This is a genomic window from Rhodococcus sp. MH15 (assembly GCF_019266045.1).
Lineage (GTDB): Bacteria > Actinomycetota > Actinomycetes > Mycobacteriales > Mycobacteriaceae > Rhodococcus_F > Rhodococcus_F qingshengii.
Window position 1 is genome coordinate 904,166 of sequence record NZ_LPNP01000080.1, and the last position, 56,637, is coordinate 960,802.

Below are 56,637 nucleotides of genomic sequence, written 5' to 3' on the forward strand. Positions count from 1 at the left end.
TTCGGACCACGCGTCGGCTACCGTCTGGGCTTCGCTGATCACCTTCACCCTCCTGTACGGAGCGCTGGGTGTGGTCTGGTTCAAGCTGATCGTGCGGTACGCGAAGGAAGGCCCGTTGGAGCACGACATGCATCCACCAGGCGATGCAGATCATGACGAGCCGGAAGATCCGGACAAGCCCAAACAACTGTCGTTCGCGTACTAGGAGGCGATCATGGGACTTCAAGAAGTATGGTTCGTGCTCGTCGCAGTACTGTTCATCGGTTACTTCGTCCTCGAAGGGTTCGACTTCGGTGTCGGAATGCTCATGCCGATCGTCGGCAGAGTTAGTGACCTCCCGGCCGATACGCGTCGACGGGTAGCGCTCAACACGATCGGCCCGGTGTGGGACGGCAACGAAGTGTGGCTGATCACGGCCGGTGGTGCGATGTTCGCGGCATTTCCGGAGTGGTACGCGACGTTGTTCTCCGGGTTCTATCTACCGCTGCTGATCATCCTGGTGGCCTTGATCGTTCGGATCTGCGCCATCGAATGGCGGAGCAAGATCGACGACGACAAGTGGCGTCAGCGTTGCGACTGGGGCATCATCTTCGGCTCCTGGGTCCCGGCAGTTCTCTGGGGCGTGGCTTTCGCGAACATCGTTCGGGGCGTGGCGATCAACGCCGACAAGCAGGTCGAGTCGGGATTCTTCGATCTGCTCAATCCGTACGCGCTGCTCGGCGGTCTGACCACCGCGCTGGTGTTCGCTCTCCACGGCGCAGTGTTCCTGGCACTCAAGAGTGCCGACGAGGTTCGTGAAGACGCCGTGAAACTTGCCGCACGACTGGCAATTCCGGCTATTCCGGTCGCCGGCGGATTCGTCCTCTGGACGCAACTCGCCTACGGCAAGGGATGGACGTGGATTCTGGTAGCTGCCGCTGCTGCGGCACTGATCGGCGTCGTCTTCCTGACGCGGGCCGAGCGCGAAGGCTGGGCCTTCGTTCTCACCTGTGTGGCCGTCATCGCCACCGTCGTGCTGCTGTTCGCCTCGCTGTTCCCGAACGTCATGCCGTCGACGCTGGATCCGGCGTACAGCCTGACCATCGAGAACGCGTCGTCGAGTCCGTACACGCTCAAGGTGATGACGTGGGCCGCGGCATTCATGACGCCGGTGGTGATCATCTACCAGGGCTGGACGTACTGGGTGTTCCGACAGCGCATCTCCTCCAAGCAGATTCCGGCGTCGATCGGTCTGCGATTCAAGGAGAAGACGTGGTAGTCACGAACCCTGAATCACGACACATTCGAAACACGAAAGAACTGACGGTCGAATTCACGTGACAATCGAAGTAGGCGACGCTCCCACCACTCGGGAGCGTCGCCGGGGGCCGATCGACCCGCGGCTGTGGCGACATTCCGCTTCTGCGCGCGGCTATCTGATCCTCACTGTTGCTCTGTCGATGGTGAACGTCGTGATGGTCATCGTCGCGGCGCTCATGATCGGCCGGGTGCTGGCCGGAGTGATCACCACTCGAACTGTGGATGTTTCCTCGTGGACAACCGAATTGGTTGTTCTCGCCGCAGCTGTGGCGGTCCGAGTTCTGGGGACCTGGTTGCAGACCAGGTATGCGCACCGGGCGTCGACTCGCGTCGTTGCCGAGATCAAGAACGGCGTGCTGACGTCGGCGACGGCGATGAGTCCTCGCGATCTGGATCCGCGGCGTGACGAGATCGCGACCGTGGTCACCCGAGGTGTCGACGGCCTTGGTCCGTACCTGACGGGATACCTTCCGGCCCTGGTCTTGTCGGTGACGCTGACACCCATCACCCTGATAGTCATTGCGGTGCAGGACATGACGTCTGCGGTCATCATCTTCGTGACGCTGCCGCTGATCCCCATCTTCATGATTCTGATCGGCTTGCTGACAAAGGGTAAGTCGGAGAAGACGCTGGCAGCGATGACCACGTTGTCTTCGCAACTGCTCGATCTTCTTGCCGGTTTGCCGACGCTGCGGGCGCTCGGTCGTCAGCAAGGTCCTGCCGAGCGCGTCCGTGAACTCGGTGACGCTCATCGGCGAACGACGATGTCAGCTCTCCGCGTCGCGTTCCTGTCCTCGATGGTGCTGGAACTGCTCGCAACGCTCTGCGTCGCGTTGGTGGCCGTGAGTATCGGCTTGCGACTGGTGTACGGCGACATGTCACTCGAGCCGGGGATAGTCGCGTTGATCCTCGCCCCCGAGGTGTACCTGCCACTTCGGATGGTGGGAACCCAGTTCCACGCCGCCGAGGACGGAATGGCGGCAGCCGACAAGGCATTCGAGGTTATCGAGGCGGATTCTGCCGCGCCGGAGGGTGGTAGCACGACGGTGGTCGCTCGAGGCGCCGACATCGTCTTCGACGGACTCGGTGTGGCCTCTCGTGGCGGAGTCGCACCGTCTCGACTTTCCGCCGTGGCGTCCCCAGGGGCGATCACCGTGCTCACCGGTCCCAACGGCTGCGGCAAGTCGACGGCAGTGCACGCGCTGCTCGGGTTGATCGAACCGAGCAGTGGGCGCGTGACGGTCGCCGGCGTCGATGTCCGAGACCTGGACGAGCACGCGTGGTGTAGTCAGTTGGCCTGGCTTCCCCAGCATCCGGTCCTCCTACCCGGCACCGTTCGTGAAAATCTCGATCTCACCGGGGTCGTCGATGCGCAAGCACTGACCCGCGCCGCTGCTGCGACGGGATTCGACGCGGTACTGGCCGAGCTGCCTGCGGGCGTCGAGACCGTGATCGGCGTCGGCGGTACAGGTCTGTCTTTGGGGCAGCGGCAACGGCTGGCACTGACACGCGTACTTGCCTCGGACCGCGCAGTTCTTGTCCTGGACGAACCCACCGCTCACCTCGACTCGGATTCGGAAGGGACAGTGTTGGCTTCTCTGAGAGCACGGGCGGAGCGTGGCGACACCGTTGTCGTGATCGGCCACCGTCCGAGTGTGCTTGCCGCAGCTGACCGGATCGTCGAGGTGCGCGCTCATGAGAAGTGACGCTCACGATCCGCTTCTGCGTGCTCTGCGGCTACTGGAACTTCGGCCACGACGCGTTCTGACGGCGGTCGCGGCGGGCGTCGCAACACTCGGCAGCGCACTCGCCTTGGCCGCGCTGTCTGCGTGGTTGATCACGCGGGCCTGGGAGATGCCTCCCGTTCTCGACCTCAGTGTTGCGGTGGTTGCCGTACGCGCATTGGGAATCTCACGTGGTGTCTTCCGCTATCTCGAACGATTGACGACGCACGACGTCGCGTTGCGCGGAACCACCGCGGCGCGATCGAGGATCTACCAGCAGTTGGCCGCAGGAGATCCCGCGGCAGCAGCCGGACTACGACGCGGTGACCTGCTCTCACGTACGGGCGCCGACGTGGATGCACTGGGCGACGTCGTCGTCAAAGCACTGATCCCGATTGCGGTCTCGATTGTCCTCGCGTTTGCTGCGGTGGGAATCCTGTTGTTCATCTCGGTTCCGGCCGCGCTCATTCTGGCCGTTGCGCTGGCGGTGTCCGGGATCGCGGCACCCTGGCTGTCGGCTCGTGCTGCTCGACTAGCCGAGGCCGACAGTTCTGCTGCCGCAGCGCGATTCAGTGAGTTCGCGGTGACCGCCCTCGACCATTCCGCCGAGCTCCGGGTATCGGGTCGCTTGGATCAGGCGGTGAGCGAGGCGGTCTCTGCCGAGAACGATGTGGTCGACGCAACCGATCGCGCGGCGGTCCCGAGTGCCTTTGCCGCCGCTGCCACGCCCCTGGCAATCGGAGTGAGCGTCCTCGGTGCCCTGCTGATCGGAATTACGCTGTACGGAACCACCGACATGTCACCGATGTCCATGGGAATCCTTGTACTGCTTCCGCTGTCGGCTTTCGAGGGAACCGCGATACTGCCCAGCGCGGCAGTTGCGTTGACCAAGGCGCGGCTGGCGTCGGCACGCATCATGGCGGTACTCGATCGAGCCGACGCCGAACACGTTGAAGGAAATCGTGCGTGGCCGGAGGACGGGGTCCTGAGTGTGCACGCGTTGCGGGCGGGTTGGCCCGGGGGAAAGGTGACCGAACCGCTGTCGGTGGATCTTCCTCGCGGTGCTCGTGTTGCCGTCGTCGGCGAGAGCGGATCCGGAAAGACCACCGCGCTGATGACGATGGCGGGACTGCTGCCGCCTATCGCGGGAACAGTGCGCGTTGGCGGAGTGGATGTTTCGGAAGTCGATCCGGCCGAACTGCGCAGGCACGTCGGGTACTTCGCCGAAGACGCACACCTCTTCGAGACGTCGGTCCTCGAGAACCTGCGCGTCGCGCGGGGTGACCTCACCGCCGAGGACGCGGAGAAGGCACTTGCCGCAGTCGGTCTCGGCGACTGGCTGTCGGAACTGCCGGACGGGCTCGACACCTACCTGGTCGGCGGCATGCGAGCGGTTTCGGGCGGTGAGCGTCGTCGGTTGCTGTTGGCGCGCGCGATCGTCTCGCCTGCGGAGGTGCTGCTGCTCGACGAGCCGACCGAGCACATGGACGCGGAGGCCGGCGATCAGTTGCTCCGCGAGTTGCTCAGTCGCGACGCAACGCTGGTCGATTCTTCGCGAACCGTTGTTGTCGTCACCCACCAACTTCCGGACGGCGCAGCAGCTGACCAGGTGATATGCGTCGGAAAAGTTTCTGTGGAAAATACGTTGCCGTCATCGTGAAGTGGGCGTACTTTCTCCTGTACACAAGGAAGGAGGTGGTCTGAAATTGAAGTACAGACGGACGCGTGAGGTGGCTGCCAGCTAGCCGCAATCGCTGATGGAATTCACTTACCGCGTGAGCGGCCGGCGAATCCCAGGCAGCCACCCGACCCCCGAGCCCCCGATCAGTCCGACCGGGATCCGCGCGAAAGCGTGGGTGTGGCTCGGGGGTCGCTTCGTGCCGTGCGCCTTTATCAACCCCCGGCGGTTAATAAAGGCGCACAGCGTGGACAAGGATTAGGCCCCCACCATCCACCGCGCTCGAGGATCGCTCTGACCTCGGCTGCAGTTCGGCACGAGGCCCCCTCCACCTCCTCCCAACCGAAGACCAGTGTGGCGTTGCCTGACAGTTCGGATGCGTTTCCTCGCCGACGATCCCGCAGCGCAGTCGCCCGAGAAGAGTGGAAGGCAAATCCGTCGAGTCGAACGATCAGTGCGACACCGCAATTGCGGTAGTCGACGTCCTCGTAGAAAGTTCTCCCATCGACGAGGACCGGCGATTGCCGTCGTGCTTCCGGCAAACCGTGTGCTCGCTCGACCTCGATTGCGTAGCGATGCTCGAGTACCGACTGGACACCGCGATCCAACAGGTCCAATGTCGAGGACAGCGCTTTGACATATCGCCTCGGCCGTCGGCATTCCATTCGGGTGCGCAATTCCATCCGTGACACTTTGCACGCCGTGGCCGAGCGAACCAGAGAACGAGCGGCGTCGCGAGCCGACGGCTCTGCAACCGCCAGGTCAATTGCGGTGTCGGCCAGCGAAGTACGAGCAGGCTGAGTGGCAACGCCGATGTGGGCCTGAGCGCGTGAACGATGAACGATCACTCCGGGATGGGCAGTGGACCACCCCAACGGAACGGGGCGCGCCGGGGAGCGTTCGGGTCTGACCGTCGGACTCTGACAGCGCGAGGATCTGCCGTATCGGACCGTGATGTGGACCGGCAGTTCGGACTCGATGTGCGTGAGTCCCCACTCTTCAGCTGCCGTCCGGTGACTCAGGTAGGTCTCTCCGCCGCCGAACAGAAGGGCGGCCTCGAGAATCATTGCTCGGTTGAGCGGGCCGTTGGTGCTGGATTGAACGCCGTGGAGGACGGAAGTCCATTGACCCGATTCGACCAGATGTTGGATGCGCCGCGGTGAATAGCCGAAAGGGCGTAGTTGTTTATTGGTCGCGAGTCCGTGTTGGAAGTCGAAGAGTCTTCGGAGATCAGGATCGATGTAGTCGCAGCTCATGCGAATACCGTGAGATCGCGGACCGACAAGAATCGGTCGAAGATGCCGCTCCAGAGCCCGCCTGTGGAATTTGTCGGTGCCTGTGGATAAATCTGCTGTGCGCCTTTATTAACCGCCGGGGGTTAATAAAGGCGCACAGCAGAACTAGCCGATGTAGCGGGTGAGGCGGGCCGAGAGACGCGGTTCCAGGCCACCGTCAGACATGATCCGCTCTTCGACGTACGCGAGGTCGCCGCCTTCGACGATGCCGTACAGACGCTTCGCGCCGCCGTACAGTGCACCGGACTGGCTGCGGATCACCACGTCGGTGGCAAGTTCCCACGACGCTTGGGTGAGTGCGCGCCCGTAGTACATTTCGACGACACCGGAGCTGTGGCTGAGCAGGAGTTCGACCACTTCCTGGTTGACGCTGCCCGGGATGCCGTCGCCGCCCATGCGCCAGTAACCGCTCTCGCGCAGATCGGGGCTCACGTACTTGCCCTCGGCGTCGAGGCGCCAGGACCGGGACTCCCAATTGAGGTACGGGCCGCCGTCGTGCGAGATGACGATCTGCTGACCGAAGGCGTAGTCGCCGTTCTCGTCGTGTCCTTCACCTTCGCCGCGCCAGACACCGACGAGGGGGAGAAGCGCGAGGAGTTCGGGATTGATGTCCGGGCCGAGGCGCAGGTTTGCGGTGTCCTCTGGCAACGGAAGGTCCGGCAGGGTCGGAATGTTGAGCGACGCCGTCGACTTGGAGCGCTCGACGGCGATGGCGACAGCTTCGTCCCCGCTGCCGCGCCTCACGGCACCTGCAGCGGCGGAATCGTCAGCGGTCGCGTCGGACCCTGAATCCGGAGCCTGACTCACGACTCGTCGGTGACCAAGCGGTACACGACGTACACGGAGAACCAAGCGATCATGACGGATGCGAGTGCGAGGAGTACCTCGAAGAAAATGACCACGGGTACATCTTAGACCGCGGCGACCGACCGGAAAAATCGGGAGCCGGAATGCAGAAGGCCCCGCACCGGAGGGGTGCGGGGCCGCCTGACAAAGCAGGAATTACTTGCTGACGGTCACGTCCACGTTGTGCACGCCCGAGCCCTCGGGAGCGACGGTGGAGGTGCCGTTGCCCGAGCTGGACAGTGCACGCACGGTCCACTCGCCCGGAGCGGCGAAGAAGCGGAAATCGCCGGTTCCCGATGCCACGACCTCGGCCGTGAACTCTCCGGAGCCGTCGAGCAGACGCACGAATGCGCCGCCGATGGGCTGGCCGTCAGCTGCGAGAACGCGGCCGGTGATGACCGTTTCCTTCTCGACGTCGACGCCGGCAGGCAGGGTCTGGCCCTGGGTAGGTGCTCCACACATGATCAGGCTCCCAATTCGATCGGTGCGCCGACGAGTGAGCCGTATTCGACCCAGCTGCCGTCGTAGTTCTTGACGTTGTTCTTGCCGAGGATCTCCTGCAGGACGAACCAGGTGTGACTCGAACGCTCGCCGATGCGGCAGTAGGCGATCGTTTCCTTGGTGTCGTCGAAGCCCTTTTCCGCGTACAGCTTGGCGAGGTCGTCGTCCGACTTGAAGGTGCCGTCCTCGTTGGCGGTGGTGCTCCACGGGATGTTGATGGCTCCGGGGACGTGGCCACGCTGCTGCGCCTGCTCCTGCGGAAGGTGGGCGGGAGCGAGGATCTTGCCCGAGAACTCGTCAGGGCTACGAACGTCGACGAGGTTCTTGCTGCCGATGGCGTCGATGACCTCGTCGCGGAATGCGCGGATCGAGAAGTCGGGGGTCTCGGCCTTGTACTGCGTGGCTTCGCGGTTGACTGCGTCCTTGGAGAGCGGGCGTCCGTCGAGTTCCCACTTCTTGCGGCCGCCGTCGATCAGCTTGATGTCCTGGTGGCCGTACAGCTTGAAGTACCAGTACGCGTAAGCGGCGAACCAGTTGTTGTTGCCACCGTAGAGAACGACGGTGTCGTCGTTCGCAATGCCTTTGGCGGAGAGCAGATCCGAGAACTGCTCCTGGTTCAGGAAGTCGCGTCGGACGCCGTCCTGGAGGTCCTTGCGCCAGTCGAGCTTGACTGCACCCTCGATGTGGCCGCCGTCGTATGCGCTGGTGTCCTCGTCCACCTCGACAAAAACGGTCTTGGGGGTGTTGAGGTTCTGCTCAGCCCAGTCAGCGGAGACTAGGACGTCGGAGCGAGCCATGGTGTTCCTTTCGATGTGGTCTTGCATCGGTCGTTATCTAGCAGGGGTTCAGCAGGGTTGTGGGGCAAGCGTTTTCACGCGGTGGTAGCGCGGCCGGTATTTCGCAGCCTTGCGACGAGTGGATAGATCTGGCAGCCGAGGCAGATGCCGAACGCGGCGTTGAGCAGGGCCGCGAACAAGGCGAAGCCGGTGGCAACGGTGCCGACGATCGTCGACCCGGCCAGGAAACCGACCGTGCCGGCGAGTGCGAAGACGAAGCCGACGAACTGCGCGAAGCGCAGCGGCGCCACGGGTTCGCGTTCGCTGACCGGCGAGAGTCGCGGGGCGACGAGCTTGCCGAAGATCTGGCCGTACGGGCTGCGCTTGGGGCCGAGTACCGCTCCGACCGCGAAGACTATGGCCTGCAGTGCGAGAACGACGGTGGCGGCGGGCAGTGAGAAGGTCGAGAGGACGAGCGTGAGTACGAGAACGCCGGTGGTGACCCACGCGGCGAATCGAGGTCCGCGGACGTCGACCTGCTCGAGCTGGGGTGTGGTTGTGGACATCGGGAGTGCTCCTGCGCTGGATTGCATGATGCTGTGCCTGGACCGAGAAAACGGGACGTCAAAGTCCCACTCGGTGGATTGATCACGTGAGCGAAAGCTCGAAGGTCAGAGAGATCTGACGGATGTGGTGATCAGCAACAGGTACAGCAACAGCCCCCGAGGCGGCACAGGTCTACTGCGCGGCGTCGGGTGAGCATCAGCTCGTGGCGGGTTTGCACGTCGGCGAGTTTACCCCGAATTCTCGGATTTTGGCTCGTGGGGTCCGGATAGTGGTACGAGTGCAGCTTTCAGATCGGCTGCGGATGGCACTCCGGACACCCGGAACTGTTCCTCCAGGCCACCGTCGAGGATGAAGGTGGTGGGCAGCGAGAGGACACTCATCTCGCGTGCCAGAGCCGGTTCCTTGTCGATGTCGAGCTCGATCTCCACCGGCGGACGGGGAGCGTCGGCCATCGAGATCACGACCTGACCGACGACGCGGCGTACTGCCGCGCACGGTCCGCACCAGTCGGCAGAGAAATGCAGTACGACGGGTCCGCCGTTCGGCGAAGAGACTCCAGCGGCGTGGAGCAGTTCGAGGCGACTGTCCGCCGCGCCGGTCGCGGCCGGCGTGGTGACTCGGACCTTTCCGTTGCGCGACTTGAGAAAGAGCCCGACCGCGACGACGGCGACCAGCGCGACCAGCAGAATTGTGATCCCGGTCATCGGTTCTGCAGCTCTGCGAGATCGATCGTCGTGTTTTCGGCGCTGCCTTCGATCACGATTCTTCCGCCTTCCGCGTAGACCAGGCTCGGCTGAATTCCGTAGGGAAGTGCCTGCGGATCGATCGTGTAGCTGAACAGTCCGAGGACGACGGGTTCGAGTGCTGCGGGGATCGAGAAATCGGCTTTGCCCTCCGGACCGAAATACAGATTGCTGGCGACGATCTTGACCTGCCCACCTTCCAGAACCAGGTTGGCCTGCACGCTCACTGCAGTCTCGACCGGGCCGACGGCAACCGTTCCCGTCAGCACGACGGCGCCCGCGGTGCTCGCTCCGGTTCCGCCGCTGCCCCCGGTGCCATCCGACTTGTTGGCCGGCGGCGAAGATACCTGCAGGTCAGGGATATTGAGCAGCTTTCCGAGGTCGGTGGCGTTGATTCCCATCCGGCCGTCGAGTTTGTCGACGGGGAGTTGGGTGACATTGCCGTTCACGATGTCGGATAAGGGAACGGTGACCCCGCGCAGATCGGCCTCGACGGTCACTTCGCCCACCACGTCGCTCTGGACGCCGGTAGCTCTGACGTAGACGTCCTTGTATTTCCCGCCGAGTGCCTGGGTGAGGAAGGGGAACCCGTTGAAGGTGACCTCCGGATCCGACTCGAGTGATGCGCCGGTTCGGAGCTCGCGGGAAACCCGGTACTCGGCGTACGCGGCCGCGCCGAAATCGGCCACCAGTCCGAGGCCGAGGAGAAAGACGATGCCGATGATCAGTTTGCGCACCGCACCATTGTGACGGACTCCGGTCGGGGTTCGATGCGACGGCCCCGGTACCAGGCACGCTAATGTAGGGACCGACCAAAAGCGTCGAACTACTCGAGCGTTGCCCTCACGGGTTGCGCGGGCTACTAGATAGGAGGCCGTGTGGAACTGCTCCTCCTCACCTCCGACCCCAACCCGGAAGCTGTACTACCGGCGTTGGCGTTGCTGGCGCACTCGGTTCGGCCTGCCCCCACAGAGGTTTCCTCGCTACTCGAGGCAAGTTCCGCGGACGTGGCATTGGTGGATGCGCGCACCGATCTGGCTGCCGCACGCGGGTTGTGTCGATTGCTCGGAAGCACAGGATCCGCAGTACCTGTGGTCGCCGTCCTCACCGAAGGCGGACTCGTTGCCGTCAACGCCGACTGGGGGTTGGACGACATCCTGCTTCCCGGTACCGGTCCGGCTGAGGTGGACGCCCGATTGCGGTTGTTGGTCGCCCGCAGCGGCGGTGTGGCCAGTCCGGAAGCGTCGGGAAAGATCACGCTGGGCGAACTGGTTATCGACGAGGGGACGTACACGGCACGACTGCGTGGACGGCCCCTTGATTTGACTTACAAGGAATTCGAGCTGCTCAAGTACCTCGCGCAGCACGCCGGACGGGTATTCACCCGGGCGCAGCTGCTGCAGGAAGTGTGGGGCTACGACTTCTTCGGCGGCACCAGGACGGTCGACGTCCACGTGCGTCGTCTGCGGGCGAAACTCGGCACCGAATACGAGTCCTTGATCGGTACAGTCCGAAATGTCGGATATAAGGCAGTGCGTCCGACCAGGGCCAAGGGTGGCGCAGCTGCTCCCGTTCAGTTCGAGGACGACGAGGACGTCGACTACGACGCGGCCGACGGATCGGTGGTCTGACGTGGGTTGGACAGATTCACTGCCGGCTGGATTCGCCGAGCAGGTTTCCGCGCTTCTCGATCGCGCAACCGAGTTCGACGGCAAGGCGCCCGTGTCGGAACAGGGGCGCCATGCCGTTGCCGGGCGCGGCGCCGCGCGACACTTCCTCGAACTCGACGGCGATGCAGTCGTCGGTTATGCGCAGCTGCAAGCCGGTTCGGACGAGCATCCCGACATGGCCGAGTTGGTGGTCGACCCGCAGGCGCGGCGTCGCGGCATCGGAACCAGGCTTGCCGCAGCGGTATTCGACGAGGGCCGGCCGGGCACGCGTGTCTGGGCGCACGGAAACGTCGACGCCGCAGTCGAATTCGCCAAGACCCTCGATCTGGTCAGCGTTCGTGAACTCCTGCAGCTGCGTCGACCACTCGATGCTCCGCAGCTTCCGGAAATCGTTGTGCCCGAAGGTGTGACGATTCGGACGTATCGTGGACCCGAAGACGATTCCGAGATCCTTCGCGTCAACAATGCGGCCTTCTCCTGGCATCCCGAGCAGGGTGGCTGGACCCAGGCGGAGATCGACGAGAGAACGGCCGAAGGTTGGTTCGACCCTGCTGGTCTGTTCATGGCGTTCGCGGACACCGATCCCGATACTCTTCTCGGCTTTCACTGGACCAAGGTGCACGCACCCGAAGGTGACGATCCGGAGCTGGGGGAGGTGTACGTCGTGGGGATCGATCCCGCGGCGCAGGGACGAGGTCTCGGCCGAGTGCTGACTCTCGCGGGCATGCATTACCTGCGTGATCGCGGCCTCGGAACCGTCCTTCTGTACGTCGAAGGCGACAACACGGCCGCCCTCCACACGTACGAACGACTCGGCTTCGATCGCTTCCACGTGGACATGGCTTACGCCCGCGCGCTCTGACGTCACAGTCGGACACGCAGAAATGTCCAGTCTGTTCATTCTCCGTTAACCATGTGTGGTCCAGCCGGACACCGCGCCCGCCTACTTTTCTCTGTGGGCAGCGCCGTGTTGCCTGATGCAGATTTCAATCATTCTGCGTCTCATGTCGCCGCCCGATCGTGGGCGTGGCGGTAGCGATTTCCGGAGGATCTTGGTGAATCTCAAGCGCAGTGGTGCCCTGCTCGGTGTAGTGGCCGTGGGCGCCATGACCTTGGCCGCATGTGGCAGCGACAACAACTCGTCGTCGACGGGTGTGGACGGGTCCGCATCGAACGCAACGTGCGAAGGCAAGAGCAACCTCTCTGCCGCTGGTTCCTCGGCACAGAAGAACGCCATGGACCAGTTCGTCGCCACTTACATCTCCGTGTGCCAGGAAAAGGGCAAGACGGTCAACGTCGCGTACAACCCCAGCGGTTCGGGCGACGGTCGTACACAGTTCATCGCCGGCCAGATCGACTTCGCCGGCTCCGACTCGGCCATCAAGGACGAGCAGGCCGACAAGGCCAAGGAGCGTTGCGTCGGCGGCGAAGCCTGGAACCTTCCCCTCGTCTTCGGCCCGATCGCAGTTGCATACAACCTCGACGGCGTCGACAAGCTCGTTCTCAACGCAGAGGTTCTCGCGAAGATCTTCAACGGCGGCATCACCAAGTGGAACGATCCGGCAATCGCCGCGCTCAACTCCGGTGCATCGCTTCCCGACGAGAAGATCACCACCGTGATCCGCTCCGATTCCTCGGGTACCACCGACAACTTCCAGAAGTACCTCGACGCGGCATCGAACGGTGCTTGGACGTCGGGCGCAGGGTCCGACTTCACCGGTGGCGTCGGTGAGGGCGCCAAGGGTTCGGCGGGCGTTGCACAGGCAGTTGCCACGGCACCGGGTTCGATCACCTACGTCGAGAAGTCGTTCGCCGATCAGAACAAGCTCTCGGTTGCCGAAATCAACACCGGCTCCGAGGCAGTCGCACTGACCAACGACACGGCCGCGAAGTCGATCGCAGGCGCGAAGTTCAAGTCCGACGCAACCGGCGACCTGACGCTCGACCTCGCGTCGATCTTCAAGACCAACGAAGCCGGCGCCTACCCGCTGGTTCTCGCCACGTACTCGATCGTCTGCTCCAAGGGCTACGACGCGGACACCTCCGCAGCAGTGAAGTCGTTCCTGACGAGCGCGGCCAACGAGGGTCAGGCCAACCTGGCCGAGCAGGGTTACGTCCCGCTGCCGTCCAACGTCCAGGATCGCCTCAACGCGTCCATCACGGCAATCAGCTGACCTAGAGACTCGTGCGGACAAGCTCATGGATCTACATTCAGACGTGAAGGAAGTGAGCGCGCATGAGTGACGCGCCCATCACCTCGACATCTCGTTCTCCCGGCCCCGCAACCAGCGGGGCCGGGGTGGGCGGTCCGAACGGCACCACGGAGGACACGATTACTTCCACCAAGGCTCCAGAAACCGAGCATCCTCCGAAGGGTGACGGTCCGGGTAGCGGCAACAGCAAGACGGTGACCCGTCCGGGTGACCGCATCTTCAGCTCGCTCGCATCCGGTTCGGCAATCTTCATCACGGTTGTCATCGCGGCGATCGGCGCGTTCCTGATCTGGCGTGCTGTTCCTGCTTTGAGCCGGAACCAGGTCAACTTCCTGACCAGCCGTGAATGGGTCACGCAGAACATCAACGCGATGGCGTTCGGTGTCCTCGACCTTTTCCAGGTCACGGTGTTGGTCTCGCTGTTCGCACTGGTGCTCGCGATGCCGATCGCACTGGGCATCGCGATCTTCCTGACTTCGTACTCACCCAAGTGGCTCACGCGGCCACTGTCGTACACGATCGACCTTCTGGCAGCTGTGCCGTCCATCGTCTACGGCCTGTGGGGACTTCTCGTCTTCGCTCCGGCGATCACCCCGGTCGCGGTGTGGCTCAACGACACTCTCGGCTGGTTCCCGCTCTTCGCCGACGGCAGCGGATCGATCACCGGTGGCGGCACCATCTTCACCGCAGGCATCGTCCTCGCCGTGATGATCCTTCCGGTCATCACCGCAGTGACCCGCGAGGTGTTCATCCAGACCCCGCGATCACAGATCGAAGCCGCACTCGCCCTCGGCGCCACGCGCTGGGAAGTTGTGCGCACCACGGTCATCCCGTTCGGTAAGTCCGGCTACATCAGCGGCTCGATGCTCGGTCTCGGACGCGCACTCGGTGAGACGATGGCGCTCTACCTGATCCTGCGCACCACCTCTCAGGCCTTCGGCTGGTCGCTGTTCGACGGCGGCTCGACCATCGCCTCCAAGATCGCCCTCGGCTACGCGGAGTTCAACAACGACATCCAGGCAGGCGCGTACATCGCGGCCGGACTGGTGCTGTTCGTACTGACCTTCGTCGTCAACGCGGCTGCCCGCGCAGTGATCGCCGGAAAGAAGGACTGACCCATGACCTCCACTCTGGACCGGCCGGTCAAGGCCCCCACTTTCCAAGGCGTCGGCGCTCGTCGTCGTGCCAAGGACGTCATCGCGACCGTCCTGGTGAGCCTGGCAGTCGTCATCGCGCTCATCCCGTTGGTCTGGGTGCTCTTCACGGTCATCGCCAAGGGCCTGCCCGCTCTGACGTCGCCTACCTGGTTCACCAACTCGCTGAGCGGATTGACGGCGTCGGCCGACGGCGGCGGTATCTATCACGCATTGATCGGCACCCTGCTGCAAGGCATCGTGTGCGCGGTCTTCTCCATCCCGCTCGGTATCTTCGTCGCGATCTACCTGGTGGAGTACGCCGACCGGAAGTCGAAGCTGGGCAAGCTGACCACGTTCATGGTCGACATCCTCAGCGGTGTTCCGTCGATCGTGGCCGCGCTGTTCATCTACGCCCTGTGGATCGCGACCTTCGGCTTCCCCAAGTCCGCGTTTGCGGTGTCACTGGCTCTGGTCCTTCTGATGGTCCCGGTCGTCATCCGCTCCACCGAGGAAATGCTGCGCATCGTCCCGATGGATCTGCGGGAGGCGTCGTACGCGCTCGGTGTGCCGAAGTGGAAGACCATCTCGAAAATCGTTCTGCCGACGGCACTTCCCGGCATCATCACCGGCGTCATGCTGGCCCTGGCCCGCGTGCTCGGTGAGACCGCACCGCTGCTGATCCTCGTCGGCTACGCACCGTTCATCAACTTCGACCTGTTCAACGGCGAAATGGGCACACTGCCTTCCGTCATGGTCGCCGAGATGAACAACCCCACCGACGCCGGCACCAACCGCATCTGGGGCGCAGCACTGACCCTGATCCTGCTGATCGCGATCCTCAACATCGTCGCGAAGCTGATCGGTCACTTCTCACAGGTCAGAAGTAAGTGATGCGGCCTCGGAACATGTTCGTACTCAACAGCGTCATCAACTCAGTAGGGAGCCGGTAATGGCCAAGCGTCTGGATCTCAAGGACGTCAACATCTACTACGGCAAGTTCCACGCCGTCGCCGATGTGGGCCTGTCCGTCCCGCCCCGGAGCGTCACCGCCTTCATCGGCCCGTCCGGTTGCGGCAAGTCCACCGTTCTCCGTTCACTCAACCGCATGCACGAAGTGATTCCCGGTGCGCGCGTCGAGGGTTCGGTGCTGCTCGACGGCGAGGACATCTACGGCTCGAACGTCGATCCGGTCGGTGTTCGCAAGACCATCGGCATGGTGTTCCAGCGACCCAACCCCTTCCCGACCATGTCCATCAAGGACAACGTCGTCGCGGGCTTGAAGTTGCAGGGCGAGCGCAGCAAGAAGAAGCTCGACGAGGTGGCCGAGCGTTCGCTGCGCGGTGCCAACCTGTGGAACGAGGTCAAGGATCGCCTCGACAAGCCCGGTGGCGGCCTCTCAGGCGGTCAGCAGCAGCGTCTGTGCATCGCGCGTGCCATCGCGGTCTCGCCCGACGTCCTGCTCATGGACGAGCCGTGCTCCGCGCTCGACCCGATCTCGACTCTCGCGATCGAAGACCTGATCACCGAGCTGAAGAAGGACTTCACGATCGTCATCGTCACGCACAACATGCAGCAGGCTGCGCGTGTGAGTGACCAGACGGCATTCTTCAACCTCGAGGCAACCGGCAAGCCCGGTCAGCTCGTCGAGATCGACGACACCGAGAAGATCTTCTCGAACCCGACGCAGAAGGCCACCGAGGACTACATCTCCGGCCGCTTCGGATAGGTCCCGGGATCAACCCTGCACGATCATGTTTCACCCCCGTTTCCAACAGGAGACGGGGGTGAAACTTTTTGGTTGTGGTGATAGTTCCCACTCCGGTGCGCAGAGCTGAGCGTCGTTGGGCGCCCGAATAATTCGATGAGCAGCGCAAGTGCGCCGAGTGGGCGCTGAAGTAGCCGACGATGTGAATCTCGTGGATACTGACGACGCTTCGGACAATGCTAATCTCGGCCCGACAGCACGCTGTCGATCGATGTCGTTTCACAACCGGAAGGGCTTGTCAGTGCACCTCACCCCTTCAGATACCGAAAAGCTGCTCCTGAGCGTCGCGGGCATGGTCGCCCGTGACCGCCGCGAGCGCGGGGTACTGCTGAACTACCCCGAAGCGATGGCACTGATCTCGTGCTGGATTCTCGAGCGCGCGCGTGACGGAATGACGGTTGCGGAACTGATGAACGCCGGTCGGCAAGTGCTCACCCGCGACGACGTGATGGAAGGGGTACCCGAGATGATTGCAAACGTCCAGGTGGAGGCCACTTTCCCGGACGGTCGCAAACTGGTCACCGTGACGGAGCCCATTCGATGATTCCCGGCGAAGTACGTGTGTCCACCGAACCGCTCGAGTTCGGCACGGACGCGGAGAAGATCACGATGGTCGTCGTCAACGACGGCGATCGCCCCATTCAGATCGGTTCACATCTCCACCTTCCCGCGGCCAACCCGGCGTTGACCTTCGATCGCGAAGCGGCAGACGGCTTCCGGCTCGACATCCCCTCGGGAACGTCGGTTCGGTTCGAACCCGGGGTCAGCAGAACGGTGACACTGATCGCGCTCGGCGGACTCAAAAGGGTTCCGGGCCTGCAGATCGTGCCGGACGAAGACCTACCGACACATGCGCGCGAGCCCAAGACCGTCATGCCGTTCGGCACGCCCGGCGTCGAGGTCGAAGAACCTTTGCGAGCGTCCTCGGTGAACGTGCGTGTGAGTGATGTTCCAGTCGAGGCGGATTCACCGGACGACGCCGCGACGACAGTTGAGAGGACAGCCGAATGAGCAGGATCGATCGACGCGGCTACGCCTCCCTGTACGGCCCGACCGCAGGCGACCAGATCCGTTTGGCCGACACCGATCTGTGGATCGAGATCGAGCACGACTACACCGCGACCGGCGACGAGATGGTCTTCGGCGGCGGTAAGAGCATCCGCGAGTCGATGGGCCAGGGCCTGACCACTCGCGACCAGGGTGCTCTCGACGTCGTCATCACCAACACGGTGATTCTCGATCACTGGGGAATCGTCCGGGCAGACGTCGGAATTCGCGACGGACGCATCGTTGCGATCGGCAAGTCCGGTAACCCCGACATCATGGATGGCGTGCACCCCAAGTTGCTCATCGGGCCGAGCACCGACGTGATCGCCGGCGAGGGGAAGATCCTCACCGCGGGTGCGATCGACACTCACGTGCACTTCCTCAGTGAAATCGAGATGATGGAGGCGCTCGCGACCGGTACGACGACGGTGGCGGGCGGCGGAACGGGCCCCACCGAGGGAAGCAAGGCAACCACCGTCACACCCGGCGCCTGGTCCTTGACGATGATGCACCGCGCCCTCGACCACATCCCGCTCAACGTTCTTCTCCTCGGCAAGGGCAGCACCGTCAGTCATGAGGCCATGCGTCAGGAAGCTCTCGCCGGCGCAGGCGGATTCAAGGTTCACGAGGACTGGGGTTCCACTCCGGCCGCGATCGACGCCGCTCTGCGCGCAGCCGACGAGTTCGGCCTTCAGGTAGCGCTGCACGCCGACAGCCTCAACGAAACCGGTTACGTACAGCACACTTTGGATGCGATCGCCGGACGCGGGATCCACGTGTTCCATGCGGAAGGCGCCGGCGGCGGGCACGCACCGGACATCATCGTGACGGCAGGTGAGCCGAACGTTCTTCCGGCATCGACCAATCCGACGTTGCCGCATACCGTCAACACGGTTGCCGAGCACCTCGACATGCTCATCGTGTGTCATGCGCTCAATCCCCGGGTTCCGGAGGATCTTGCCTTTGCCGAGTCTCGGATCCGGCCGACAACGATTGCAGCAGAAGACTTTCTGCACGACATCGGAGCCATCTCGATCACCTCGTCCGATGCCCAGGCGATGGGCCGTATCGGTGAGGTGACCCTGCGGACATGGCAGGTGGCTCACGTCATGAAGGCCCAGTACGGCAAGCTGGGCACCAGCATGCCGGCCGACAACGAGCGTGCGCGGCGTTACGTCGCCAAGTACACGATCTGCCCCGCGGTGGCGCACGGTATCGATCACGAGATCGGCTCGGTCGAGGCCGGGAAGATGGCGGACCTGGTGCTGTGGGATCCCGCGTTCTTCGGAGTCCGTCCTTCTGCCGTGATCAAGGGCGGGGCGATAGTTGCTGCGCCGCTTGGTGATCCGAATGCTGCTATCCCGACCCCGCAGCCGGTGTTCGTTCGCCCGGCCATCGCGGCGACTCCGGGATCGGCCCCGCACCTGTCCACGACGTTCGTCTCTCCGATGGCCATCGAGGACGGTCTGGCCGATCGTCTCGGTCTCACCCGCACCCTTACCGGTGTTCGTCCGACGAGACACCTCACCAAGGCGGACATGCCGAACAACACGGCGCTGCCGTCCATCGACGTCGATCCGGAGACGTTTGCCATCAAGGTCAACGGCGACCTGATCGCGCCCAACCCCGTTGACGTGGTGCCGATGGCTCAGCGCTACATGCTGTTCTGAAACCATGTCGATCGAGACGGCATCTGCCGAGATAGCATCGATGCTCTTGGCAGACGGGCGTCTGCCTACCGGCGGTCACGCGCACTCGTCGGGGTTGGAACCGGCACTGGCGGGCGGACTCCTGCAGAGTCAGGTCCCTGACTTCATTCGCGGTCGACTCGAAACAGTCGGACTTGTCGAGGCCGCTTCAACGGTGGTCACGCGCCGCTGGGCCGTAAGTGAGGGTAGTGCAGGCGAACTCGAGGACATCTCGAGGGAACTGCTCGCTCGGACTCCCAGCGCACCGCTGCGTGAGGCGTCGATTCAGCTCGGCCGTGGGCTGGCGAGACTGGCGTCGCGATTGTGGCCGCAGCACCCCGCGGTGCAGATGCTCATGGCGCTGTCTGGGCATCCGATGCGTCCGCTCGCGTTGGGCGTCTTCACGGCGGTCTCCGGGATGGACGACCTACAGGCAGCCAGATCTTGTTTGTACGACGACGCCCAAACGGTGGCGTCGGCGGCATTGAAGCTACTGCCGGTGGATCCGGCAGAACCGGTCGAATGGTTGCTCCGAGCAGCCCCGACCATCGAAACCGTCGCCGCGGCTGCCGTAGCCGTCGAGGGCGTCGCAGATATACCCGCAACAACAGGGCCGTTGGTCGAACAATGGTCACTCGAACACCACGCTCGATCCAGGAGGATTTTCCGTGCTTGACAACCTGAACAACACCACCACTGCTGCAAGAGGTTTGAGGCTCGGCGTTGCCGGCCCCGTCGGCACCGGCAAAAGCACCCTCATCGCCACCATCTGCCGCGAACTCGCGGCGGAGTACGAGATCGCGGTGGTCACCAACGACATCTACACCGACGAGGACGCGCGACTGTTGCGCGCGGCCAACGTTCTGCCGATCGAGCGCATCGTCGCAGTCGAGACCGGTGCGTGCCCGCACACGGCTATTCGTGACGACGTCACGCCGAACCTCATTGCGGTCGAAGACCTCGAGCGTCAGTTCCATCCCCTCGACATGGTGATCGTGGAAAGCGGCGGTGACAACCTGACCGCCACGTTCAGCCCGGCACTGGTCGACGCCCAGATCTTCTGCATCGACGTCGCGGGCGGCGGAGACGTCGCACGCAAGGGCGGTCCCGGAATCGAGCGGGCAGATCTGTTGGTGGTCAACAAGATCGACCTGGCCCCGTACGTCGACGTCGACGCGGTCCAGATGGTTGCCGATGCCACGGCCGCGCGTGACGGACTTCCCGTTCTCGCGCTCAGCCAGAAGGATCACTCAACGATCGACCAGCTCAGTGCGTGGCTCCGCCAGGTCATCGCATCTCATCGCGCGGGTAGTCACACCCCGCAGGATCCGGGGCCGATGGCGCCGCACTTCCATGCCGATGAAGAAGACCACGGTCACGGTCACGGGCACAGCCACTCTCACGCTCACTGATGCGCACTGGAGCTACGCGGGTCGTCGTCGAGAGAGTGGGTGACACCGCTGTTGCGCGAGAGCTGATCTCGGGCGACTTCTTGGCCCCGCGGTTCGTCGACGCTCGCGGGCTCACCGTGCGAATTGCCCTGGTAGGGCACAGTGCAACGCTGCTGGCCGGCGACGACCTGCGTATCGAATTCGTAGTCGCTCCGGGTACGTGCCTCGAGGTGATCGAGCCGTCGGGGACCGTCGCGTACAACGCGCGTGGCGGCCGGGCGTCGTGGTCGGCTTCGGCGAGCGTCGGCGCCGGTGCGGCGCTGATCTGGCGCGCGGCACCGTTTGTCGTCGCGGGCGGCGCGGATGTGACCAGGCGCGTGGATATTTCGCTGGAATCCGATGCGGTTGCGCTGCTCGACGAGATGATCGTGTTCGGCCGGACCGGCGAAACCGGCGGTGCCCTTCGCTCGGATCAGCGCATTACCGTCGACGGTGACGCGCTGCTCGTGGAAACTCTCGACCTGCGTAGCGTGCCGGGCCGTTCGCTGCCGGGAATTCTCGGTGGCCATCGCGTGCTCGGTACGACCATGCTGTTGGGGATGAAGACTACCGACGACGTCGAAGGGCACGTGACGCCGCTGGCGGGAGCAGGGATGCTGGCACGGGCCGTTGCCGATCACGCACATGAGGCGAGCGCAGCGTTGGATCCGATCTGGTCGCAGTGGCGTGGGCGAGTTTCGCGGGAGTACACCGACTGATTCGCCCTACCGTCACACTTCGGGAGGCTGCGTCGTCCAGTATGTGACCAGGCCGAAGAGAGCCGGGCGCACAGGTTTGACGGAGGCATCATGCGAATTGTTGTTCTGGGCGGAACCGGCCAGATGGGAAAGCTGGTCGTCGAGCAGGCAAAGGCAGGGGGCCACGACGTGGTCGCTGCCGCTCGATCGACGGGAGTCGACATCTCTACGGGTGCCGGGTTGGACGAAGCATTTTCCGGCGCCGACGTGGTCGTCGACGTGAGTGATCATGTCACCAACAGTGCGAGGAAGGCGATCGAGTTCTTCGAGACGGCAGCAAGGAACATCGTCGCGGCCGAAGCCAGGGCCGGCGTGAAGCACCACGTGTTGCTCTCGATCGTGAACTGCGACGATCCGCGATTGAAGTCCTTCGGTTACTACCAGGGGAAGGCTGCGCAGGAACGCGCGGTGGAAGCGTCGAGTATTCCCTTCACGATCCTGCGATCCACTCAGTGGTTCGAGTTCGGCGAGAAGACGATCGCGCTGTTCGGACTGGGGCCGATCGCTATGGTTCCTCGGATGCGGTCACAACCGGTGGCAGCGAAGACCGTCGCCGAGGCTCTGGTGACGTGCGCTCAGAACGGTCCGACCGGGAGGGCTCCAGATCTCGCCGGGCCTGAGGTCCTCGAGATCCCGGCCATGACGCGCGAGATCTTGAAATACCGTGGCCGACGTAAGTGGCTGATCCCGATCTCGATGCCGGGAGCGGGTAAGGCGATGAAGGGTGGGGCGTTGCTGCCCGCGCCGGGATCCACAACTGCAGGACCCACGTTGGAAACCTGGTTGCACGAGAACTGAATAGGAAAGGCGGCCGCGCAAGTGCGCGGCCGCCTTTTACTCACGTGGACGGTTGGGTTCAGAGATCCGGGTACGAGGTGAGGTTGTCGACCTTCTCGGTGGTTTCGGGCTCTTCGGGCAGCTTGCCGGTCACCAGGAAGATGACACGTCGGCCGACCTCGACGGCGTGGTCGGCGAATCGCTCGTAGAAGCGGCCGAGCAGCGTGACGTCGACTGCGGCGGCAACGCCGTGCTTCCACTCACGGTCCATGAGGACGGTGAAGAGGTGGCGGTGGAGGTCGTCCATCGCTTCGTCTTCTTCGCGCAGACGGGCAGCGCGCTCGGGGTCGCGGGTCTCGAGGACGACCTTGGCGGCCGCACCGATGGAGACAGCGATGCGTCCCATCTCGGCGAAGTAGCCGTTGACCTCTTCAGGAAGCACGTGGTTGGGATGTCGGCGGCGCGCGATCTTGGCGACGTGCAGGGCGAGTGCGCCCATGCGGTCGATGTCGGCGACGATCTGGATTCCGCTGACCACCGAGCGCAGATCTCCGGCAACGGGAGCCTGCAAGGCGAGCAACGCAAACGCGCGCTCCTCGCAGATGGTGCTGAGTTCGGTGATCTTGTCGTGTTCGCCGATTACTTGTTCTGCCAGGGACAGGTCTGCCTGGAGCAGGGACTGGGTGGCGCGCTCCATAGCGGCACCCGCCAGTCCTGCCATCTCGCCGAGCGTGTCTGCAAGCTCGGTCATCTGTTCGTTGTAAGCCACGCGCATGAGGTCAGAGCCTACGTGCCGTGAAAGACCAAGTCACAAGCACCAGGTGAACGCAAGGTGAATGAACGCGTGTCAGTCGCAGGTGGTGTCGCCGGCGTTGACGCTGGCGATGTCGGCGGGCAGAGCCGTCGAGGTGCTGGTGTCGACCGACGTCGGATTTGCCGCCAGGATGGTTCCCGGGTCCGCGGGGGCAACGACGGTGCCGGCGAAATTGCTTCCGACGACGACCTCGATCATGTCTCCCATGCTCGGAGCGAGAACCAGAACCGCGCCGGGAATCGACGACGCGACCGTCACCGCTTCAGCCTCGTAACCTGCGGCGTAGCGCACGACGGTGGTCGACGCTTGAGCATTCGCCAGGCCGGTGGCTGCGCTGAAGTTACCGACCGTGGAGATCTGGAAACCGTAAGCCGCGAGGCTGTCGGCGATTGTCGCGGCCTGCCCGGCGATTCCCGAGGCGTTGGAGACGTCGACCGAGATGTTGTAGGCGCTCATTGCCTCGACGGAAGTGGCGGCCGGCGGCGTGCTGGACGTAGGAGCGGTTGTCGTGGAACTGGTGGACGACGGTGTGGTGTCCTCGCGCTCTTCACCCGGAAGCGGATCGTCGTCGATGATCGCCTGGAAGAGGGACTTGATCTCGTCCGTGCGAGGAATCTCGTTGCCCCAGTCGTTGGTGCCGTCCGTGGGGACCGTCAAGAACGTGACCGCGCCTGCGTCGACGTTCTGGAGCGAGCGACCGAGGGTGACCAGTGACTTGGTGTCGATGTTTTCGACGAACGTGTCGCTGGTGAAGGCGTTGATGAATCCGTTGAGCTTGCTCGGATTCAGGAGGACCTGGTTGGACAGGGCCGAGCGGAGCAGCGCCGACAGGAACTTCTGCTGACGGGTGATGCGCCCGTAGTCGCCGTTGCCCTCGGCTTCGACGTGGCGAGCACGCACGTAGTTGAGGGCGGTACGGCCGTCGAGCATCTGCGTGCCGCCGGAGGCGAGGACGGTTCCGAGGATGCCGTCTTCGATCGGTCCGGGGGAGCAGACGTTCACACCGCCGACGGTGTCGACCATGCGCTCGAAACCGGCGAAGTCCATTCCGACGAAGTGCCCGATTTTCAGGCCGGACATCTTCTGGATGACCTTGACCAGGCATTTGGGGCCACCGAGTGCGTACGTCGCATTGAGTTTGTCCCCGCTCGCTGCCGGGAAGGTTTCGCTGGTGTACTTGCCGGCGTCGTTGTCCCATCCCTGACAGATCGGACGTTCGACGTCGAGGTCACGCGGGAAGGAGACGGCGACGACGCGGCTTCGGTCGGCGGGAATGTTCACCAGCATGACCGTGTCGGCTCGGGCGCCTTCGGCGTCTTCGACGGTTCCGGCGCCGATCTCACCGCTCGCACCGGCGCGGGTATCGGTGCCGATGATCAGGTACGTCTCGTCGCCGAGTTGACCACCGGCGTCGATGATGTCGTCGGACTCGGTGTCGAGTGCCGCAATCTGATCGAATCCGCCTTCGACCGAGCGCAGATAGCCCCACACGACGCCGGTCAATGCGAGAGACATGACGGCCAGGAACGCTACTGCCGATCGGCCGATCACTTTTGCGCGATGGCGGCGGCGAATCTTGCTTTGCGCCAGACGAGTGGCGCCGGTGTCACCGACTACCCGCGGCACTGCGGAGGTGACGGGATGTTCTTCGGTGATCCAGTCCGCAGCGGCGGGCGGAACGGTCGGACGGGCGGGAATCGGCCGGGCGGGGGGCGGCGACGACGCTGCTGAAGATTGAGTCTTGGGTGTTACGGATTTGTTCGGCGCCGGCTTGGGCGGCGTAGCCGGGGCTGGTGGCGGCTTCTTGTCGCCTACCCGACGGACCAACTCGGCGACCGAAACAGAGTCGTCGGTCGGAGGCGAGTCCCGTCGCCCGGTACGTCCACTGCTGCGACGCTCCGGGGGACTGGGTGGTTGCGGTGTTGGTCGCTGGGGTGTGGCAGGGCGCTGGGGCGTTGCCGGTTGGTCCGGTCGGGCGTTGCGGAAGCGCTTGTCTGCGAGCGGACGTTCCCAGGGGGCGCGGCTCTCGGGCGGAGGTGGGCCCGAATCGTGATCATCACCCACCGATGCAACCTGTCCCGTCGTCGACTGTCAGTAACTCGTCATTCAGATGCCGGCGTCAACCGGTTGTCGACGAAGCTGGAGCCATATTACTGGTGAATCCTGAGTGCTTCACTCAGAAAGTGATGTGAGTAATCCGACGGCGTGTTTTCGCTAGCCACCCGAGTGCATCATGTCAGCTCCCACCGGCACAAGGTCGTCTTCGGGATCGTCGAGCCAACCTTCCGGGAGTGCTACCTGACCGGGTGAGCCTTGGCGTCCGCGCGGGCCTTCGGCGTCCTTGGGGAACGGGACGTCGTGGTCGAGCTGTCCGAGCAGATCGTCCAGTTCGGACAACGTGCTGACCAGAGCCATCGAGACCCGCAGATCCGATCCGACCGGGAACCCACGCATGTACCAGGAGACGTGCTTGCGAAGTTCGCGCAGACCCTTCATTTCACCGTGATGTGCGGCGAGCAGTTGGGCGTGACGGGCGATGATCTTGGTGACTTCGCCGAGCGTCGGCGGCGTGGCGATCTGTTGTCCGTTGAGAGCTGCGCTGAGTTCCGCGAACAGCCATGGCCGTCCGAGGCAGCCGCGTCCGACGACGACGCCGTCGCAGCCGGTCTCGTTCATCATGCGGGCAGCATCCGAGGCGTCGAAGATGTCGCCGTTGCCGAGGATCGGCACGTCGGTGACGTGTTCCTTGAGGCGCGTGATCTCGTTCCAGTCAGCAGTGCCGGAGTAGCGCTGCGACGCGGTACGTGCGTGAAGTGCGACGGCAGCGGCGCCTTCAGCTGCGGCGATCCGGCCTGCGTCGAGGTGCGTGTGATGTTCGGGGTCGATGCCGACGCGCATCTTGACGGTGACCGGAATGTCGGTGCCTTCGGTGGCGCGCACGGCTGCCGCGACGATCTGACCGAACAGTCGACGCTTGTACGGTAGCGCCGATCCGCCGCCCTTGCGGGTCACCTTGGGTACCGGGCAGCCGAAGTTCATGTCGATGTGATCGGCCATGTTCTCGTCGACGATCATCTTGGCCGCGGCGTAAGTCGTATCCGGGTCGACGGTGTACAGCTGCAGCGACCTGGGCGTTTCGGTCGGACCGAACGTGGTCATGTGCATCGTGGCGGGTTGGCGTTCGACGAGCGCGCGGGCGGTGACCATCTCGCAGACGTAGAGCCCGGACGTGCTGCCTGCACGTTCGAGTTCGAGTTCACGGCACAGCGTGCGGAAGGCGACGTTGGTGACGCCCGCCATGGGTGCGAGGACCACGGGGCTGTGCAGCTCGAGTGAACCGATACGAAGGGATGACATGTCTACCTCTGAACAAATACTTGTGACAATTGGAAGTGCCCGGTACCGAATCCGGTACCGGGCACAGAATAGCTGGTGAAACTAAGAAGCCTGCTGTTCGCGCTTGGCGGCTTCGCGTGCGAGCATGCGATCGCGCTGTTCCTCGAACTTCGTCGCGTTGGCGGCGAGTGTCTCGAGGAAGGCCGCCAACTCTTCGCGCGTGTTCTCGCCTTCGGCGCTGAAATCGTTGCGCTCGAAGATGTTCCACTTGCGCAGGACAGGCCAGACGACCTCGTCGAGGTGCTGGCGAAGGTCGTAGATGCCGTGCTTGGCCATCAGAGCGCCGTTGCGGCGGAAGTTCGGCATGCCGGCACCGGGCATCTGGAAGTTCTGGACGATGTTCGCCACAGCCTTGAGCGCCTGATCGGGAGCAAGATCGAGCGCGGCGGCGCAGATGTTGCGGTAGAAAATCATGTGCAGGTTCTCGTCGGCGGCGATGCGCTGAAGCATCTTGTCTGCAATCGGCTCGTCGCAGGCCTTGCCGGTGTTGCGGTGGCTGACGCGCGTCGCGAGTTCCTGGAAGGTCACGTAGGCGACCGAGTGCAGCAGGCCGGCGTCGCCCTCGTCGATGGGTGCGCTGTAACCGTTTGTCATGTGTTCCATGCGGAAGCGCTCGAGCTCGACGGGGTCGACTGCGCGCGTGACGACGAGGTAGTCACGCATCACGATGCCGTGGCGGTTCTCCTCGGCGGTCCACCGGCCGACCCACGTTCCCCAGGCACCGTCCTGCGAAAAGTTCTCGGCGATCTCACGGTGGTACGACGGCAGGTTGTCCTCGGTGAGCAGGTTGGTGATCATCGCGGCGCGAGCTACCTCGCCGAGTTGTGACTGTTCGAGACTCCAGTCTTCGCCACCCATGGCTGCGAAGTTACGGCCCTCGTCCCACGGAACGTAGTCGTGTGGATGCCATTCCTTGGCCATGGAGATGTGGCGGTTGACGTTCTCCTCGGCAACCGGCTGCAGCTCTTGTAGCAGCTCCAGCTGCGTCAGAATCCTCGTCATTTCTTGCCTCCATGTTGAGTGAATGCGCGACTTCGCCCCAGCCTACGGCACCGTAGGTTTGAAAAGAATGGCATGAAAATTGCTCCCCTCGAGGGATGTTACCGATCCGTAGTTATCCGGGGGCACTTTCACTACCAAGTCGTTCTTTCGACGTAGTCGCGGAACGTCCGGGCGGGATCGGACAGCTTGCGACTCTTCGACCAGATCAGCCCTATTTTTCGCTGTGCTCCTTCGATCGGTACATAGACGACTCCTTCGGCCCAGATCGGTGGATCCTGAACCGGCATGACCGAGACACCGAAGGACGCGGAGACCAGTCCGCCGACCGTTGCCAGCTCGCTGCTCTCGAAGACGAAATTCGGAGTGAATCCTGCGGCCGCGCACAGTTCATCGAGAATTCTTCGCATCCCGAAGTTCGGATGCATACCGATGAACGGTTCGTCGGCCGCGTCCGCAAGCTCGACCGAATGCAACTTCGCAAAGCGATGATCAGCCGGAACAGCCAATGCCAGTGACTGCTGGGCGATCTGCATCCACGCCACCTGCGGATCGCGCGGCTGAGGCGAGACGACGGCCAGGTCGGACGTGCCGGCGGCGATTCTGTCGACCAGGAACTGCGCGCTGTCCTGATGCAGTTCGAATCGCACTCCGGGATACTCGACGCGGTATCCGCGCAGCATGTGCGGCACCAACCAGGTGCCGAACGAGTGGAGGAAGTCGAGTCGGACCGTGCCGCTCTCGGGGCTCGCCAGCGACTGGATTTCGGTCTGCGCGGCGTCGAGGGCACGCAGTGCGATGCGAGCATGTCGATAGAGGATCTCGCCGTACCGGTTCAGTTCGAGTCGGCGTCCCTGACGGTCGAAGAGTGTCACGCCGATCTGTCGTTCGAGGCGAGCGAGTTTGCGCGAAAGGGTCGGCTGCGACAGGTGAGTCAGATCCGCGGTAGCGGTCACCTGTTGGGTTTCGGCGAGCACGACAAACCATTCGAGGTCTTCGGTCAGCATCACGAACCCAATCTATATACCCCCAGAGCATATAGAACACCAAGTTTATGCATTTTCTTTTGCCAAGTCGGGGCGGGAGGATTCTTGCCGGAGGTAAGTGATGCCTGGAGGTACGTGGTGACTGTCGAGAATGTGATCGAATCCGAAGTGATGCCGCTTCGCCGCGGAACATCGGGATATCGAACCGTGACCGTTGCGTTGTTCGCGGCCGGGCTGTCGACGTTCATCTCGATGTACGCGGCACAGGCGTTGCTGCCTGCGTTCGCCGAAGACTTCCACGTCTCGCCTGCGGTGTCTGCGCTGTCCGTCTCTGCGACGACGGGCATGTTGGCGTTGGCAATCATTCCGGCCAGTGCGCTCTCCGAGCGCTTCGGTCGCACGCGGGTGATGATCGCGTCGGCGTCGGCGTCCTGTGTGATCGGTTTACTTCTGCCGCTGAGTCCGACGATCGAGGTTCTGCTGGTCGGACGCGCAGCACAAGGATTTGCTCTGGCCGGTGTCCCGGCGGTGGCGATGGCCTATCTGGCCGAGGAGGTCGATCGGAAGGACCTCGGTGCAGCGATGGGAAGGTACGTCGCCGGCACGACGATCGGTGGGCTGATCGGACGGCTCGTGCCGTCGGCCGTCGTCGATTTCAGTACGTGGCGTTGGGCGCTGTTGACTGCGTCCGCGCTGTCGGCATTGTTCGCGCTCAACATGATCCGGCGGCTTCCCGCGTCGAATTTCTTTCGCCCGCAACCGATATCGGCGCGCACGATCGCGTCGAATCTACGACGCCACCTTGCGAACCCGTCGCTGCGAACACTCTTCGCTTTGGGATTCATCCTGATGGGCGGCTTCGTGTCGATTTACAACTTCCTCGGGTTTCGGCTCACGGCAGCACCTTTCGGCCTTCCTGAAGCGCTTGTGGGCCTGGTGTTCCTTTTCTACCTTGCCGGAACTTTCACCTCGGCGGTAGCCGGCGGGGCCTCTGACCGACTGGGTAGGCGCAGCGTGCTGCTCGGGTCGGTTGTCGTCATCGGTATCGGCCTGGCACTGACCGTTCCGGACAATCTGGCGTTGACGCTCGTGGGGATGCTGCTCTTCACCGGAGGATTCTTCGCCGCACATTCGGTGGCCAGCGGTTGGGTGGGGCTGATCGCTACCGATCACCGGGCCGAGGCGTCGGCGTTGTATCTGTTTGCCTACTACGCGGGTTCGTCCGTGGCGGGCGCCCTCGCGGGTCTTGCATACGCGGGTGGCGGTTGGGTCGGGGTCAGTGCTTTTGTGGGCGCGCTGCTGTTGGTTGCGTTTGCCTTGTCACTGAGGATGTTTCGATCTTCGACGGTTGACTGAACCGAGCACTGCGGCGATCCCGAACGGGATCGCCGCAGTGCGAATCTGTCGAGCGAATTACTTCTTGCCGCCGCCGAGGAGGCCGCCGAGCAGGTCTCCGAGGCCGCCGCCCCCGGATCCGCCCAAGATACCGCCGAGTGCTCCGCCGATGCCGCCGCCGGAATTGCCGCCGCCGCCGAGAATTCCGCCGAGGAGGTCCCCGAGTCCGCCGCCACCGGAGGCCTGGGTCTGCGCGCCGGCTCCGCCACCGGTGAACTGCTTGGCGAGGTAAGCCAGGACGATGGGAGCGAGGATCGGCAGCAACTGCTTCACCAGATCGTTTCCACCGCCGCCACCGACACCGCCCAGTGCGCTGGCGACCTGATCGGTGTTGCCGCCGAAGATGTTCGAGACGATCTTCTGACCGTCAGCGGTGTCGACTTTGCTGATGTCGACGCCGTCGTCGAGAAGGCTGGTGTCGGCGTGCGACTGCAGCGCACTTTCGAGTGAGGCTGCGCCGGCGGGATCCTGAGCGTTGGCGCCGAGGCCACCGACGAGGGTCGGAAGTGCAGTCTTGACCGCCGATTCGGCAGTTGCCTGGTCGACGCCGAGTTGCTGCGCGATCTGGTCGATGGGGATCTGGGATAGAAGGTCGTCAAGCGATGCCATTGATGCCCTACCTCTTCTGGGGTACTACTCGTCAGTACCCGGCTGTTGCAGACACTAGTGAATGTCGGCGTCGACGGTAACCCTCCGGTTGCCGAGCGGTCAGGCTCGGGTCTTCTCGCGGGGGACCAGGCACGCTAGGAGAGCGAGAATCAGTCCGCCGGCCGTCAGAATGAATCCTGTCTGATTTGTCAGGATCGTGGAGTAGTTTTCCCTGATGACATTGTCGAACTGATCGTTCACGCGGTAGTAGAACGTGCCAAGAGTCCCCAATCCCACGATAATTCCGATCCATGCTGCGATGCGAGAACCGAACAATGCGGCGATCAGAATCAATACGGCGGCGGCGAGCAGAAGTATCGCCATCGACCGGTAGAAGGTCACGGACTGATCGCCGAGTTGCTCGATTGCCCACCCTGCCGGAAAGCCGTCCCGCAGGTCCTCGAGGCGAACGTTGTCGGGTTTGACCCCGGCCAGTACGTACATGAACGAGCCGACGGCAACGGCGATTCCACAAATGAGCAGAACGAGATGAACTAACGTGCGCATGCCAGTCTCCCTGTGTTCGGAGTTCGGTGACGCGGTCGTCGCCGAGCCTAGCTGTGTCGCGGGTGTCAAGCTCGGTATCGAGCGTGCAGAATCGTCTCCATGCCCGACAACATGCGTCGACTCGAAGAGATCTCGCTGTCGCTGCCGGAAGCGGAGCGCGTCGACATCGAAGCGTGGGACGGCCACCCGACGTTCCGGGTCCGCGGCAAGAACTTCGTGTTCTGCAACCTCGAAGCCACCTCCTTGACCGTCAAGCTGAGCAAGGAGGAAGCCGAAGCGGTGGTGGCCACCGAACCAGGCGCAAGTGCTGCGGGCTACGGACTCGGTCGACACGGGTGGGTTGCACTCGACATCGGCACCGACGTTTCCGAGGAGAAATGGTCGCAACTGGAGGAGTGGATCTACACCTCGTTCACCCTCGTTGCGCCGAAGCGGCTTGCCCGGATCGTTCTCGATGCGGATGAGGAACGCCCGTAACGGATAGATTCGTCAGTACAGACGCCGACTAGACGAGGAATTGTCATGACGACACCGGAAACTTCACCGGCCACCGCAAAACCGGGCATGCCGCCGTGGGCGAAGAAGGCCATCGGGATCGCAGTGATGGCGGTGGTCCTGGTCATCGCTTACTTCATCCTTGCCGCCTTCCTTCCGCGTTGGTGGGCGCAGCGCATTGCGTCGTTGGCGAACGGCAGTTTCAGCGCCGGAATCGCGTGGGGGCTGCTGTTCGGTCTCGTGTGCACCCTGGTCCCGCTCATCTTCTTCCGGGCGGTCTGGCAGGTGCGCAAGCGCAAGCATGCTCGAATCATGCAGATCACGGCTCTCGCGTTGGGTGTGATCTTCGCGCTGCCGAATCTGCTCTCTCTGACAGTTGTTCTCGGCAACAACAACGCTGCGCATGCGGGCGAGCGGATCCTCGACGTCGACGGCCCCGGATTCCGCGGAGCATCCGTTGTCGGTGCCGTCCTGGGCGTTGCGTTGTTCCTTGGACTTGTCGCGCTCGGCTACATGTACAAAAAGCGTGGAAAGGATCTCGACAAGATGCGCGGTGAGCTCAAGCAGCACGAGCCGCAGAGCAAGGGCGAGGCTCCGGCTCCGGAAATCTGAGTCAGCTCTTCGACCGAGTACTCAGGCCGACACCGACTCCGACGGTTCCCGCCGCCACCAGTCCGGCGAGCGGGACCGCCCAGTGTCCGGCAAATGTGTAGGCGAGAACCAGGATTGCGCTCACCGGTAGAACGGCCTGCTCGATCCTGTCGCGCTTGAAGTGGCGTGAATGCATGAGCCACACGAAGATCAGGAACATCGCGGCCGGAATCGTGACCGCGGCAGATGCTGCGAACGTCGAAATGTGCGCTTCGCCAACTGCTTCCTCGACGGCTACTTCGATGCCGGCGCCGATGGCCGCAGCGGATCCGAATACGAAGTAGTGCCCGTATCCCCACAACAGGACGGCGCGATTGCCCTGGTCTGCGAGGTACTCGTGGATCGGGACGGCGAAGTAGATCCACAACGCGGAGAACACGATCAGAACTCCGCCGACGGCAATCGGAATCAGTAGATCGGCGGCGTCGAAATCCCGGATGCCGGATTGGACCGCGATGGTCGCGGCAGCGATGGTTTCGCCGAGCATGATGATGGTGAAGAGGCCGTAGCGTTCGGCGATGTGATGCGGGTGCCACGGCGTCTGGTGGTTGCGTTCGGCGATCGCCGGCACCGCGAGTTCGGCGATCATGAGAACGAAGAAGCCCGGAATCCACGCCGACGCCGACATCAGGAGCAGCACGATCCAGCCGGCCTGGACGATCACGAGCCCGGCGGCATATTGCAGAGCAGTGGTTCGCGCTGCACCGGATTCACCGCTGGCGGCTCGAAGCCATTGGCAGGTGAGCGCAATTCGCATGATGAGGTAGCCGACGATGGCCGTCGTACGGTCGGTTCCGTCGAATGCGTCGGGGATTCCCGCGGCGAAGACGAGCACGCCACAAATCTGTACGAAGGTCGCGACCCGGTAGGGGACGTCGTCCGTGTCGTAGGCAGACGCGAACCAGGTGAAGTTCACCCACGCCCACCACAGCGCGAAGAAGACGAACATATAGCCGGCGATGCCGTCGGCGTAGTGGCCCTCGGCAACAGCATGCACCAGTTGAACTCCGGCCTGTGCGGCTGCAACCACGAAACACAGGTCGAAGAACAGTTCGAGTGGTGTCGATGCGCGATGGTTCTCGTCGCGGCTGCGTGCGCGCATCCGGATGATCGGCATAACGGCCCGGCCGTGGCCCGCGCCCGTACTGGTGTGTTCTGTCATCGTCCCCACCTTGCTCCGACGTCTAGTGCAGGAGCGCAGTCTAGGGCGAATTCCGTCGGGTCGACGAATGAGACACTTCGCCCCTCACCACACGAGAACGGGTTTGATGACGCGCCCCGACGCTTGATCTTCGACGGCTTTGTTGATGTCGGAGAAGGCGTAGCGCGTCACCAAGCGGTCGATCGGAAACCGGCCACCAGTGAAGAGCTCGACGAGTTCGGGGATGAACGTCGAGACTTCCGACTCTCCTTCGATGCATCCTCGAATTGTCTTTCCGCTCAGCATGATGTCGGCCATGTTCATCTCGACCGTGGACGCTCCGAGTCCGACTACCGCCAGTGTTCCCCGTGCTCGAAGTGATGTGACGGCTTGATTGATCACGGAGCCGATTCCGGTGGTGTCGAGGGAATGTGTCGAACCTCCGTCGGTGGCGGCGCGTACTGCTTCGACCGCGTCCTCGGTGGTCGGATCGACAGTGACGGCGCCGAATTCCTCGGCGAGTTCGCGCCGCTGCGCAACGGGGTCCACGGCGACCAGGGTGGAAACGCCGGCAGCCCTCGCCGCCAGCAGCGCTGCGAGTCCGACGCTGCCTGCCCCGAAAACGGCAAACGTCGAGTCGGGCTCGGGGCGAAGTAGATTCAGCACGGCACCCGCGCCGGTTTGAAATCCGCAGCCGAGGGGAGCCGCGACGGTCAGGTCCACCGCAGGATCGACGACGACGGTGTTGTCGGCAGAGGCGATGACGTATTCCGCGAAGCTGGACTGGCCGAAGAAGGCGGACCGTAGCGGGGTTCCGTCTCGCCGGATCGGCGTCGAGCCGTCGGTGCGTGCGCCAGAGCTGTTGAGCGCGTGTGAGCTTTCGCAGTACGCCCGATGACCGCTGAGACATTGCCTGCACGCACCGCAACTGCGATAGCTCAACAACACGTGATCGCCGGGCACGACCTTGTCGATCGCCGAGCCGACGGCCTCGACCACCCCCGCCCCTTCGTGCCCGAACACGCAGGGGCCGAGTCGTTCCGGTAGCACCGACTTCGTGAACAGATCTGTGTGGCACAGGCCGGCCGCGACGATGCGAACCAGGATCTCGTCTGCGCGGGGTTCGTCGATCTCGACGGTGTCGAGTGTGAAGGGGGAGTGCGGGCCGTGTGAGAGCGCCGCTGTCATCTGCATGGCGGACGTCGAATTCTGTTCGGCGCGAATCACGCTCGCTCGAGCAGGAAGTAGTAGTGCTGTCCGCCGTCGAGAACCAACGCCGATTTTCCGTTCATGATGCCCATGAGCGTCGAATCGTCGACTTTCTTGAAATGGTCGAAGATCGGCGCGCCGTCGTAGACCATCGTCGCCGTGACTTCGCCACGAAACTCGATGTTCCACAGACTTGCCTCGCCATTGCCGCTCTTGACGTCGGAGTAGAGGTTGCCGTCTTCGTCTCGGCAGATCAACGGCTTGGCGTCCTCGACCGAGTTGAAGGTCTTGCCGTACCAACGGCTCGCGAACAGCTTTTCGTGAAGACGGTGACCGGTGGCGAAGTCGTCACCCTTCCACTCGCCGAGGATTTCTTCGGCGGCGACGGTTTCCAGCGCGGCCCACACTTCGTCGAGTTCTGCTGGTGATACACCACTTTCCGCAGCACGGAGCCGGGCGAAAGCAGTTCGGGCTTCGTCGAGATTCATGTCTCTCCTCGAGTTGACGGTAAGTGGCACGACTTGTTCGCGAACCAAATTGTTCGTCAACTCTGCACGCTACGCCGAACCGGATGGTTCGGCAACGGTCGATTCGTTCTAGGCTGTGAACATGCGCTCAGCAGGGGAAGCTACGAGGGACCGCATTCTGGCGGCCGCAAAGGACGAATTTGCCACGTACGGGCTGGCCGGCGCGCGGATCAATCGGATCGCCGCGCAAGCGCGTGCCAGCAAAGACCGTCTCTATGCGTACTTCGCAAGCAAGGAAGAGTTGTTCGCTGCCGTGACCGAACAGTGGACGTCCGAAACAACAGCGGAGACAGCACTTCGAGGTGACGACTTGCCGGGCTATGCAGGTCGCCTCTTCGACAACTACGTTGCCCATCCCGAGAACGCCCGATTGCAGCAATGGGCGGATCTCGAAGCGCCGGACGTCATGAGCGAGGACGACATACGAAGCAAGACCTTCCGGCCTAAAGTTGCGGAAATCCGCAAGGGGCAGCTCGAGGGGCACATCGACCCCGCGTGGAATCCCACGGAGTTGATCCTGCTGATCACGGATATCGCCCGGATGCTCGCGCTCAAGTCGTCTCGTTCCATCCCTCGACGTCGGGAGGCGGCAGTCGAGGCGGTTCGGCGTTTGATTGTGGCGTAGCGAGTCCAAACGCGAACGTCCACGCCCGTCGCTGTGTGGTTGCCCGGATTTACGGATTTCTCAGTAACGGTGCGTACGTTGGGCGTCGGCTCGTTGACGCCCTCGGGATGTTGACGTGCCGCCAAAACTTTTGTCGTCGACTGTTCAGATGCTGGTGAGCAAAAGGATCGCGGCCGGCCACCCTGACTGAATATCGTCGACGCCGAGCGTGTTCCTTCGGTGCGCGCACCTGTTCAGCATCTGGAGTGGACCCGTGTCGAAGTGGCCGTGCATATGAAGATCTCGAAGAAGGTAGCGCTGGTGCTGGTGGCTGCTTGCGCCCTGACGTTGGGATCGGCGCAAGTCGGAACCGCCCGCGCGGACGCGCCGGTCAAGGTCAGCGTGGCCGGTCATGTGGCGAGCGCCGGGCACTTCGAGCAGGTGCGGCGCCCCAACCGGTGTGTGAAGGCCGGGACGGGGAAGTCGAAACCGAGCGAGCAGAAGTCCACGAATCGCAGTGGGCGTCGAGGCAGCGGGGGATGCTTCTGACAGTGATTGCGAAGTTCCGCAATCAGCCGTCGCAAATCTGTAACACGTTCTAATCTTGCGGTATGGACGTGACTTACGAAGGGACCAAACGCGAAGTCGCTACCGACAGGGGGACTTTGCGCTATCACGAGGCGGGCGATGGTCCGCCGTTGATCCTGTTGCACGGCTCCGGGATCGGCGTGAGTGGATGGCGGAATTACCGGGGGAACCTCGAGGTGTTCGCAAAGCACTTCCACTGCCACCTCCTGGAGTTCCCGGGGTTCGGCGTGAGCGATGCCGTCGACGGTCATCCAGTTCTCACGGCAACCTCGGCGGTGGTTCGATTCATGGATGCGCTGGGAATCGAATCCGCTGCGATGATCGGCAATTCGATGGGCGGAGTTGTCGGGGTCAACGTCGCGATGAGGTTCCCTGACCGCGTCCGCAGATTGGTCACCATCGGAGGCGTGGGCCCGAACATCTTCAGTCAGAACCCGAGCGAAGGTACGCGTCTCCTCCAGGAATTCGCCGACGCTCCCAGCCGTGAGAAGTTGGTTCGCTGGCTCGAGTGCATGGTTTACGACAGATCCGTGATCACCGAGGAGCGGATCGAGGAACGATGGCAAACGGCCAACGATCCGGCCTCGCACCAGGCATTGACCGCGATGTACGGATCCAAAGCCTTTGCCGCTCAGCAGCAGATAATGTCCAACTCGGATGTGCCGCCGTACTGGTCGATGATGCACAAGGTGCAATGCCCGACCTTGCTGACATGGGGGCTCGATGATCGGCAGTGTCCACCGGACATGCCGATGATTCCGATGCGACTGATTCCGAACGCCGAACTGCATGTATTTCCGAACTGCGGGCACTGGGTGATGATCGAAGCCAAGGAGGCATTCGAGCGCGTGACCCTCGAGTTCCTGCTTCGATGACCTGCTGTTGCATTCATGTGGCACGAATGCACAAGACCCGGCGCCTCCGAATGAGGCGCCGGGTCTGTGTTTGTGCCCCCAGTAGGACTCGAACCTACGACCTGCGGATTAAAAGTCCGTAGCTCTACCAACTGAGCTATAGGGGCGCGGCGCAGAGTCTAACGGGACCGCAGAGTCCGTGAAAACACCACCCCCACCAGAAGGGCGATTCCGATGACGGCGATGGTCCCGCCCGTGCGATGCAGACCCGCGTCGTCGAAGGTTCCGCGCATGGTCAACTCGATGACGACGGCAGCAAGGTTGGCGCCGATGTACTGGATTGTTCGGTACAGACCGATCGCCGTCCCGACGTCGGCGGAGGTGGTCACCGAGTTGATCAGGTTCTGGTTTCCCATGTTGTTGAAGCCGTTGGGAATGCCCAGGATCGCCGCAATCAGCAGGAGTGCCACTAGGGGAGTCGAGCTCGATTCGACAAAGGCGATCAGAACGCCGCCGACGGCCAAGGCCGCGGTGCCGATCAGCAGGGTGATCCGTGCGCCGAATTTCCCGTACACCCTGGACGCGGACATGGTCGCGAAGATCCCGACCGCAGCGACAGGCAGCATGAAGACCCCGGCGCTGATCGGTGACATTCCGCGGGCTACCTGTAGCCACTGGGGGAGTCCGAAGAAGATGCAGTAGAACGCTGTGTAAGTCAGCAGGGTCCGGCCGAGAGTCATGCTCAGTGCGCGGTTTCGGACGACGGCGCGGACGTCGATGAACGCCGAGGCCGTTCGACGTTCCCACCAGACGAACAGGAACGCGAAGAGGGCCGTCGACGGGACGAGGTACCACTTCGCGTGCTCGGCGAGAGAGAGGAGAAAGAGCATCGTCGATGTCGTCAGAGCGAGAAACAGGGTGATGCCGAGTGGGTCGAGAGATTTGAACAACGCAGCGGCGCCGGCCCGGTCGGGCAGGGCGGAGTCGCTCGGGGCGGCGAAGAAGACCCATACGGCAGTGACGACGACAAGTGGGAGGTTCACCCACATGATCGATTGCCAACCGAGTGTGCCGACCAACAACCCGCCGAGAGTGGGCCCCAGCGCGACGACCGATTGAGCGCAAATGGTGAGTGTTGCTATAGCTGAACGGGTTTGAGTCCGGTGGCGGTCAGCGTATTCGCGGATGACGGTCATTGCGTTCGGATACTGTGTCGCCGTGCCGATTCCGAGCAGGATTCGTGCGGCGATCAGCCAGCCCAGCGACGGGGCGAGCGAGCCGAGGATCGATCCGGCAGCGATCAGGCCCAATCCGGCGAGGTAGACGCGTTTGGCGCCGAGGATCGATCCGAGTCGACCAGCCGCCGGCGCCGTGACCGCAGTCGCGATGTAGAGGGCCGAGATGACCCACGCTGTGCCTGAACTGGAACCGAAGTATGTGGCGATCGGGACGATTGCCACGGCAATCATCGACGAGTTCAGCGCTTGAAGAACGGTTCCGGAGCCGAGAGCAAGACTCAGTTTCAGTGGAACGGGAGTTTGGGGGGTCGGCGTTTCGACGACGGTGGTCACGAGTTCATCAGTGACTCCTCTGATATCGATGTCGATGCTGGGGACTCGCCCTGGCCTAGTCTGCGCAGGATTCGGCCGGCGATCAGAAGCAAGTCACGCTCGGCTTCGGTGCACTCGGCGTCGATGACCTCGGCCAGCCACTCTGTTCGTTTCGTTCGGTCTTCGTGAAGGGTCGATGTGCCGAGTTCGGTCATCGTGACCAAGACCGCGCGGCCGTCCGATGGATCCGCCCTTCGCGTCACCATGCCCTGTTCTTCGAGCGCCGCCACGGTCTTTGCGATTGATTGCGGTGTGACGCGCTCGAATTTTGCCAACTCTTTGGCGGTCGACGGACCTTGTCGGTCGAGGTGGCCGAGGGCCTGGATCTGGCTCGGCGTGAGCTTGTGGTCGTTGCGTTTGGTGCGTAGACGTCGGACGAAGGCACCCAGATCGTCCCAAAGTACGTCGATCTCGTCTCGAGCCTTGCTGCGACCCTCTCCAACGTTCATTTAGACAGTCTAACTGTGTTGTTTCGATGCTGCCAGCACGGTTTCGACGGAAAAGGGGGAATAAACAATTGCACTAGTTGTTTAAAACCTTGGGACTGCTGTCCATCGGTCGGCGAAGCAGTTCCGTCTGCGAGGTCGAATTATCAGAATCTCGGGCACGAAAAAGCTCGGATGCGCACCCCCTGCGGCGCACCCGAGCGGCCAAAACCATACCACTTGGTGTCTTTTGGGCATAAAGTCGGTTCTTGTCCCCTGAACAGCCGATTGCGTCTAGTACTTTTGGCGGGTATGGCTCTAGTCCTTACGTAGGGTGTGTTGGAGGGGATATTGTGAAGTTTCGGGGGATGACAGGCGCCGATCACGGCGGCTCTGCGTACCAACTCTGCGAGAGGCACAACACCGTAAATGGCACGTCAACAAGAGCGTGCGCGGCGTACCCGCGCCGCCCTGGTCGAAGCGGCTGCAGTCGAATTCGCCAAGCGCGGCTATGCAGCTGCGTCGGTGAACACGATCCTCGAGGGCTCCCGCGCCACCAAAGGCGCCATGTATTTCCATTTCCAGTCCAAGGAAGAGTTGGCGCGAGCGGTTCTGACCTCGGCTATCGAAACCTTCACTGGAATTACTGATCGTTGGGCCAAGAGAACAGACCTCGATCCATTCGTCGCTTTGCACGGTCTCGTGCTCGACATTGCCGAGGTCTTCCGTGCCGAGGTAATCGTGCAGGCGGAATTCCGGCTGATCATCGAGCCCGAGTTCTACAAGGATGTGCAGTCCGGTGGTGGGCAGGTCTGGGGAAAGACCGCCTATGAGTTGGCATTGCGTGCCAAGGACGACGGTTTGCTCCGAGAAGGCGCCGACCCGGACAAATTCACGCGTGTACTGGCAGCGAGCCTTGCCGGTCAGCGGTACATGGCAGACCTGATTGCCTCCAGTGGAGATCTGGGCGAGTGGTTCGAGGAGTCTCTCGAAGTAGTCCTCGAAGCCATGGCTACGCCGCAGTGGTTGGAGACGTTCCATAGTGACGGGTGGCCCCAAGTCGAGTTCCCTGACACTGAATAGTGCACTTTTCTGCCCGTGAACAGGCGATTTGTGATTTCCGAATGCCGTGCCATAAGCTATCCAAGCTCCCAACGGAACGCCGTTGGGGTACTAGTTCGGAGAGATCCGGCGGGCCCCCTTCGTCTAGCGGCCTAGGACGCCGCCCTTTCAAGGCGGTAGCGCGGGTTCGAATCCCGTAGGGGGTACGTTTTGCGAAAGCGAAACGATGCAGTATGGTTTTACCCGCACGACACGCTTTGAGATGCACAAATGCCAGGCCAGGACAGTGGTTTGGGAGCGGCTCGAAGATGTAGTACGGTTTCACAGCAAGGAAAAAGCAAGGCCCTGTGGCGCAGTTGGTTAGCGCGCCGCCCTGTCACGGCGGAGGTCGCGGGTTCGAGTCCCGTCAGGGTCGCAAAGCTTTGTTCTCAATCAATCGGTTGAGAACAAAGCAATGCGATAGGCATTCGGTTCGGGTGCCGTCCGGCCAGGTAGCTCAGTTGGTACGAGCGTCCGCCTGAAAAGCGGAAGGTCGCCGGTTCGATCCCGGCCCTGGCCACCATAATTCTTATCGAAAAGCTCCAATCTCATGTTCTTCGAACATAAGGTTGGAGCTTTTTCGTGTTCGGATGTCAGTCGCAGTCAACCACTCGGCCCGATCATCTCAGTTATGCGCATCCTTTGTCTCCGTGAATGTTTCCGGTCACCGGGAACGTGCTGGGCGTCACTCCACAGAGGACATCACTATTAGCCGATTGCGGCCGATCCGTGGCTGCGTCTACTGAAAGTGAGGTGGAATCTCCGTGTCGCACTCGAGATCTTGGCGCATCGGGAAAGTCAGCCGGGTCGCCGTCGCATTGTTCGGCACCGGGGTTCTGTTGGTGGGCTGCGCGAGCAACGGTGACGACAGCGGGACCGATACGACGACCGCGTCGGCGGACGTCGTGACCGGCATGGTCAACGAGCAGCCCGATCCGGGAACTGCGGTGGCCGGCGGGACCATGACGTACGGCGTACAGGTGCTCGTTCCCTCACTCGACCCGACGAAGACGGCCGCGCGCGGCGGTTCCGGCGGTGAGGCCTTCGCTGCTGTGTACGACGTCCTGATGAGTTACAACACTGCGAGCGGCGAGTTCGAGCCCAAGTTGGCTCAATCGCTCGAGACAGCTGACGACGGAGCCACCTGGACGCTGAAACTTCGCGACGGTGTGAAGTTCAGTGACGGCACCACCCTCGACGCCAACGCCGTGATCGCGAGCATCGATCGGTACAACGCGGGCAAGGGCAATGGCGCCGAACTGTGGCTGGCTTCGGTGGAATCGGCGCAGGCAAGCGGTCCGACGACAGTGGAATTCAAGCTGAAGACGCCGTGGATGCGTTTTCCGTCGATGCTCGCTCTCGGGCACGGGATGATCGTCGCCCCGAGTTCGCAGCAGGGCGACAAGTTCACCGCCGTCGGAGCCGGACCCTTCACCGAAGATGTCTTCACACCGAGCGTCGAGCGAATCTTCAAGGCCAACCCGTCCTACTACGGCGGCGCCCCCAAGCTGGACAAGTTGCGGATGGTTGCGCTCAACGGTCCGCAGGCGAATCTCGAATCATTGAACAGCGGTCAGCTCGATGTCGCCTACATTCGCGGCCTCACGTCGGCGATCAATTCCGCCAAGTCCGCTGGCTACCCCGGCTACATCGACGTGCTCAATGCCGGTAGTGCCGAGATTATCAACAACCGTGAGGGCCGACCGGGTTCGGATGTTCGCGTCCGTCAGGCTATCGGCTACGCGCTAGACACCACGTTGATCGATCAGCGAGTGGAAAACGGTGAGGGACTGCCGGGCTCGGAGTTGTTCGGTCCGACGTCTCAATGGCATGTAGACACACCGGGTATTGCCTACGACCCCGACAAGTCGAAGGAACTTCTGAATCAGGCGAAGGCAGACGGGTACGACGGCAGCCTCGACTACGTCGTTCTCAGTGAGCCGAAGGACCACGCGATCGGCCTCGCCGTGCAGTCACTGTTGCAGGCCGTCGGGTTCGAGGTGAACTTGATCTTGGCCAACAACGCCGGCGACATCGTGCAGAACGTCTACGTCAAGCACGATTTCGACCTCGCGCACGCGGGCATCGGAATGTACGAGTCGATTCTCGATCTCGGATTGTTCTCCACGACCAACAGCACCTCGATGGCGAATACTGCTGGATATGCGAACCCGGCGATGGATCAGCTGATCGCAGATCTACAACAGGCCAAGGACAATTCGTCGACTCTTGCGATCATCGGCAAAATTCAGACGCTGTGGAACGAGACGGTTCCGTCGGCGCCGATCGGCGGGCTCACGTCGTTCTGGGCTTGGCAGAAGAACGTGCACGGTGTGGTTCCGACTGCAACCGGCATCATGCTGTTCGATCAGGCATGGATGGGCGCGAAGTAGCGTTCCAGCGCACACCGAGAGCTCCGTCCGACGCGAGTCGGGCGGGGCTCTTTCGTGTCTACGTCGGCTAGCGTTGCGCAACCCTTTCGATCAGGATGATTGTATTGAAATATGTTGTAGGTCAATATGATTCGACAAGCGTGATTTGACTTGCCCAGCGTGGCCCGCATAGATTGCATCCACCATCCAGAGTGGCTGAGAGACCTGGCTCGATGATGCCGCAGCAACCCGCTACCTAACCGCAGTGTGGGTGCTACCGCCAGGACCGATGGAGGACACATGACTGTATTTGCCGTGGGTATCGAACTGGACGGCGAGGGCACTCACCCCGCTGCCTGGCGCCGAAGCTCACACCGCCCGGACCAGCTGCTCACGGGCAAAGCCGTGCGCGATCGCGTCGCGGCTGCCGAGAATGCCGGCTTCACGTTCGCGACGTTCGACGATTCCATCCTCCCCCCGAGTGGTGACGTCGTCGGCCGCATCGATGCCGTCTCGAGGGCGTCGTACGTGGCGGCGACAACCAGCACGATCGGGCTGGTCCCCGTCGTCGGGACCACGTACGCCGAACCGTTTCATACGTCCTCGCAATTGGCGACGTTGGACTACTCCTCGCGTGGGCGTGGCGGCTGGCTTGCTGTTCCGGTCGAAGACGATGCCGCGGCGAGGGCGTGGGGGAGGGCTCCGGTAACAACGGAGTCGGCGCGTCAGCAAGAGCAGCGGGATTCGGTCACCGTTGTGACCGATCTCTGGGACTCGTGGGAGGACGACGCCGTCGTTCGTGACTATCTCAGTGGGCGTTTCCTCGAACTTGATCGTCTGCATTACGTCAATTTCGAGGGCGACACGTTCTCGGTGAAGGGGCCGGCAATCGTTCCGCGGCCGCCTCAAGGCCAGTTGGTGGTGTTCGGCCGCTACGGCGAAATCGATCCACGCCAGCCGGATGTTGTTCTCGTTTCGGGTGATTCGGTGGAGACCATTGCACAGTCGGCTGCCAAGGCGCGCGATGAGGGCGCGTCATTGGTGGTCGCCGAGGTCGATGTGGCATTCGATACGCCGAATCTGTCTGCGGCGCAGCGGAGGACCGAGCTGAACTCGTACGGGAATGCCGTCGTCACCGGCCGACTGCTCCTGGCTGCAGATCCGGGGGAAGCGGCCGTGGTTCTGAAGGAATTGGCCGGACACCTCGACGGTGTTCATTTCCATGCTCTCGTGATCGACGAGGACCTTCCGGTGCTGGCCAAATTCGTGCTTCCGACGCTGTCCAAGGCCGGGTTGACGCGACGCCCGGTTCCGGGATCGACCCTGAGGGGCAACCTCGGTCTGCAGCGGCCCTCAAATCGATTCGCCCACTCCTCCTGACTTGACTTCGCGCTAAGGATATTTCGGCCATGACTGCATCACGCTCCGCCGTACCTCGACCCGACGCTCACGTTCACTTCGGTGTCTTCTTCCAGGGGGTCAACCACACCACCATCTGGTCCGATTCCGCGAGCGGATCCCAGATCGACTTCGAGACGTTTAGGCGGTTGGTACTCACCGCCGAGCGAGGTCTGTTCGACGCCTTCTTCCTCGGTGAAGGCCTGCGGCTTCGCGAGCAGAACGGCAAGATTCTCGATCTGGATATCGCCGGCCGCCCCGACGCCATTGCGCAGTTGGCCGCCCTCGCCGGTATCACCGACAAGATCGGGTTGGTCGCGACACAGAACACCACGTACAACGAACCGGCCGACCTTGCGCGTCGACTCTCCGGCCTCGACCTACTTTCCGACGGACGGGCCGGCTGGAATGCGGTGACCACCGACAACGCGTGGACGGGAGAGAACTTCCGTCGCGGTGGTTTTCTCGACCACTCCCTGCGCTACGGGCGTGCCGGGCAGTTCATCGAAACCGCGCGGGCACTGTGGGATTCGTGGGCCGACGACGCGATCTCGGATTCTCGCACGTCCGAGAACTGGTCTACTCCGGGTGCCGTCGGCGACGTGCGCAGGCAGACTTCACAGTTCGACATCTCCGTGACGCCGACGCTTCCCCGAAGCCGCCAGGGGCATCCGGTCATCTTCCAAGCGGGTGATTCCCCGAGTGGACGCGATTTCGCGGCGACCCATGCCGACGTCATCTTCTCGCGACACGGGACTCATTTCGACGGCGCGCTCGACTTCGCCGACGACATTCGGGCTCGGTTGCGTAAAGCCGGGCGACCGGAGGACGACGTCAAGATCTTGCCCAGCACGCAGATCGTGTTGGCGGAGAACGAGTCCGAAGTCGAGGAGAAGGCACGGTGGGTCCTCGAAGGCCAGTTCACCGGTCAGACTGCCCTCTCTCTCGTCGGACTGGTGTGGGGTAAGGACCTTTCCGATCGAGACCCCGACGGTCCACTCCCCGAGGAAGATCCGGTTGCCCGCCCGGTGTCCGAGACGCGCGGTTCCGCGCGAGACGGCAACGACCCCATTGCGATTGCACGTGAATGGCGGGCTCTCGCCGAGGCAAAGAACCTGTCGCTACGTCAGGTCGCCATCGAGACCTCGCAGCGTTCGGGTTTTGCGGGCACCCCGGGGCAGGTCGCAGATCAGTTGGTCCATTGGGTGCGCAACGGAGCTTCGGACGGCTTCAACATCTCGCCGTACCTGGTGCCGACCGGGCTCGACGAGATCGTGGACTGGTTGATCCCGGAACTGCAGGAGCGTGGGGCGTACCGCACCGAGTACTCCACGTCGACGCTGCGAGAGCACTTGGGGTTGAGACCGCCGCTCACGCGTCGGGCCGCGTCTGAAGCTGCGGGGTAACGGGTCCTGTCCCACACGGTCACAGCGGCGGCCGAATCCACCAAGCTCGATTCGGCCGTCCGCTGGGAGATCATCGTCTGCGTAGCCGCGGGCTTCACCACTCTTCTCGATTCGGCGGTGCTCGGAATCGGGGTTCCGTCGATCCGGGCGTCGCTGGGCGCGTCGACCTCCGAGGTGCAGTGGATCCTTGCGAGCTATTCGCTGACTTTCGGCTTGGCCCTTGTGCCGGCGGGCCGACTCGGTGACGTCGTCGGGCGTCGACGCTTGTTCTTGGCGGGCCTGAGCATTTTCGCGGTGATGGGAATCCTCGGAGCGTGTGCGTCGGATCCGTCGATGATCGTGTTGGCTCGTCTTGGGCAGGGGATCGGCGCAGGCACCATCAGTTCGCAGGTGCTCGGCATCATCACCGACCGGGTGTCCGGAAAGGCTCGGGCGAAGGCGTTGGGCGCGTACAGCACCGCGGGTGGTCTGGCCGGCGTTTCCGGACCGATCCTCGGTGGCGTTCTGCTGAAGTATTCTGACGCCGACTTCGGATGGCGGTTGCTTCTCGTTCTCAACGTGCCGTTTGCTCTGATCACTCTGATTTTGGCGTTTCGCTTTCTGCGCCGTGATCGAACTACCCGATCGGGCGCGTCGATCGATCCGGTTGGGCTGTGTCTGCTGGCGACTACGGCCGGGCTCCTGTTGTGGCCCATCGTGACCCGAACCAGTGTCACTGTGGCTGCGGCTTTCCTGATCGGTGCGTTCGGCGCTGCCGTTGCCTTCTGGTTCTGGGAACGTCGGTACGCCGAGCGCGGCGGGACGCCGGTACTGCTTCCGTCGTTGATCGCCTCGCGGGGCTTCCGGTTGGGTACGACGGTTGCACTCTTCTGGTTCGGATCCATCCTCGCCGTCAACGCGGTGCTCAGCCTCTATCTGATCGAGGGTTTGGGCTTCGCCCCGCTGAGTGCGGCGTTGATCATGACCGGTAGCTCACTCGCGATGGCATTGACGTCGGCTTTCGGATGGCGGCTGGTTGCCAGGTTCGGCCGAAGTGCGGTGGTTTTTGCCATCGTCGGCGAGATCCTTGTCATCCTCGGCTACATCGCAGCGGTCAATCTGATTCCGCGGGAACATCTGATCCCGGTGCTGGTGGTCCTGGCGGTGTTGTCGGGAGTTGCCAGCGGTTTGGTCGACGCGCCCAATCGGGTGCTGACTCTCGAATATGCACCGCCGGGCGCGAACGGTGTTGCGGCGGGTTTCCTTCAACTGTCTCAGCGCCTGTCAGCGACCATCTCGCTGGCCGCGGTATCGGGGTTGTATCTCGGTGTGCTCGGATGCTCGCCCGACGGATACGGACGTGCGTTCGGGATCGCGCTTGCCGTCTGCGTGGTCATGTTGACGCTCTCGTTGGCGGGAGCGGTGGCAGACCGACGCCGGCGAAGGACGTGACCTGGTATTTCGTGGGTCTACATGGACCTCGGGAGGCCGAGCCCGTGTGACTCATGGGACTTGTGTTACCCATGGGTTAGGAGTCGTGGGACGATACTTGTGTGGTGACCGGTCGCAGTGAAGACAAGCCCAACGGTCGCGGGAGTGGAGAGCCAGTTAACTCACCCCGTGGAGCGTCGGACAAACGTGACCGCACATCGACACCCTTCCGCGCTCGAACGGCGATGTGGACCAATCGGCCACTGTTCGATTTCCATATGATCGTCGGTCTGGTCGTGCTGATCGTCGCGTTCGGACTGCTGATGGTGCTGTCGTCTTCGGGCGTCGAATCCTATGTTCTGTCCGGGACGTCCTACGCCCGCTTCTGGCCGCAGTGCATGTTCGCAGCGATCGGTTTGGTGATGTTCGTGGCGGTCGTGCGGTTGCCGACCGAAACGATGCGTAGAGCCTCACCATGGCTGCTGATCCTGTGTCTTGTTCTGCTTGTCCTGGTGCTGATTCCAGGTATCGGCTCGGAACAGATGGGTGCTCGCAGCTGGTTCGTGATCGCGGGCATTTCCTTCCAGCCGTCGGAGCTGGCCAAACTTGCTCTGGCGATCTGGTCCGCAGCGACGGTTGCGTCGTTCATGAAGGCGCGGATGGACGTCAACCGCGCGCTGCCGGTGATCGGCGGTACGACGTTGCTGGTTCTGGTTCTGGTGGTGTTGGAGAAGGACCTCGGAACCACCATCACCATCGGCATCATCTTCATGTCGGTGCTGTGGTTCGGGCTGTTTCGGATGAAGACATTCATCAGCCTCACACTCGGTTCCGCAGTCGCATTTCTCGTGCTCGGGCTTACGGCTGGTTACCGCTCGGATCGCATCAAGGCTTTCCTCAATCCTGATCTCGACCCGCAGGGTTTGAACTTCCAGAGCACTCAGGCCAAGTACGCACTGGCGAACGGAGGCATCTTCGGTCGCGGTCTAGGACAGTCCGACGCCAAATGGAGCTATCTCCCGCAGGCGCACAACGACTTCATTTTTGCCGTGATCGGTGAAGAGTTGGGTCTGGTCGGCGCGCTGATCGTCGTCGCTCTCTTTGCCGCGGTTCTGATCGTCGGGCTGCGGATCGCGAAACGGTCCACTGATCCGTTCCTCAAAGTCATGACAGCGACGGCAACGACGTTGATCGTCGTGCAGGCGTTCATCAACATCGCCTACGTCGTCGGCCTGATTCCGGTGACCGGTCTGCAACTACCGCTCATCTCGGCGGGCGGAACGTCGATGATCACCACCCTGCTGATGTTCGGGCTCATCGCGCACGCAGCCTTCCGTGAGCCCGAGGCTGTCGCCTCTGCCGAGAGCAGCGGTCGGGGTTGGATACCGCTGGTCTTCGGCAAGCCTCGGTTCGGCATTGCCAAGAAGCCACAGACCGATCGACGGAGGCCGCCCGCTCGCCGCGCCCAGCCTGCTCCAACTGGGCAACGCAGACCGGAACGACGCGCGCCGCAACCCGACAGGCGCCGGGCTCCAGCTCCGGGCGGACGCGCACCCTCTCGCGACTGGTCGGAAGATCCACGTAGACGCGGCCGATCCGATCGGCCGCGGCGCGCTTCCTGATCTGGGCCAGTTCCACTGGCGGGCAGTTCGGAAGCGGGCAGTCATGCACCCGACAATTGCGTTGGGCGGCTACATTGGGAGTCGGCAAAACGACGTCTAATAAGGGTTGTGGACATGGCAGGTGGCGACAAGGCAGACCAGTCGGTGGTCGAACGTAGCTCGGTGACCGGACGTCGTACGACGCCGTCGCAACGAGCGCGTTTTCGCCGGATTGTCGACGCCGCAATGGAATCCGCCTCCGAAGGCGGCTACGACGCGGTGCAGATGCGATCGGTCGCCGATCGCGCTGGCGTCGCGATCGGCACTGTTTACCGGTATTTCCCGTCCAAGAACCACATGCTCGTCGTCGCATTGTTGTGGATGTTCGAGGGTTTGCGTGACAGATTCCAGGACTTTGTAATCCCGGGCGAGACTCCGTCGGACCGGATTCTGTTTGTGCTGCGCAAGAATACGGAAGTCCTCGAGACCGATCACCTCCGTTACGAAGCGTTGGTTCGGGCGTACATGTTCGCGGACGCGTCGGCGACTCCGGAACTCAACGCGCTCGGTGGGGTCGTGACCGAGATGTTCGCGAAGGCGATCGGTGTCGAGGAGGTCTCGCAGCAGCAGTTGGACGCGGTGAAGGTGATCGACGACGTCTGGATGTCGAGTCTCGTCTCGTGGGTTGCGGGCCGGATGACGACGGACGAGGTGATGGCGCACCTGGAACTTGCCGTGCGACTGGTCTTTCGCAAGTTGGGCGGATAGCGCTCAGACGGTGTAGCCACCGTCGACGTTGAGCTTCTGGCCGCTGATGAATCCGGCCGCGTCGCTTGCGAGGAAACATACTGCTTCGGCGATGTCGGCAGCTGATCCGAAGCGCTTCAACGGGATTCGGCTCATCGTCACGTCGAGCGCGCCCTGGTCGAGTTCGGCGGAGCTGATCAGGCGCTCCGCCATTCCGTCCGTCAACATGCCTGGTCCGACAGCGTTGAACCGGACGCCGTAGCGTCCTTCCTCTGCGGCGAATCCGCGAACAAGTTGTTCGACAGCCCCTTTGGTGCCTGCGGAGAGTCCGTCGCGCACGGGAAAGCGATCCGTTGCCGCGGTTGTCACCGCCACCACCGAACCCGAGGATGCACGCAGCGCAGGCAGGGCGGTGTGGACGAGGGTGAAGAACGCCGCGGCCTCCTGGTTGAGTTGTTCGGTGAAGAACGCCGGCGTCACACGTGAGAGGTGCGTCATCGGGACGTGCGGTCCCGCAGCGTGGACCAGCGTCGTCAATGTGCCCAGATCATCGACCGCATCGTTGACGGCGGCGCTGATCGACAACTCGTCGGTCAAGTCGAGAGCGTACGAGTGGGCGCGCACGCCATGCGCTCGAATCTGCTCGCTCAGTTGCTCGGCAGCGCCCTTGTTGTTTCGGTAGGTGAAGGCGACGTCGTGTCCGCGTTCGGCAAGGGTCAGGGCGATCGCCGACCCGATTCCACCGGTTCCGCCGCTGACAAAAGCGGTGCGTACTGCGCTCACAATGCCTCCAGATGTCTGCCGATTTCAAACCTAACAAATGCTTGGTTGGGGTGCCAATCGGAATATATCAGTGCGCGAAGGACAGGCTCAGATTGCTATCGCAACCGGACTGATCGTCCTAATCTGTTGCCATGTCCGGAGACAGTGTGCAGTTGACCGACGGGGCGCCCGGTGGGGAATCGGAACCTCACGCACCGAGTTTGAACAATCGCCTCAACTGGCTGCGTGCAGGTGTTCTGGGTGCAAACGACGGAATCGTCTCGACCGCAGGTCTCGTGGTCGGTGTTGCGGCAGCCACGACCGAGCGCTCCGCGATCTTCACAGCAGGTTTTGCTGGACTGGTTGCCGGCGCTGTGTCCATGGCGTTGGGCGAGTACGTCTCGGTCAGCGCTCAGCGGGATACCGAACGCGCACTCCTGCAGAAGGAGAAGAAGGAACTCCTCGAGACCCCGGAGGCTGAACTTCAGGAACTGACCGAGATCTACGAGAACAAGGGATTGAGTCCGGAGACGGCCCGCCGCGTCGCCGAAGAATTAACCGAGCACGACGCCTTCGCGGCGCACGTAGAAGTCGAATTGGGTATCGATCCAGACGATCTCACCAATCCGTGGCACGCGGCGATTTCGTCGGCAATCTCGTTCACGATCGGCGCGGCGATCCCGTTGGTCGCAATTCTGGTGCCGCCGACAGGCATCCGCGTCCCTATCGCATTTTTCGCGGTGCTGATCGCACTTGCGCTGACCGGGACGATCAGCGCGACGCTCGGCGGAGCTCGCAAGACCAGAGCGGTGCTACGCGTGGTGATCGGCGGCGCGCTGGCGATGGCCGTGACGTACGGAGTAGGTCAGTTGGTGGGCACGGGTCTCGCCTGACCCCTGCTGTGCGCCTTTATTAACCGCGGGGGGTTAATAAAGGCGCACAGCAATTCAGGCGCGACAGATCATGACCGGCCCTGGCGCATGGTGCAGCAGATTCTGGCTGGTGGAGCCCATCACGGCGCCCGCCATCGCACTGCGGCCGTGACTTCCGACAACTATCAACTGTGCGTCGTCGGCGTATTTGAGCATGACGGGAGCAGCGGCACCGGGTTCACTGATGCGGGTGACCGGCACGTCCGGGTACTGGTCGGCCATACCGGCTAGATTTTCCGCCAGTAGCGCCGATTCCTCCTGCTCGACAGCCTCCCAGTCGATCAGGATTCCCGCTCCGCCTTCGCGGAAGGTGGACGAGCCCTGCCAGGTGTGGACCGCGATGAGCGGCGCGTCGAACTGATCGGCATAACGAAACGCGTACTCGACGGCCTTCTTGCTCAACGCGCTTCCGTCCACTCCGACGATGACGGGACGCTGATCCGGACCGGGATTCTCCGCCGAACCACGCCACACGGTGACCGGACAGGTTGCATGATTGGCCACCTTCAGTGCGGTCGATCCGAGCAGCCGTGAGCGCAGTGCGCCCGATCCGGTCGACCCCATCACGATCAGGCGTGCGGTACCCGAGGATTCGAGGATATGCGTCGACGCCGGCCCTGGCGCGATCTCGGATTCGATGGTCAGTTCGGGGAATTCGGCCGAAATCACCGTGGCGGCGGCATCGACGATCGCTTCGCCGTCTTCGCGGATCTGGCTGAGGAACTGTGACTGCAACATCACTGCAGCGGGACTGTAGATCGGGCCCTCTTGCGGCAGGGCGTGCGCCAGAATCAGTCGTGAGTTCACCGCGTTCGCGACGGAGGCCGCCCACCGGGCCGCCGCCGTCGAGGCCTCGGATCCGTCGATACCGGCGACGACATCCTGGTGTCCTGCAAGTGTGTTCATGTCTACTCCCTCTGAAATGATCGAGATCGGTCGACTGGTTACAGCGACGTCACCAGAGTGACGATGCTGACTTCACGGCTTCCTTCCACGTCTTGCGTAGCAGGGTCGATTGCCCGTCGGCTATTTCCAGTTCTCGTCGGTAGGCCATGCCCAATCCGAAACTGGTGAGCGAGGTATGCTCCTGCTCGGCTGCCATTGCAAGTAGATGATGTTGGGCGACAACGGAATCCTGGTGCTCGCCGAGAACATCCTGGAAGTGGCTGAAATGCTTCAGTGCACGCTTCGCTCGGCTCTTCGACACGGGTTCCATGACCTCGATCGCGTACTTCATCCGCTTGGCTCCCTTGCGGGCGCGGTGCATTCGCTCGTCACGCTCGGTGCGGCTATCGGCATCGAAGACGTGATCGACCCGCTTACCGACCTTGTGTGCCAGGTGCCGCAGGGTATGGGCCAACTCTCGTGCCGATGCCTTCTTTCCGACGCGGTGGGTGGCGGTGTCGAATTCGAGGTCGCCGACGTACTCGTCGAGGCGATCGAGCAGCGTGGTGTATCGCTCGGAATCGAGCGCCTCGAGGGCTGTTTCCTGGGCGGTTTCACCACGTGCAGAGAAGAACTCGTCGATTCGAGCTCGCACAGCTTCTCGCTCGGGCATCTCGTCGATTTCGCCGAGGCGTTCCACAAGACGCTCCCACTGGACCTCGACGTCGCGGGCGTCACCGAACTTTCCACCGATCCACCGCAGATCCGTGATGAGATCGTCGGTCTTGGGGGAGTGGCCGGCGTACGACTGCAGAGCGCTGCGGATGCGACGTGCCGCAACCCGGAAGTCGTGAACGGCTTCGTCGTCGGCCCGACGCGTGCCGAGATCCGCGGCGACCAGTGCGCGCAATTGTTCGATGAGGTAATTACGCAACAAGATCCGCGGATTCGACGCCTTGCCCGAGGTGACCTCGTGACCGGCGTACGGTGTGACCGACGTGCCCAGTGCTCGTTTGAGTTTGGACGGACTCGCAGAGCGCTCCAGCCCGGCGTCCAGTAGAACCGACTCGATTGCATCGGCCAGCTCTTGCCCGCCTGCGCCTTGTTCGACCTCGACTTCCTGCCACGTCGACTCTCCGGAACCGTCTGCCTTGCAGGCGATGACGGTGTCGGAGACCACTTCGGCAAGCAGCACACCGTTTTCGCCGTTGAGCCTGGTGCGCTCCCGATCGGTGATGATCAGGGCGACCGGCACCAGATCGTGACCGCGAATGATCGCCCGGATCAGACTCGACAGCGGCGAGGGCACATCGGTGCTCTCGTCCGGGGGAAGTTGGATTTCGGTTCGAGTGTCCTGGCCTGCGGGAAGTTTCATGTGCCACCCCGCGTCGTCGCCACCCTCACGCTTGCGCAGCGTGATCTTCTCGGCCAGCAACCGGTAGTCCGCGGTGTCGAAGTAGGTGGCAGAGAGCTGTATCGAGTCGTGGACCGGTTCGCCGACAACACCGGGAAGTCCGCCCAAGGCGGGAACTTCCTGCTCGGCCGGCGCCTCGTACTTGCGCTCGATCTCCCGTACGGCTTCGGGTACGACGGCGGTCTTGCTCATCTGGTCTCCTCTTGCGGTGCGGTCTGCGCTTCCATCCTCCCGGTATCGGAGGCGCAGTGGAAGGGTCCGGGGTCCCTACGGCGAGTCGCCACTGCCTGATTCGTCCGGCCAGGACAGGGTCCGCCGACTTTCGAACCGTTGCAGCCGGCCGGTCGTGGGATCCTCGAACTCGAGAACCTTCGACAGCAGGCGCAGCGGGTTCGAATAATCCTCTGCGGCAACGTCGTAGAAGTCGGGATAGAAGTTGTCGCCGTGGATCGGTAGCCCGAGCGAGGTCATGTGCAGGCGAAGTTGATGGGTCTTGCCGGTATGGGGAATCAACCGGTACCGCGCGAAGCCGTCTCGCGTTTCGATCAGTTCGATCCGCGACTCGCTGTTGGGTTCGCCCTCGATCTCCGCGGCCTTGAGCACGCCGCGTTCTTTCACGATGCGACTGCGCACGACCACGGGAGTGCTCACCTGCGCGTCGTAACGCGCGATGGCCTCGTATTCCTTGGCGACGCGGCGCTCGGCGAACATGGTCTGATAGCCGCGCCGGGCCGACTGATGCACGGTGAACAGCAGCAGTCCCGCCGTGACGCGGTCGAGGCGATGCGCTGGACTCAACTCCGGCAAATCGAGATCTCGACGCAACCGCACCAAGGCCGATTCGGCGATGTATCGCCCGCGGGGCGTGCTCGCGAGAAAGTGCGGCTTGTCCACGACCAGGATGTTTTCGTCCCGATAAAGGATGTCGATCTCGAACGGCACCCGCGTTTCGACGGGAGGGTCGCGGTACAGGTAGACGAACCGCCGGGGAGCAAAAGCGCTCGTCTCGGTGATTCCGACACCCTTCTCGTCGACGACCTCCCCGGCTGCGACCTTCTCCCGCAATCGGACGGCGTCCTGGGGGAACCGTTCGAGCAGGTAGTCGAGCGTCGTCGTCCACATGCCGTCGTCGGGCTGACGGATGCGACTGGGGTTCAGGCCGTCGCGGACGGGAAGCGGTGATCGTGACACATCTTCAAAGCTAGCCGTCCGGTCGGCATTCAGACCTATTGACGACATATGGGACGGAAGTTACTATCCGGTAAGTTCGTGACACCGGTCACTGTCGTGGGGGCAGGGCTGGGTCATCACAACAGAAAATTGGGGTTTTCGTGAGGACACGACTTCTACGTCGAAGGTCGACAAAGATTGCGGTGGGGCTGTGCGTCGTGGGATTGACGGTGCCGAGCGCCGTCGCTTCTGCGGATCCGACGGGAGGGTCGGACGGGCAGGCCTGGCTCGCGGCAACGGAGGCGACGCCGCAGTATCCGGGGGTCTCCATCGAGTGGGACGTGCCCATCACGATGAGTGACGGCACAGTTCTGCAAGCGAATGTGTACCGACCGGCGGATGCATCCGGGCGGGCCGTGGAATCGAAGACGCCTTCGGTCCTCAACATCACGCCGTACACGAAACTGCTGGACACACTGGTGGATTCAGCTCTGTCGATCCCGCAGGTCGGTGAGACGCTGATGGACGTTGCGAACTCGCTCGACCTCGCGGCGCCGTTCGACGGCGTGTCGGAGTTGACGGGCGTCATCGCCGGCGGAGGCGCCAGGGTTCTCGGCGTCAACCGTGATCTGGTCCAGAACGGATACACGCAGGTAGTGGTCGATGCACGTGGAACCGGCTTCTCCCAAGGTAATTGGGACGTGCTCGGTAAGCGCGAGCAACAGGATTCGGTCGAGGTCATCGACTGGATGAGCAAGCAAGGATGGTCCGACGGGAAAGTAGGGATGGCGGGCATCTCGTACTCCGCGATCAACTCGGTGCAGGCGGCGAGCAACAATCCACCTGCACTGAAGGCGATCTTCCCGGTCGAACCTGGCAACGATCTGCTGCGCGACATCGTCGGAACCGGTGGCGGCCTCGGAGTCGGGTTCATGCCGTTGTGGTTGACCGCGGTCAACGGGCTCAAACTCATCCCGAACGTTCAGGACATCCTGCAAGGAAACTTCGATCCCCTGTGGTTGGCGAGCCGCCTCGAGGATCCGGGAACGCTTATTCCTGAACTGGTGCAAGCGATGACGGCTCAGAGAATCGAGGACGTGTCGCCGTCGACTCTGCAAGTCGCGCAAGACGGGCAGTTCTATCAGGACCGAGCCGCTGACGTCGGCAACATCGCCGTTCCGACGATGGTCTACGGCGGTTGGCACGACATCTTCGCCAACAGTGAGCCGCGGATCTACAACGGAATCGATCTGCCGCCCGGGCAGAAGCAGTTGATCATGGGGAACGGCTATCACGTCACTCCCGGTGGAGGATTCGGCAAGGACGGTGCGCCGCCGCGCCTCGACGTACTCGAACGTGCGTGGTTCGACAAGTGGCTCAAGGGCATCGACAACGGAATCGATCGTTACGGTCCGGTGACGATGTTCCAGCAAGGCGGCGGATGGATCACGGACGATCAGTTCCCGCGAGCCGGTGCGAGCTACGAACGTATGTATCTGAACTCTGCGCCCAGCGGTACTGCCGCCCACGCAGCGTACGACGGTTCGCTGACGAATGACCCGCCCAGTGCCGCAGCGCGATTGACAGTCGCACCAGGACTGCGAGGCTTCTGCTCCGGTGACGGAACTCAGGGAACTGCCGGGATCTCCGTGGTGCTCGGTGCGACGTGTTCCAAGGATTCCCGATTCCAGGAAGCGGAGGGCCTGACGTTCACCGGTGAGGCAGTGACGGAGCCGACCTCACTCTCGGGCCCGATCAACGTCCACCTCGAGACCGTCCTGGACGCGACGGACGGATTCTGGGCAGCGACGGTCAACGACGTAGCACCGGACGGAACATCGACACCGATCACGAACGGCGCTCTGACTGCGTCGCTGCGGGCAGTCGACGATTCGAAGAGCACTCGCTCGGCCAACGGTGACTACAGTGAACCGCACCACTATCTGACGATCGACACGCGTCAGCCGGTGGTTCCCGGTGAGGTCACCACCGTCGACATCAACATGCTCCCGACGGACGCAGTGCTGCAACCGGGGCACCGGCTCCGCGTCGACGTCTACGCTGCCAGCGTGCCGCGATACCTGGCGCTCGGCCCGATGCTCGCCGACAGCCAACTCAAACCGCAGCACATCGAGTTGGCTGCAGACCGGCCGAGCTTCGTCAACGTTCCGTTCGTCGGGGGCCGCTGACTCGGATTGGATCGGCGGCGTGAGAACCTGCGGGCTCGCGGACGTTCTGAGAAGATCGTCCGATGACAGAATCCCGACTCTCCGCCGCCGTCCACGATCGTCTGGACGGACTTCTGGATCCGGTGGACGAGCGGCTCGCGGCGCAGTACCCGGGAAACCGTGACGAGATCCAACCCGTGCACACGATTTACGTCAGTGCCGCGGATGCAACCGTCGACACCCCTCGACTCTGGGGTGAGCAGGCGATCGCGCTTCTCGATTCCCATGCTCATGTGTTCGCCGATCTCGACACGGAGAATGCGCTCGCTGATGTGCGAGTTCAACTCGGCCGCAAGCCGGTCCAAGACTTTCGGATCGATTTCGAGGACGGGTACGGACGCCGCAGCGACGAAGAAGAAGACGATGCAGCGACGTCGGCCGGACAGACGCTTGCCGCGCTCAGCGCTGATCCTGCCGGGCCGAACTGGAGTGGCATCAGGTTCAAGGGG

At 62.8% G+C, this 56,637-nt stretch carries 57 protein-coding genes, 4 tRNA genes and 1 riboswitch (2 of these 62 only partly in view); of the genes, 36 read left to right on the forward strand and 25 right to left on the reverse strand.

The genetic code is table 11. The annotated features are described in order from the left end of the window. The 4 genes in view from ATN37_RS27220 to cydC are tightly spaced (at most 58 nt apart) and all read left to right on the forward strand, a layout consistent with a single transcriptional unit that may run on beyond the window. A protein-coding gene (locus tag ATN37_RS27220; protein ID WP_003939875.1) for a cytochrome ubiquinol oxidase subunit I crosses the window boundary here: on the forward strand, positions 1–205 show its end. It extends 1,295 nt beyond the left edge of the window; only the last 205 of its 1,500 coding nucleotides appear in the window; its start codon lies off the left edge, out of view; the stop codon is at positions 203–205. Between the two features lie 9 nt (positions 206–214). Continuing rightward, positions 215–1,258, forward strand: a complete 1,044-nt coding sequence (gene cydB, locus ATN37_RS27225; protein WP_218695852.1) for a cytochrome d ubiquinol oxidase subunit II — start codon at positions 215–217, stop codon at positions 1,256–1,258. Positions 1,259–1,316: 58 nt separating this feature from the next. Further along, complete coding sequence (cydD, locus tag ATN37_RS27230; RefSeq protein WP_218695853.1) at positions 1,317–3,005, forward strand: thiol reductant ABC exporter subunit CydD; 1,689 nt, start codon at positions 1,317–1,319, stop codon at positions 3,003–3,005. Beyond that, entirely contained in the window at positions 2,995–4,683 is a 1,689-nt protein-coding gene (cydC, locus tag ATN37_RS27235; RefSeq protein ID WP_218695854.1) for a thiol reductant ABC exporter subunit CydC, read from the forward strand. The genes cydD and cydC overlap by 11 nt, the downstream gene beginning before the upstream one ends. A gap of 233 nt (positions 4,684–4,916) precedes the next feature. Here the strand turns inward: cydC and ATN37_RS27240 are convergent, their stop codons facing one another. From ATN37_RS27240 to ATN37_RS27270, 8 genes are all read right to left on the reverse strand, one after another. After that, positions 4,917–5,957, reverse strand: coding sequence for a type IV toxin-antitoxin system AbiEi family antitoxin domain-containing protein (locus ATN37_RS27240; RefSeq protein ID WP_063315846.1), 1,041 nt, complete (start codon positions 5,955–5,957; stop codon positions 4,917–4,919). Between the two features lie 144 nt (positions 5,958–6,101). Then, the gene (locus ATN37_RS27245) at positions 6,102–6,740 is read right to left on the reverse strand and encodes an FABP family protein (protein ID WP_039973378.1); all 639 of its coding nucleotides are present in this window, start codon (positions 6,738–6,740) and stop codon (positions 6,102–6,104) included. 258 nt (positions 6,741–6,998) lie between these two features. Continuing rightward, the gene (locus ATN37_RS27250) at positions 6,999–7,304 is read right to left on the reverse strand and encodes a DUF1416 domain-containing protein (protein ID WP_003939797.1); all 306 of its coding nucleotides are present in this window, start codon (positions 7,302–7,304) and stop codon (positions 6,999–7,001) included. Between the two features lie 2 nt (positions 7,305–7,306). Further along, positions 7,307–8,140, reverse strand: coding sequence for a sulfurtransferase (locus ATN37_RS27255; protein WP_003939859.1), 834 nt, complete (start codon positions 8,138–8,140; stop codon positions 7,307–7,309). Between the two features lie 74 nt (positions 8,141–8,214). After that, entirely contained in the window at positions 8,215–8,685 is a 471-nt protein-coding gene (locus tag ATN37_RS27260) for a DUF4395 domain-containing protein (RefSeq protein ID WP_051649593.1), read from the reverse strand. A gap of 131 nt (positions 8,686–8,816) precedes the next feature. Next, positions 8,817–8,903, reverse strand: a complete 87-nt coding sequence (locus ATN37_RS33240; RefSeq protein WP_350318872.1) for a putative leader peptide — start codon at positions 8,901–8,903, stop codon at positions 8,817–8,819. Positions 8,904–8,913: 10 nt separating this feature from the next. Further along, positions 8,914–9,390: a co-chaperone YbbN gene (locus ATN37_RS27265; protein WP_218695855.1), complete on the reverse strand. Its 477-nt coding sequence runs from the start codon at positions 9,388–9,390 to the stop codon at positions 8,914–8,916. Further along, positions 9,387–10,166 (reverse strand): LmeA family phospholipid-binding protein, encoded by a 780-nt coding sequence (locus tag ATN37_RS27270; protein WP_218695856.1) that lies wholly within the window; start codon positions 10,164–10,166, stop codon positions 9,387–9,389. Before ATN37_RS27270 ends, ATN37_RS27265 begins: the two co-directional genes overlap by 4 nt. A gap of 141 nt (positions 10,167–10,307) precedes the next feature. Between ATN37_RS27270 and ATN37_RS27275 the strand changes: the two genes are divergently transcribed. The 13 genes from ATN37_RS27275 to ATN37_RS27335 all read left to right on the forward strand — a co-directional run bounded on the left by ATN37_RS27275 (position 10,308) and on the right by ATN37_RS27335 (position 21,934). Further along, the gene (locus tag ATN37_RS27275) at positions 10,308–11,060 is read left to right on the forward strand and encodes a response regulator transcription factor (RefSeq protein ID WP_003939728.1); all 753 of its coding nucleotides are present in this window, start codon (positions 10,308–10,310) and stop codon (positions 11,058–11,060) included. Position 11,061: 1 nt separating this feature from the next. Then, positions 11,062–11,961, forward strand: coding sequence for a mycothiol synthase (mshD, locus tag ATN37_RS27280; RefSeq protein ID WP_030535247.1), 900 nt, complete (start codon positions 11,062–11,064; stop codon positions 11,959–11,961). 193 nt (positions 11,962–12,154) lie between these two features. Continuing rightward, positions 12,155–13,273: a phosphate ABC transporter substrate-binding protein PstS gene (gene pstS, locus ATN37_RS27285; RefSeq protein WP_099697845.1), complete on the forward strand. Its 1,119-nt coding sequence runs from the start codon at positions 12,155–12,157 to the stop codon at positions 13,271–13,273. A 62-nt stretch (positions 13,274–13,335) separates the two neighbouring features. Further along, complete coding sequence (gene pstC, locus ATN37_RS27290) at positions 13,336–14,427, forward strand: phosphate ABC transporter permease subunit PstC (protein ID WP_007733846.1); 1,092 nt, start codon at positions 13,336–13,338, stop codon at positions 14,425–14,427. 3 nt (positions 14,428–14,430) lie between these two features. After that, positions 14,431–15,339, forward strand: coding sequence for a phosphate ABC transporter permease PstA (pstA, locus tag ATN37_RS27295; protein WP_081558356.1), 909 nt, complete (start codon positions 14,431–14,433; stop codon positions 15,337–15,339). Positions 15,340–15,397: 58 nt separating this feature from the next. After that, positions 15,398–16,174, forward strand: a complete 777-nt coding sequence (pstB, locus tag ATN37_RS27300) for a phosphate ABC transporter ATP-binding protein PstB (RefSeq protein WP_003939968.1) — start codon at positions 15,398–15,400, stop codon at positions 16,172–16,174. Between the two features lie 280 nt (positions 16,175–16,454). After that, positions 16,455–16,757 (forward strand): urease subunit gamma, encoded by a 303-nt coding sequence (gene ureA, locus ATN37_RS27305; RefSeq protein ID WP_003939800.1) that lies wholly within the window; start codon positions 16,455–16,457, stop codon positions 16,755–16,757. Then, entirely contained in the window at positions 16,754–17,224 is a 471-nt protein-coding gene (ureB, locus tag ATN37_RS32960) for an urease subunit beta (RefSeq protein ID WP_007733849.1), read from the forward strand. Before ureA ends, ureB begins: the two co-directional genes overlap by 4 nt. Then, positions 17,221–18,930, forward strand: coding sequence for an urease subunit alpha (locus ATN37_RS27315; protein ID WP_030535249.1), 1,710 nt, complete (start codon positions 17,221–17,223; stop codon positions 18,928–18,930). Before ureB ends, ATN37_RS27315 begins: the two co-directional genes overlap by 4 nt. A gap of 4 nt (positions 18,931–18,934) precedes the next feature. Next, positions 18,935–19,624, forward strand: a complete 690-nt coding sequence (locus ATN37_RS27320; protein ID WP_165639046.1) for an urease accessory protein UreF — start codon at positions 18,935–18,937, stop codon at positions 19,622–19,624. Next, positions 19,617–20,360 carry an urease accessory protein UreG gene (gene ureG, locus ATN37_RS27325; protein ID WP_003939705.1) on the forward strand — a complete coding sequence of 248 codons (744 nt, stop codon included), beginning with the start codon at positions 19,617–19,619 and terminating at the stop codon, positions 20,358–20,360. Before ATN37_RS27320 ends, ureG begins: the two co-directional genes overlap by 8 nt. Then, positions 20,360–21,097 (forward strand): urease accessory protein UreD, encoded by a 738-nt coding sequence (locus ATN37_RS27330; RefSeq protein WP_207624411.1) that lies wholly within the window; start codon positions 20,360–20,362, stop codon positions 21,095–21,097. The genes ureG and ATN37_RS27330 overlap by 1 nt, the downstream gene beginning before the upstream one ends. A 90-nt stretch (positions 21,098–21,187) precedes the next feature. Next, positions 21,188–21,934, forward strand: a complete 747-nt coding sequence (locus ATN37_RS27335; RefSeq protein ID WP_165639047.1) for an SDR family oxidoreductase — start codon at positions 21,188–21,190, stop codon at positions 21,932–21,934. Between the two features lie 58 nt (positions 21,935–21,992). Here the strand turns inward: ATN37_RS27335 and phoU are convergent, their stop codons facing one another. From phoU to ATN37_RS27360, 5 genes are all read right to left on the reverse strand, one after another. Continuing rightward, a complete protein-coding gene (phoU, locus tag ATN37_RS27340) occupies positions 21,993–22,688 on the reverse strand; it encodes a phosphate signaling complex protein PhoU (protein ID WP_003940130.1) in 696 nt (231 codons plus the stop codon). Positions 22,689–22,760: 72 nt separating this feature from the next. Next, positions 22,761–24,791, reverse strand: a complete 2,031-nt coding sequence (locus tag ATN37_RS27345; protein ID WP_064073420.1) for an LCP family protein — start codon at positions 24,789–24,791, stop codon at positions 22,761–22,763. A gap of 150 nt (positions 24,792–24,941) precedes the next feature. Continuing rightward, positions 24,942–26,084 (reverse strand): tRNA dihydrouridine synthase DusB, encoded by a 1,143-nt coding sequence (dusB, locus tag ATN37_RS27350; protein WP_003939756.1) that lies wholly within the window; start codon positions 26,082–26,084, stop codon positions 24,942–24,944. 81 nt (positions 26,085–26,165) lie between these two features. Further along, a complete protein-coding gene (locus tag ATN37_RS27355) occupies positions 26,166–27,125 on the reverse strand; it encodes an acyl-ACP desaturase (RefSeq protein ID WP_003940492.1) in 960 nt (319 codons plus the stop codon). A gap of 131 nt (positions 27,126–27,256) precedes the next feature. Next, positions 27,257–28,132, reverse strand: a complete 876-nt coding sequence (locus tag ATN37_RS27360) for a LysR family transcriptional regulator (protein ID WP_080726688.1) — start codon at positions 28,130–28,132, stop codon at positions 27,257–27,259. A 147-nt stretch (positions 28,133–28,279) separates the two neighbouring features. Here ATN37_RS27360 and ATN37_RS27365 point away from each other — a divergent pair, with 147 nt between their 5' ends. Then, positions 28,280–29,464: an MFS transporter gene (locus ATN37_RS27365; protein ID WP_218695997.1), complete on the forward strand. Its 1,185-nt coding sequence runs from the start codon at positions 28,280–28,282 to the stop codon at positions 29,462–29,464. Positions 29,465–29,521: 57 nt separating this feature from the next. Here ATN37_RS27365 and ATN37_RS27370 read toward each other — a convergent pair whose 3' ends face one another. Both ATN37_RS27370 and ATN37_RS27375 read right to left on the reverse strand, forming a co-directional pair. Then, complete coding sequence (locus ATN37_RS27370; protein ID WP_003940105.1) at positions 29,522–30,112, reverse strand: DUF937 domain-containing protein; 591 nt, start codon at positions 30,110–30,112, stop codon at positions 29,522–29,524. 99 nt (positions 30,113–30,211) lie between these two features. After that, positions 30,212–30,658, reverse strand: coding sequence for a hypothetical protein (locus tag ATN37_RS27375; RefSeq protein ID WP_003939955.1), 447 nt, complete (start codon positions 30,656–30,658; stop codon positions 30,212–30,214). Positions 30,659–30,757: 99 nt separating this feature from the next. Here ATN37_RS27375 and ATN37_RS27380 point away from each other — a divergent pair, with 99 nt between their 5' ends. Together ATN37_RS27380 and ATN37_RS27385 are read left to right on the forward strand one after the other, a co-directional pair. After that, a complete protein-coding gene (locus ATN37_RS27380; RefSeq protein WP_020908916.1) occupies positions 30,758–31,135 on the forward strand; it encodes an MmcQ/YjbR family DNA-binding protein in 378 nt (125 codons plus the stop codon). 45 nt (positions 31,136–31,180) lie between these two features. Next, complete coding sequence (locus tag ATN37_RS27385; protein WP_003940111.1) at positions 31,181–31,765, forward strand: hypothetical protein; 585 nt, start codon at positions 31,181–31,183, stop codon at positions 31,763–31,765. Between the two features lies 1 nt (position 31,766). On the opposite strand, the gene ATN37_RS27390 is transcribed toward ATN37_RS27385, so the two are convergent. The 3 genes from ATN37_RS27390 to ATN37_RS27400 all read right to left on the reverse strand — a co-directional run bounded on the left by ATN37_RS27390 (position 31,767) and on the right by ATN37_RS27400 (position 34,642). Then, on the reverse strand, positions 31,767–32,966 hold the full coding sequence (locus ATN37_RS27390; protein ID WP_218695857.1) for a low temperature requirement protein A: 1,200 nt from the start codon (positions 32,964–32,966) through the stop codon (positions 31,767–31,769). Positions 32,967–33,050: 84 nt separating this feature from the next. Beyond that, on the reverse strand, positions 33,051–34,139 hold the full coding sequence (locus ATN37_RS27395; RefSeq protein WP_218695998.1) for an NAD(P)-dependent alcohol dehydrogenase: 1,089 nt from the start codon (positions 34,137–34,139) through the stop codon (positions 33,051–33,053). Between the two features lie 29 nt (positions 34,140–34,168). Next, complete coding sequence (locus tag ATN37_RS27400) at positions 34,169–34,642, reverse strand: DUF4334 domain-containing protein (RefSeq protein ID WP_007733878.1); 474 nt, start codon at positions 34,640–34,642, stop codon at positions 34,169–34,171. A gap of 121 nt (positions 34,643–34,763) precedes the next feature. Between ATN37_RS27400 and ATN37_RS27405 the strand changes: the two genes are divergently transcribed. The 3 genes from ATN37_RS27405 to ATN37_RS27415 all read left to right on the forward strand — a co-directional run bounded on the left by ATN37_RS27405 (position 34,764) and on the right by ATN37_RS27415 (position 36,748). Further along, positions 34,764–35,306 (forward strand): TetR/AcrR family transcriptional regulator, encoded by a 543-nt coding sequence (locus ATN37_RS27405; protein WP_030535258.1) that lies wholly within the window; start codon positions 34,764–34,766, stop codon positions 35,304–35,306. A gap of 219 nt (positions 35,307–35,525) precedes the next feature. Continuing rightward, the gene (locus tag ATN37_RS27410; RefSeq protein ID WP_218695858.1) at positions 35,526–35,834 is read left to right on the forward strand and encodes a hypothetical protein; all 309 of its coding nucleotides are present in this window, start codon (positions 35,526–35,528) and stop codon (positions 35,832–35,834) included. 62 nt (positions 35,835–35,896) lie between these two features. Next, positions 35,897–36,748, forward strand: coding sequence for an alpha/beta fold hydrolase (locus ATN37_RS27415; RefSeq protein WP_218695859.1), 852 nt, complete (start codon positions 35,897–35,899; stop codon positions 36,746–36,748). Positions 36,749–36,821: 73 nt separating this feature from the next. Here the strand turns inward: ATN37_RS27415 and ATN37_RS27420 are convergent. The 3 genes from ATN37_RS27420 to ATN37_RS27430 form a co-directional block, all read right to left on the reverse strand. Beyond that, a tRNA-Lys gene (locus ATN37_RS27420) sits at positions 36,822–36,894 on the reverse strand. Between the two features lie 12 nt (positions 36,895–36,906). Further along, positions 36,907–38,298: an MFS transporter gene (locus ATN37_RS27425; RefSeq protein ID WP_218695860.1), complete on the reverse strand. Its 1,392-nt coding sequence runs from the start codon at positions 38,296–38,298 to the stop codon at positions 36,907–36,909. Further along, a complete protein-coding gene (locus ATN37_RS27430; RefSeq protein ID WP_007733882.1) occupies positions 38,295–38,786 on the reverse strand; it encodes a MarR family winged helix-turn-helix transcriptional regulator in 492 nt (163 codons plus the stop codon). Before ATN37_RS27430 ends, ATN37_RS27425 begins: the two co-directional genes overlap by 4 nt. Positions 38,787–39,191: 405 nt before the next feature. On the opposite strand from ATN37_RS27430, the gene ATN37_RS27435 reads away from it, so the two are divergent. From ATN37_RS27435 to ATN37_RS27480, 10 genes are all read left to right on the forward strand, one after another. Next, a complete protein-coding gene (locus tag ATN37_RS27435) occupies positions 39,192–39,845 on the forward strand; it encodes a TetR/AcrR family transcriptional regulator (RefSeq protein ID WP_218695861.1) in 654 nt (217 codons plus the stop codon). Between the two features lie 112 nt (positions 39,846–39,957). After that, positions 39,958–40,030, forward strand: a tRNA-Glu gene (locus ATN37_RS27440). A 135-nt stretch (positions 40,031–40,165) separates the two neighbouring features. After that, positions 40,166–40,239 (forward strand) — tRNA-Asp (locus ATN37_RS27445). Positions 40,240–40,309: 70 nt separating this feature from the next. Further along, positions 40,310–40,386, forward strand: a tRNA-Phe gene (locus ATN37_RS27450). Between the two features lie 241 nt (positions 40,387–40,627). Beyond that, positions 40,628–42,256 (forward strand): ABC transporter substrate-binding protein, encoded by a 1,629-nt coding sequence (locus tag ATN37_RS27455; RefSeq protein WP_218695862.1) that lies wholly within the window; start codon positions 40,628–40,630, stop codon positions 42,254–42,256. A 179-nt stretch (positions 42,257–42,435) separates the two neighbouring features. Next, a riboswitch (SAM riboswitch) is annotated at positions 42,436–42,531 on the forward strand. A gap of 4 nt (positions 42,532–42,535) precedes the next feature. Continuing rightward, on the forward strand, positions 42,536–43,615 hold the full coding sequence (locus ATN37_RS27460) for an LLM class flavin-dependent oxidoreductase (RefSeq protein ID WP_218695864.1): 1,080 nt from the start codon (positions 42,536–42,538) through the stop codon (positions 43,613–43,615). Positions 43,616–43,644: 29 nt separating this feature from the next. Further along, positions 43,645–45,039, forward strand: a complete 1,395-nt coding sequence (locus ATN37_RS27465) for an NtaA/DmoA family FMN-dependent monooxygenase (RefSeq protein WP_218695865.1) — start codon at positions 43,645–43,647, stop codon at positions 45,037–45,039. Positions 45,040–45,108: 69 nt separating this feature from the next. Beyond that, complete coding sequence (locus ATN37_RS27470) at positions 45,109–46,470, forward strand: MFS transporter (protein WP_218695999.1); 1,362 nt, start codon at positions 45,109–45,111, stop codon at positions 46,468–46,470. 224 nt (positions 46,471–46,694) lie between these two features. After that, positions 46,695–48,071 carry a putative lipid II flippase FtsW gene (gene ftsW / locus ATN37_RS27475; protein ID WP_218696000.1) on the forward strand — a complete coding sequence of 459 codons (1,377 nt, stop codon included), beginning with the start codon at positions 46,695–46,697 and terminating at the stop codon, positions 48,069–48,071. Positions 48,072–48,185: 114 nt separating this feature from the next. Continuing rightward, a complete protein-coding gene (locus tag ATN37_RS27480) occupies positions 48,186–48,818 on the forward strand; it encodes a TetR family transcriptional regulator (RefSeq protein ID WP_007733896.1) in 633 nt (210 codons plus the stop codon). A gap of 3 nt (positions 48,819–48,821) precedes the next feature. Here ATN37_RS27480 and ATN37_RS27485 read toward each other — a convergent pair whose 3' ends face one another. Further along, positions 48,822–49,580 carry an SDR family NAD(P)-dependent oxidoreductase gene (locus ATN37_RS27485; RefSeq protein ID WP_030535265.1) on the reverse strand — a complete coding sequence of 253 codons (759 nt, stop codon included), beginning with the start codon at positions 49,578–49,580 and terminating at the stop codon, positions 48,822–48,824. Between the two features lie 131 nt (positions 49,581–49,711). On the opposite strand from ATN37_RS27485, the gene ATN37_RS27490 reads away from it, so the two are divergent. Then, positions 49,712–50,452: a VIT family protein gene (locus ATN37_RS27490; protein WP_007733901.1), complete on the forward strand. Its 741-nt coding sequence runs from the start codon at positions 49,712–49,714 to the stop codon at positions 50,450–50,452. Between the two features lie 54 nt (positions 50,453–50,506). Here ATN37_RS27490 and ATN37_RS27495 read toward each other — a convergent pair whose 3' ends face one another. The 3 genes from ATN37_RS27495 to ATN37_RS27505 form a co-directional block, all read right to left on the reverse strand. Continuing rightward, the gene (locus ATN37_RS27495) at positions 50,507–51,397 is read right to left on the reverse strand and encodes a universal stress protein (RefSeq protein WP_047271050.1); all 891 of its coding nucleotides are present in this window, start codon (positions 51,395–51,397) and stop codon (positions 50,507–50,509) included. A gap of 49 nt (positions 51,398–51,446) precedes the next feature. Continuing rightward, positions 51,447–52,982 carry a CYTH and CHAD domain-containing protein gene (locus ATN37_RS27500; RefSeq protein ID WP_007733905.1) on the reverse strand — a complete coding sequence of 512 codons (1,536 nt, stop codon included), beginning with the start codon at positions 52,980–52,982 and terminating at the stop codon, positions 51,447–51,449. A 75-nt stretch (positions 52,983–53,057) separates the two neighbouring features. Continuing rightward, positions 53,058–54,029, reverse strand: a complete 972-nt coding sequence (locus tag ATN37_RS27505) for a pseudouridine synthase (RefSeq protein ID WP_051649588.1) — start codon at positions 54,027–54,029, stop codon at positions 53,058–53,060. Between the two features lie 92 nt (positions 54,030–54,121). On the opposite strand from ATN37_RS27505, the gene ATN37_RS27510 reads away from it, so the two are divergent. Continuing rightward, positions 54,122–56,149: a CocE/NonD family hydrolase gene (locus ATN37_RS27510; RefSeq protein ID WP_165639055.1), complete on the forward strand. Its 2,028-nt coding sequence runs from the start codon at positions 54,122–54,124 to the stop codon at positions 56,147–56,149. A 62-nt stretch (positions 56,150–56,211) separates the two neighbouring features. Continuing rightward, positions 56,212–56,637 carry the 5' portion of an aldolase/citrate lyase family protein gene (locus ATN37_RS27515; protein WP_007733914.1) on the forward strand. The gene runs 819 nt beyond the window's last position, so only the first 426 of its 1,245 coding nucleotides appear in the window; its start codon is at positions 56,212–56,214; its stop codon lies beyond the right edge, outside the window.

Coding starts and splice junctions, on each gene's coding strand:
- ATN37_RS27380 (WP_020908916.1), top strand. CDS start 30,758: ATGCCCGACAACATGCGTCGACTCGAAGAGATCTCGCTGTCGCTGCCG.
- ATN37_RS27335 (WP_165639047.1), top strand. CDS start 21,188: ATGCGAATTGTTGTTCTGGGCGGAACCGGCCAGATGGGAAAGCTGGTC.
- cydB (WP_218695852.1), top strand. CDS start 215: ATGGGACTTCAAGAAGTATGGTTCGTGCTCGTCGCAGTACTGTTCATC.
- pstA (WP_081558356.1), top strand. CDS start 14,431: ATGACCTCCACTCTGGACCGGCCGGTCAAGGCCCCCACTTTCCAAGGC.
- ATN37_RS27265 (WP_218695855.1), bottom strand. CDS start 9,390: ATGACCGGGATCACAATTCTGCTGGTCGCGCTGGTCGCCGTCGTCGCG.
- ATN37_RS27355 (WP_003940492.1), bottom strand. CDS start 27,125: ATGACGAGGATTCTGACGCAGCTGGAGCTGCTACAAGAGCTGCAGCCG.
- ATN37_RS27365 (WP_218695997.1), top strand. CDS start 28,280: ATGCCGCTTCGCCGCGGAACATCGGGATATCGAACCGTGACCGTTGCG.
- ureB (WP_007733849.1), top strand. CDS start 16,754: ATGATTCCCGGCGAAGTACGTGTGTCCACCGAACCGCTCGAGTTCGGC.
- ATN37_RS27500 (WP_007733905.1), bottom strand. CDS start 52,982: ATGAGCAAGACCGCCGTCGTACCCGAAGCCGTACGGGAGATCGAGCGC.
- dusB (WP_003939756.1), bottom strand. CDS start 26,084: ATGTCATCCCTTCGTATCGGTTCACTCGAGCTGCACAGCCCCGTGGTC.
- ATN37_RS27430 (WP_007733882.1), bottom strand. CDS start 38,786: ATGAACGTTGGAGAGGGTCGCAGCAAGGCTCGAGACGAGATCGACGTA.
- phoU (WP_003940130.1), bottom strand. CDS start 22,688: ATGCGCGTGGCTTACAACGAACAGATGACCGAGCTTGCAGACACGCTC.
- cydC (WP_218695854.1), top strand. CDS start 2,995: ATGAGAAGTGACGCTCACGATCCGCTTCTGCGTGCTCTGCGGCTACTG.
- ATN37_RS27480 (WP_007733896.1), top strand. CDS start 48,186: ATGGCAGGTGGCGACAAGGCAGACCAGTCGGTGGTCGAACGTAGCTCG.
- ATN37_RS27255 (WP_003939859.1), bottom strand. CDS start 8,140: ATGGCTCGCTCCGACGTCCTAGTCTCCGCTGACTGGGCTGAGCAGAAC.
- ATN37_RS27315 (WP_030535249.1), top strand. CDS start 17,221: ATGAGCAGGATCGATCGACGCGGCTACGCCTCCCTGTACGGCCCGACC.
- ATN37_RS27435 (WP_218695861.1), top strand. CDS start 39,192: ATGGCACGTCAACAAGAGCGTGCGCGGCGTACCCGCGCCGCCCTGGTC.
- ATN37_RS27330 (WP_207624411.1), top strand. CDS start 20,360: ATGCGCACTGGAGCTACGCGGGTCGTCGTCGAGAGAGTGGGTGACACC.
- ATN37_RS27490 (WP_007733901.1), top strand. CDS start 49,712: ATGTCCGGAGACAGTGTGCAGTTGACCGACGGGGCGCCCGGTGGGGAA.
- ATN37_RS27240 (WP_063315846.1), bottom strand. CDS start 5,957: ATGAGCTGCGACTACATCGATCCTGATCTCCGAAGACTCTTCGACTTC.
- ATN37_RS27390 (WP_218695857.1), bottom strand. CDS start 32,966: ATGACAGAACACACCAGTACGGGCGCGGGCCACGGCCGGGCCGTTATG.
- ATN37_RS27395 (WP_218695998.1), bottom strand. CDS start 34,139: ATGCAGATGACAGCGGCGCTCTCACACGGCCCGCACTCCCCCTTCACA.
- pstB (WP_003939968.1), top strand. CDS start 15,398: ATGGCCAAGCGTCTGGATCTCAAGGACGTCAACATCTACTACGGCAAG.
- ATN37_RS27405 (WP_030535258.1), top strand. CDS start 34,764: ATGCGCTCAGCAGGGGAAGCTACGAGGGACCGCATTCTGGCGGCCGCA.
- ATN37_RS27400 (WP_007733878.1), bottom strand. CDS start 34,642: ATGAATCTCGACGAAGCCCGAACTGCTTTCGCCCGGCTCCGTGCTGCG.
- ATN37_RS27505 (WP_051649588.1), bottom strand. CDS start 54,029: ATGTCGTCAATAGGTCTGAATGCCGACCGGACGGCTAGCTTTGAAGAT.
- ftsW (WP_218696000.1), top strand. CDS start 46,695: ATGTGGACCAATCGGCCACTGTTCGATTTCCATATGATCGTCGGTCTG.
- ATN37_RS27385 (WP_003940111.1), top strand. CDS start 31,181: ATGACGACACCGGAAACTTCACCGGCCACCGCAAAACCGGGCATGCCG.
- ATN37_RS27260 (WP_051649593.1), bottom strand. CDS start 8,685: ATGTCCACAACCACACCCCAGCTCGAGCAGGTCGACGTCCGCGGACCT.
- ATN37_RS27320 (WP_165639046.1), top strand. CDS start 18,935: ATGTCGATCGAGACGGCATCTGCCGAGATAGCATCGATGCTCTTGGCA.
- ATN37_RS27465 (WP_218695865.1), top strand. CDS start 43,645: ATGACTGCATCACGCTCCGCCGTACCTCGACCCGACGCTCACGTTCAC.
- pstC (WP_007733846.1), top strand. CDS start 13,336: ATGAGTGACGCGCCCATCACCTCGACATCTCGTTCTCCCGGCCCCGCA.
- ATN37_RS27370 (WP_003940105.1), bottom strand. CDS start 30,112: ATGGCATCGCTTGACGACCTTCTATCCCAGATCCCCATCGACCAGATC.
- ATN37_RS27250 (WP_003939797.1), bottom strand. CDS start 7,304: ATGTGTGGAGCACCTACCCAGGGCCAGACCCTGCCTGCCGGCGTCGAC.
- ATN37_RS27460 (WP_218695864.1), top strand. CDS start 42,536: ATGACTGTATTTGCCGTGGGTATCGAACTGGACGGCGAGGGCACTCAC.
- ATN37_RS27375 (WP_003939955.1), bottom strand. CDS start 30,658: ATGCGCACGTTAGTTCATCTCGTTCTGCTCATTTGTGGAATCGCCGTT.
- ATN37_RS27415 (WP_218695859.1), top strand. CDS start 35,897: ATGGACGTGACTTACGAAGGGACCAAACGCGAAGTCGCTACCGACAGG.
- ATN37_RS27495 (WP_047271050.1), bottom strand. CDS start 51,397: ATGAACACACTTGCAGGACACCAGGATGTCGTCGCCGGTATCGACGGA.